Annotated in this window: 51 protein-coding genes (1 of these 51 cut by a window edge); 21 read left to right on the top strand and 30 right to left on the bottom strand. The window is 57.9% G+C overall.

What is annotated here, in order from left to right; all coding sequences use genetic code 11:
- Window positions 1-44 precede the first annotated feature (44 nt).
- Window positions 45-1,484, bottom strand: coding sequence for a DUF5666 domain-containing protein (locus NLU14_RS06140; protein ID WP_275705300.1), 1,440 nt, complete (start codon window positions 1,482-1,484; stop codon window positions 45-47).
- Between the two features lie 214 nt (window positions 1,485-1,698).
- Here NLU14_RS06140 and NLU14_RS06135 point away from each other — a divergent pair, with 214 nt between their 5' ends.
- Entirely contained in the window at window positions 1,699-1,869 is a 171-nt protein-coding gene (locus NLU14_RS06135) for a DUF6435 family protein (RefSeq protein WP_275705299.1), read from the top strand.
- Between the two features lie 136 nt (window positions 1,870-2,005).
- On the opposite strand, the gene NLU14_RS06130 is transcribed toward NLU14_RS06135, so the two are convergent.
- The 6 genes from NLU14_RS06130 to tkt all read right to left on the bottom strand — a co-directional run bounded on the left by NLU14_RS06130 (window position 2,006) and on the right by tkt (window position 9,435).
- Complete coding sequence (locus NLU14_RS06130) at window positions 2,006-2,350, bottom strand: chaperone modulator CbpM (RefSeq protein ID WP_275705298.1); 345 nt, start codon at window positions 2,348-2,350, stop codon at window positions 2,006-2,008.
- 14 nt (window positions 2,351-2,364) lie between these two features.
- Entirely contained in the window at window positions 2,365-3,348 is a 984-nt protein-coding gene (locus NLU14_RS06125) for a DnaJ C-terminal domain-containing protein (protein ID WP_275705297.1), read from the bottom strand.
- A gap of 513 nt (window positions 3,349-3,861) precedes the next feature.
- Window positions 3,862-4,926, bottom strand: coding sequence for a class II fructose-bisphosphate aldolase (fba, locus tag NLU14_RS06120; RefSeq protein WP_036209001.1), 1,065 nt, complete (start codon window positions 4,924-4,926; stop codon window positions 3,862-3,864).
- 188 nt (window positions 4,927-5,114) lie between these two features.
- On the bottom strand, window positions 5,115-6,275 hold the full coding sequence (locus NLU14_RS06115) for a phosphoglycerate kinase (protein WP_275705296.1): 1,161 nt from the start codon (window positions 6,273-6,275) through the stop codon (window positions 5,115-5,117).
- A 125-nt stretch (window positions 6,276-6,400) separates the two neighbouring features.
- Entirely contained in the window at window positions 6,401-7,435 is a 1,035-nt protein-coding gene (gene gap, locus NLU14_RS06110; protein ID WP_275705295.1) for a type I glyceraldehyde-3-phosphate dehydrogenase, read from the bottom strand.
- Window positions 7,435-9,435: a transketolase gene (tkt, locus tag NLU14_RS06105; protein WP_275705294.1), complete on the bottom strand. Its 2,001-nt coding sequence runs from the start codon at window positions 9,433-9,435 to the stop codon at window positions 7,435-7,437. The genes gap and tkt overlap by 1 nt, the downstream gene beginning before the upstream one ends.
- A 233-nt stretch (window positions 9,436-9,668) precedes the next feature.
- Between tkt and NLU14_RS06100 the strand changes: the two genes are divergently transcribed.
- The 7 genes from NLU14_RS06100 (at window position 9,669) to NLU14_RS06070 (ending at window position 17,313) form a co-directional block, all read left to right on the top strand.
- Complete coding sequence (locus tag NLU14_RS06100) at window positions 9,669-10,670, top strand: ArsR/SmtB family transcription factor (protein ID WP_275705293.1); 1,002 nt, start codon at window positions 9,669-9,671, stop codon at window positions 10,668-10,670.
- Between the two features lie 149 nt (window positions 10,671-10,819).
- On the top strand, window positions 10,820-12,010 hold the full coding sequence (gene metK / locus NLU14_RS06095) for a methionine adenosyltransferase (RefSeq protein ID WP_275705292.1): 1,191 nt from the start codon (window positions 10,820-10,822) through the stop codon (window positions 12,008-12,010).
- A gap of 461 nt (window positions 12,011-12,471) precedes the next feature.
- Window positions 12,472-13,866: an adenosylhomocysteinase gene (gene ahcY / locus NLU14_RS06090; protein WP_275705291.1), complete on the top strand. Its 1,395-nt coding sequence runs from the start codon at window positions 12,472-12,474 to the stop codon at window positions 13,864-13,866.
- 15 nt (window positions 13,867-13,881) lie between these two features.
- Window positions 13,882-14,751 (top strand): methylenetetrahydrofolate reductase [NAD(P)H], encoded by an 870-nt coding sequence (metF, locus tag NLU14_RS06085; protein ID WP_275705290.1) that lies wholly within the window; start codon window positions 13,882-13,884, stop codon window positions 14,749-14,751.
- Window positions 14,752-15,053: 302 nt separating this feature from the next.
- Window positions 15,054-15,812 carry a transporter substrate-binding domain-containing protein gene (locus NLU14_RS06080; protein WP_275705289.1) on the top strand — a complete coding sequence of 253 codons (759 nt, stop codon included), beginning with the start codon at window positions 15,054-15,056 and terminating at the stop codon, window positions 15,810-15,812.
- A gap of 69 nt (window positions 15,813-15,881) precedes the next feature.
- The gene (locus NLU14_RS06075; RefSeq protein WP_275705288.1) at window positions 15,882-16,553 is read left to right on the top strand and encodes an amino acid ABC transporter permease; all 672 of its coding nucleotides are present in this window, start codon (window positions 15,882-15,884) and stop codon (window positions 16,551-16,553) included.
- A 13-nt stretch (window positions 16,554-16,566) separates the two neighbouring features.
- Window positions 16,567-17,313: an amino acid ABC transporter ATP-binding protein gene (locus tag NLU14_RS06070; RefSeq protein WP_275705287.1), complete on the top strand. Its 747-nt coding sequence runs from the start codon at window positions 16,567-16,569 to the stop codon at window positions 17,311-17,313.
- A 19-nt stretch (window positions 17,314-17,332) separates the two neighbouring features.
- Here NLU14_RS06070 and NLU14_RS06065 read toward each other — a convergent pair whose 3' ends face one another.
- Window positions 17,333-17,821 carry a DUF2505 domain-containing protein gene (locus NLU14_RS06065; RefSeq protein ID WP_275705286.1) on the bottom strand — a complete coding sequence of 163 codons (489 nt, stop codon included), beginning with the start codon at window positions 17,819-17,821 and terminating at the stop codon, window positions 17,333-17,335.
- 182 nt (window positions 17,822-18,003) lie between these two features.
- On the opposite strand from NLU14_RS06065, the gene NLU14_RS06060 reads away from it, so the two are divergent.
- The 4 genes from NLU14_RS06060 to NLU14_RS06045 all read left to right on the top strand — a co-directional run bounded on the left by NLU14_RS06060 (window position 18,004) and on the right by NLU14_RS06045 (window position 22,795).
- Window positions 18,004-19,356 (top strand): adenosylmethionine--8-amino-7-oxononanoate transaminase, encoded by a 1,353-nt coding sequence (locus NLU14_RS06060; RefSeq protein WP_275705285.1) that lies wholly within the window; start codon window positions 18,004-18,006, stop codon window positions 19,354-19,356.
- 12 nt (window positions 19,357-19,368) lie between these two features.
- Complete coding sequence (locus tag NLU14_RS06055) at window positions 19,369-20,103, top strand: 16S rRNA (uracil(1498)-N(3))-methyltransferase (protein WP_275705284.1); 735 nt, start codon at window positions 19,369-19,371, stop codon at window positions 20,101-20,103.
- Between the two features lie 298 nt (window positions 20,104-20,401).
- Window positions 20,402-21,631, top strand: a complete 1,230-nt coding sequence (locus NLU14_RS06050; protein WP_275705283.1) for a DUF445 domain-containing protein — start codon at window positions 20,402-20,404, stop codon at window positions 21,629-21,631.
- Between the two features lie 123 nt (window positions 21,632-21,754).
- Window positions 21,755-22,795: an HDOD domain-containing protein gene (locus NLU14_RS06045; protein WP_275705282.1), complete on the top strand. Its 1,041-nt coding sequence runs from the start codon at window positions 21,755-21,757 to the stop codon at window positions 22,793-22,795.
- Here the strand turns inward: NLU14_RS06045 and NLU14_RS06040 are convergent.
- The 3 genes from NLU14_RS06040 to NLU14_RS06030 form a co-directional block, all read right to left on the bottom strand.
- Window positions 22,792-24,117 carry a YihY/virulence factor BrkB family protein gene (locus tag NLU14_RS06040; RefSeq protein WP_275705281.1) on the bottom strand — a complete coding sequence of 442 codons (1,326 nt, stop codon included), beginning with the start codon at window positions 24,115-24,117 and terminating at the stop codon, window positions 22,792-22,794. The two genes, NLU14_RS06045 and NLU14_RS06040, sit on opposite strands and share 4 nt — an antisense overlap.
- A gap of 116 nt (window positions 24,118-24,233) precedes the next feature.
- Window positions 24,234-25,451 (bottom strand): maltose/maltodextrin ABC transporter substrate-binding protein MalE, encoded by a 1,218-nt coding sequence (gene malE, locus NLU14_RS06035; protein WP_275705280.1) that lies wholly within the window; start codon window positions 25,449-25,451, stop codon window positions 24,234-24,236.
- 162 nt (window positions 25,452-25,613) lie between these two features.
- The gene (locus NLU14_RS06030) at window positions 25,614-26,549 is read right to left on the bottom strand and encodes a D-2-hydroxyacid dehydrogenase (protein WP_275705279.1); all 936 of its coding nucleotides are present in this window, start codon (window positions 26,547-26,549) and stop codon (window positions 25,614-25,616) included.
- A gap of 139 nt (window positions 26,550-26,688) precedes the next feature.
- Here NLU14_RS06030 and tmpT point away from each other — a divergent pair, with 139 nt between their 5' ends.
- The 4 genes from tmpT to NLU14_RS06010 all read left to right on the top strand — a co-directional run bounded on the left by tmpT (window position 26,689) and on the right by NLU14_RS06010 (window position 32,369).
- Window positions 26,689-27,342: a thiopurine S-methyltransferase gene (gene tmpT, locus NLU14_RS06025; protein ID WP_275705278.1), complete on the top strand. Its 654-nt coding sequence runs from the start codon at window positions 26,689-26,691 to the stop codon at window positions 27,340-27,342.
- 234 nt (window positions 27,343-27,576) lie between these two features.
- Window positions 27,577-29,499: a PrkA family serine protein kinase gene (locus NLU14_RS06020; protein ID WP_275705277.1), complete on the top strand. Its 1,923-nt coding sequence runs from the start codon at window positions 27,577-27,579 to the stop codon at window positions 29,497-29,499.
- A 39-nt stretch (window positions 29,500-29,538) separates the two neighbouring features.
- The gene (locus NLU14_RS06015; protein ID WP_275705374.1) at window positions 29,539-30,828 is read left to right on the top strand and encodes a YeaH/YhbH family protein; all 1,290 of its coding nucleotides are present in this window, start codon (window positions 29,539-29,541) and stop codon (window positions 30,826-30,828) included.
- Window positions 30,825-32,369 carry a SpoVR family protein gene (locus NLU14_RS06010; RefSeq protein WP_275705275.1) on the top strand — a complete coding sequence of 515 codons (1,545 nt, stop codon included), beginning with the start codon at window positions 30,825-30,827 and terminating at the stop codon, window positions 32,367-32,369. Before NLU14_RS06015 ends, NLU14_RS06010 begins: the two co-directional genes overlap by 4 nt.
- A gap of 30 nt (window positions 32,370-32,399) precedes the next feature.
- On the opposite strand, the gene NLU14_RS06005 is transcribed toward NLU14_RS06010, so the two are convergent.
- From NLU14_RS06005 to NLU14_RS05990, 4 genes are all read right to left on the bottom strand, one after another.
- On the bottom strand, window positions 32,400-34,475 hold the full coding sequence (locus tag NLU14_RS06005) for a TonB-dependent receptor family protein (protein WP_275705274.1): 2,076 nt from the start codon (window positions 34,473-34,475) through the stop codon (window positions 32,400-32,402).
- Between the two features lie 13 nt (window positions 34,476-34,488).
- Window positions 34,489-35,217: an LrgB family protein gene (locus NLU14_RS06000; protein WP_275705273.1), complete on the bottom strand. Its 729-nt coding sequence runs from the start codon at window positions 35,215-35,217 to the stop codon at window positions 34,489-34,491.
- Window positions 35,210-35,590: a CidA/LrgA family protein gene (locus NLU14_RS05995; protein ID WP_275705272.1), complete on the bottom strand. Its 381-nt coding sequence runs from the start codon at window positions 35,588-35,590 to the stop codon at window positions 35,210-35,212. The genes NLU14_RS06000 and NLU14_RS05995 overlap by 8 nt, the downstream gene beginning before the upstream one ends.
- A 64-nt stretch (window positions 35,591-35,654) precedes the next feature.
- Complete coding sequence (locus NLU14_RS05990) at window positions 35,655-36,557, bottom strand: bile acid:sodium symporter family protein (protein WP_275705271.1); 903 nt, start codon at window positions 36,555-36,557, stop codon at window positions 35,655-35,657.
- 268 nt (window positions 36,558-36,825) lie between these two features.
- On the opposite strand from NLU14_RS05990, the gene NLU14_RS05985 reads away from it, so the two are divergent.
- Window positions 36,826-38,274, top strand: a complete 1,449-nt coding sequence (locus tag NLU14_RS05985; protein WP_275705270.1) for a WS/DGAT/MGAT family O-acyltransferase — start codon at window positions 36,826-36,828, stop codon at window positions 38,272-38,274.
- 7 nt (window positions 38,275-38,281) lie between these two features.
- Here NLU14_RS05985 and NLU14_RS05980 read toward each other — a convergent pair whose 3' ends face one another.
- Window positions 38,282-38,911, bottom strand: coding sequence for a TetR family transcriptional regulator (locus NLU14_RS05980; protein WP_275705269.1), 630 nt, complete (start codon window positions 38,909-38,911; stop codon window positions 38,282-38,284).
- Between the two features lie 196 nt (window positions 38,912-39,107).
- On the opposite strand from NLU14_RS05980, the gene NLU14_RS05975 reads away from it, so the two are divergent.
- On the top strand, window positions 39,108-40,211 hold the full coding sequence (locus tag NLU14_RS05975) for a ferredoxin reductase (protein ID WP_275705268.1): 1,104 nt from the start codon (window positions 39,108-39,110) through the stop codon (window positions 40,209-40,211).
- 69 nt (window positions 40,212-40,280) lie between these two features.
- Entirely contained in the window at window positions 40,281-41,375 is a 1,095-nt protein-coding gene (locus NLU14_RS05970; protein WP_275705267.1) for a fatty acid desaturase family protein, read from the top strand.
- A 47-nt stretch (window positions 41,376-41,422) separates the two neighbouring features.
- On the opposite strand, the gene NLU14_RS05965 is transcribed toward NLU14_RS05970, so the two are convergent.
- The 3 genes from NLU14_RS05965 to NLU14_RS05955 are packed head-to-tail and all read right to left on the bottom strand — an operon-like array spanning window position 41,423 to window position 42,536.
- Window positions 41,423-41,860, bottom strand: coding sequence for an RrF2 family transcriptional regulator (locus tag NLU14_RS05965; protein ID WP_275705265.1), 438 nt, complete (start codon window positions 41,858-41,860; stop codon window positions 41,423-41,425).
- 44 nt (window positions 41,861-41,904) lie between these two features.
- Window positions 41,905-42,297, bottom strand: a complete 393-nt coding sequence (locus NLU14_RS05960) for a YbaN family protein (protein ID WP_275705264.1) — start codon at window positions 42,295-42,297, stop codon at window positions 41,905-41,907.
- A 23-nt stretch (window positions 42,298-42,320) separates the two neighbouring features.
- Window positions 42,321-42,536 carry a hypothetical protein gene (locus tag NLU14_RS05955; RefSeq protein WP_275705263.1) on the bottom strand — a complete coding sequence of 72 codons (216 nt, stop codon included), beginning with the start codon at window positions 42,534-42,536 and terminating at the stop codon, window positions 42,321-42,323.
- A gap of 191 nt (window positions 42,537-42,727) precedes the next feature.
- Here NLU14_RS05955 and NLU14_RS05950 point away from each other — a divergent pair, with 191 nt between their 5' ends.
- Together NLU14_RS05950 and moaA are read left to right on the top strand one after the other, a co-directional pair.
- Window positions 42,728-45,019, top strand: coding sequence for a nitric-oxide reductase large subunit (locus NLU14_RS05950; RefSeq protein WP_275705261.1), 2,292 nt, complete (start codon window positions 42,728-42,730; stop codon window positions 45,017-45,019).
- Between the two features lie 187 nt (window positions 45,020-45,206).
- A complete protein-coding gene (gene moaA / locus NLU14_RS05945; RefSeq protein ID WP_275705260.1) occupies window positions 45,207-46,199 on the top strand; it encodes a GTP 3',8-cyclase MoaA in 993 nt (330 codons plus the stop codon).
- 182 nt (window positions 46,200-46,381) lie between these two features.
- Here moaA and NLU14_RS05940 read toward each other — a convergent pair whose 3' ends face one another.
- From NLU14_RS05940 to narJ, 11 genes are all read right to left on the bottom strand, one after another.
- Complete coding sequence (locus NLU14_RS05940) at window positions 46,382-46,945, bottom strand: nitrous oxide reductase accessory protein NosL (protein ID WP_275705259.1); 564 nt, start codon at window positions 46,943-46,945, stop codon at window positions 46,382-46,384.
- A 13-nt stretch (window positions 46,946-46,958) separates the two neighbouring features.
- Window positions 46,959-47,789, bottom strand: a complete 831-nt coding sequence (locus tag NLU14_RS05935) for an ABC transporter permease (RefSeq protein ID WP_275705258.1) — start codon at window positions 47,787-47,789, stop codon at window positions 46,959-46,961.
- The gene (locus NLU14_RS05930) at window positions 47,786-48,718 is read right to left on the bottom strand and encodes an ABC transporter ATP-binding protein (RefSeq protein WP_275705257.1); all 933 of its coding nucleotides are present in this window, start codon (window positions 48,716-48,718) and stop codon (window positions 47,786-47,788) included. Before NLU14_RS05930 ends, NLU14_RS05935 begins: the two co-directional genes overlap by 4 nt.
- Window positions 48,718-49,983, bottom strand: coding sequence for a nitrous oxide reductase family maturation protein NosD (locus tag NLU14_RS05925; RefSeq protein WP_275705255.1), 1,266 nt, complete (start codon window positions 49,981-49,983; stop codon window positions 48,718-48,720). Before NLU14_RS05925 ends, NLU14_RS05930 begins: the two co-directional genes overlap by 1 nt.
- Before the next feature lie 217 nt (window positions 49,984-50,200).
- On the bottom strand, window positions 50,201-52,090 hold the full coding sequence (gene nosZ / locus NLU14_RS05920; protein WP_275705254.1) for a TAT-dependent nitrous-oxide reductase: 1,890 nt from the start codon (window positions 52,088-52,090) through the stop codon (window positions 50,201-50,203).
- A gap of 56 nt (window positions 52,091-52,146) precedes the next feature.
- Window positions 52,147-54,267 (bottom strand): transcriptional regulator NosR, encoded by a 2,121-nt coding sequence (nosR, locus tag NLU14_RS05915; RefSeq protein ID WP_275705373.1) that lies wholly within the window; start codon window positions 54,265-54,267, stop codon window positions 52,147-52,149.
- Between the two features lie 186 nt (window positions 54,268-54,453).
- Window positions 54,454-54,855 (bottom strand): ribonucleotide reductase subunit alpha, encoded by a 402-nt coding sequence (locus NLU14_RS05910; RefSeq protein ID WP_275705253.1) that lies wholly within the window; start codon window positions 54,853-54,855, stop codon window positions 54,454-54,456.
- A gap of 23 nt (window positions 54,856-54,878) precedes the next feature.
- Window positions 54,879-55,628: a Crp/Fnr family transcriptional regulator gene (locus tag NLU14_RS05905; protein WP_275705252.1), complete on the bottom strand. Its 750-nt coding sequence runs from the start codon at window positions 55,626-55,628 to the stop codon at window positions 54,879-54,881.
- A 308-nt stretch (window positions 55,629-55,936) separates the two neighbouring features.
- Window positions 55,937-56,743: a peptidylprolyl isomerase gene (locus tag NLU14_RS05900; RefSeq protein ID WP_275705251.1), complete on the bottom strand. Its 807-nt coding sequence runs from the start codon at window positions 56,741-56,743 to the stop codon at window positions 55,937-55,939.
- Between the two features lie 125 nt (window positions 56,744-56,868).
- Window positions 56,869-57,546, bottom strand: a complete 678-nt coding sequence (narI, locus tag NLU14_RS05895) for a respiratory nitrate reductase subunit gamma (RefSeq protein ID WP_275705372.1) — start codon at window positions 57,544-57,546, stop codon at window positions 56,869-56,871.
- A gap of 23 nt (window positions 57,547-57,569) precedes the next feature.
- Window positions 57,570-57,671 carry the 3' end of a nitrate reductase molybdenum cofactor assembly chaperone gene (gene narJ / locus NLU14_RS05890; protein ID WP_275705250.1) on the bottom strand. 639 nt of this gene lie beyond the right edge of the window, so the window shows 102 of its 741 coding nt (coding positions 640-741); the start codon falls outside the window, past its right edge; the stop codon is at window positions 57,570-57,572.

The raw sequence follows: 57,671 nt of genomic DNA, 5'->3' as shown, positions 1-57,671 counted from the left end.
AATGCCAGGCCGGCGCCAGCCGACCCGGCACGACCGTCTATTGATCAGTCATCATCGTCGTCTTCGACTTCGACATCATCTGTCAACTCGTACTGACCGCCGCCGGTTTGGCGATACCCGACTTCAACGTTGTCGCCAACCCGCGCGCCAGAAAGGCTGTATCCATTCAGAAGGATCTCGAGGTTCATGATGGTGATGGAATCTGAACCAACGGCGTTCACCCTCGCTTCAAGTTCATAATCGTCATCATCATCGTCGTCTTCACGTTCGATGCGGAATGCCTCGAGGAAGCCTCCATCGGTGTTACGCTGGCGGCCTTCAATCTCCAGGTAATCACCGACTCTCAGGCTCTCGATATCCTGGACCCTGCTTCGGCGATCACCGTCATCGTCGTCCTCAATCAGGCTGTTGACCGTGAGTTGCACGCGCACACCGCTTACGATCAGGGATTCATTGCCGAGATCGATGGATTCGATACGGCCGTCCAGTTCGGCATCCGACTCGCGGCCCTCAATGTCCTCAGCCACCAGGACACCGTTGCGGAAGTCGCCTTCAACTTTGACAAACAGACCATCGGCCAGGCTGCTTTCGCGGATATCATCAAACTCGGTGCCGCCGTTTATCTGCACCGGTATGCCATTGAGGGAAAACCGACGGTTTGAGGCATCGTAGTCGTAGACGCTGCCTGAAATCTCGACATCGTCATCGTCGTCGAACCGGTCGTCCTTGTCCTCGATTTCTTCAGCGATGATGATGCCGCCGCTGAGACGCCCTTCCACTTCAACCACAATGCCATCGGCAAGGTCGTCCAGGGAGAAGTCATCGTCTCCTTGAGCGCTTGTGTAGTCGATCTGGAAGCCGTTGATGGTGAAGGTTTCCGCGCTTGTGTCCAGGTTGGCGACGACGCCTTCGATTTCCACTTCGTTGTCATCGTCAAAATCCACCCCGATGGCACGGGCACCCACATAACTGGCGCGGAAACTGCCATCTTCCAGCCGCCAGGCACTGACGCGTACCCGATAGCCTCCCGGGTTGCTCGCAATTGCGGTAGGCGTGGCACCATGAAAGACCGTCCTGCCATCCAGTTCAATATTCTGGCCAAGCATGGTGAGGGTTCCGGTGCGCGCGACGTCGTCCCAGCTCATGCCGGAGATCGGTCCTCGCAGTGTATCGTCGTAGTGGACCCGGTCTGCCCGGCCCTCGCCACGGTCGTCCCAGTCGCCCTCGACCCTGAGTATCATGCCTTTCTCAAGCTGATCCTCCCGCTCTATCCCGTCATCGCTGTCGACACTGCCACTGGTTTCAAAACGGGTGCCATTGACATACACACTGCCAAAGCCGGTGACCGCACCAACACTGGTGCCGGAAGACGTGGAGTCACTGGCGGACGACCCCGAACCACCACCGCCACAGGCCACCAGGGAGCTCGCAATTGCACCGGTTATGGCGAGTTTGATTGCTGCTGCCAAAGGATTGCGCTTCATCGTTCTTCTCCTTCCTGTTCTTTCCGTAGACCCGGCAACGGGGCGCAGCCGGCTGGTACCACTTTTTATATTGGGATTATTTTCCCAAATTTGTAATTGGGAATTTATTCCCATTCTTTACTGTTGTCCAGTTTTCGAACATGAAGTTTTTGTGAACTTTCCGGTCTATCAGGCGTAAGCTTCTGAACACACGAATGAAAACAGGTGAGAAACAATGTTGGGATTTTTGAAGGGCGATCCGAAGAAAAAGCTACAAAAGGAATATGAGGCGAAGCTTCAGAAGGCGTTGCACGCCCAGCGCAACGGCGACCTGCGCACCCATGGCACACTGATGGAAGAAGCGGAAAAGATTTACGCGGAACTGCAGAAATTAGAGAAGGAGTAGGTTTTTAGCCTGGCAGGTGGGTTGGCTGGCATACCCCTGTTCAAAACACGCCCGTAAATACGTCCATGTAGGGCTCGGTCGCGCCATCCCTGGCGCTCCACGGTTTTGAACAGGGGTATGCCAGCCAACCTTCTGACTATGGTTCGCCTAAAAACTGCCGGAGTTGTCGGTTTAGACGATCGACTTCACGTCGCATTTCCTGGACCTCATCTAGGAGCTCCAGGGACATGGCGAGGCCCGGCAGGTTCATTTTCAGATCGCGCTGCAGACGCTGAGCCTTGCGCAGACGGGCCAGGGCTTCGAGATCGAATTGCCATTGGCGCGCTTCCGGAGATTCCTCTACCGGGGCGATCACGCCGAAGTTCACCAGCTTGATAACGAACTCCGCATGGCAATCCCCACGCTCGCAGACCTCCCGCAAGGTAAACGTAGCGGTTGGCTCCACCAGTTCGACACTCAGAATGCGGTCTTTGTCAGCCATTCTTCATCTCCCGCTTACACGTGCAACTTGCTGCGTGGATTGAATCCCTTTTCAGCTTCGGCCAACTGCTTGTAGAGTTCCTCGGCTTCTTCAGAGTGCTGTTCGGGCATTACGATCTGCAACACCACTAGCTGGTCGCCAGGATGCTTACCGGGCAACCCCTTACCTTTGAGCCGTAGTTTACGACCGCTGGAAGAGCCCTTGGGCACTTTCAGGTTCACCTTGGAGCCCACTGTCGGAACATTGACCGAGGCACCGAGGGCGGCTTCCCAGGGTGCGATGGGAACCGTGATCAGTATATCCCGGCCTTCGACCGTGAACAGGGGGTGTGGTGCGTATTCCACCTCGATAAACAGGTCGCCATTCTCCGCGCCACCAACACCCGGAGCGCCCTGACCTTTCAGGCGGATATGCTGCCCTTCTTTCATGCCAGCGGGAATTTTCACGTTCAGGGTTTTCTGGCGTGGTACTACCCGGCCGCTGGCGTCCGGTTCATGAACGTTGAACGACACCTGCTTCTCGCAACCGTGGAAGGCCTCTTCCAGGAACAATGCCAGCCGGGCGTGAACGTCTTCACCCCGCATGCGCATGGAGTGGCGCGCGCCACCAAAGCCACCCCCAAAGCCCGAACCAAAACCTGCGCCTGCGCGGCGGCCTCCGCCGAAGATTTCCTCAAAGAAGTCACTGAACTGCCCCGCATCGGCCTCGGTGTATCCACCACCCCCAAAGCCAGATGCACTCTGCCATCCGGGAGGCGGCTGGAACGACCCGTCTTTCCGGGCACCGTACTTCTTCAGTTCGTCGTATTCGGCCCGTTTTTCGGGGTCTTTCAATACTTCATAGGCCTCGCCGACGTCTTTGAACTTGTCGGAGGCGTTCTCTTCCTTGCTGACATCCGGATGGTATTTCCGGGCCAGCTTGCGATAGGCCTTTTTGATGTCCTCGGGGGAGGCAGACTCGCTCACACCGAGTACGGCGTAATAGTCTTTGAAGTCCATTCTTTTCCTCACACCTGTTTGGATGGCTGGGCATTTTTTGCCCGGTTGTTACCACTATATTTGATGAGTGAGGGGAAATTACAAGGTGGGGGTGTCTCAGAATTGATACGCATCAGTTGTTGGCTGTGGTCCGGGGGGTCAATCTGGGCACCTAGCCTTTGGGTGGTGCGGGTAGCGCGAAGGCGGGGCTCTCTTCCGGGACACGCTGTAAATACATCCATGTACGCTCGACAAAAACATCCATGTTTTTGACGTTCCCGGAAGAGAGCATCGCCTTCGCTTGTTCTGAACCTTCAGATATTTCTGGCTCTGCAAGTATCTGAGATGGCGATATGCGATATCACCGAGGTATCTCAAGCACTGGTGGGAGGGACTGCTCAGAAATGTGGAGCGCCAGGGATGGCGCGACCAAGCCCTACATGGACGTATTTACGGGCGTTTTCTGGGCCGTCCCTCCCACCAGTGCAAGCCCGCCAGGCCAGCAGGCTACAAAGGAGAGGCAAACTCCAAAGCTTACCTAACCTTCGGATCCAGCTCACCAGAGGCATAACGCTCAAACATGCGTTCAAGGTTAACCGGTTTGATCTTGCTGGCGTTTCCGGCGGTTCCGAAGGCTTCATAGCGGGCAACGCAGACTTCAGTCATCGCCTTCATGGTTTCCTTCAGGAACTTGCGGGGGTCGAATTCGGCCGGGTTCTGGGCCAGGAAGCGGCGGGTTGCACCAGTGCTGGCCAGGCGCAGGTCGGTGTCGATGTTGACCTTGCGAACGCCGTGTTTGATGCCTTCAACGATTTCTTCAACCGGTACACCGTAGGTTTCCGGAATCTCACCGCCGTATTCGTTGATGATCTTAAGCCACTCCTGGGGTACAGAGCTGGAGCCGTGCATGACCAGGTGGGTGTCCGGGATGCGGGCGTGGATGGCTTTGATCTGGTCGATGGCCAGGATGTCACCGGTCGGCGGACGGGTGAACTTGTAGGCGCCGTGGCTGGTGCCGATGGCGATGGCCAGGGCGTCCACGTGGGTTTTCTGGACGAAATCCGCGGCTTCTTCGGGATCGGTCAGCATCTGGCTGTGGTCCAGGGTGCCTTCGGCACCAATGCCGTCCTCTTCACCGGCCTGGCCGGTTTCCAGAGAGCCGAGGCAGCCCAGCTCGCCTTCTACAGATACGCCACAGGCATGGGCCATTTCTACGGTACGGCGGGTGACGTCGACGTTGTATTCGTAGTCGGTCGGGGTTTTGCCGTCTTCACCCAGGGAACCATCCATCATCACGGAGCTGAAGCCCAACTGGATGGAGCGCTGGCACACGGATGGGCTGGTGCCGTGATCCTGGTGCATGACCACAGGGATGTGCGGAAACTCTTCAATGGCCGCGAGAATCAAATGGCGAAGGAAGGGAGCGCCAGCGTATTTCCTTGCGCCTGCGGAGGCCTGGACAATCACCGGGGAGTCGGTTTTGTCAGCCGCTTCCATGATGGCGCGCATCTGCTCCAGGTTGTTCACGTTGTAGGCCGGCACGCCGTAGCCGTGCTCAGCGGCGTGATCCAGCAGTTGCCGCATCGAAATCAGGGCCATTGGGGTTGTCTCCTTGGTTTATTAAATGTCTTTGGCAGACTTCTTGGCTTGGAGTCTGCTACGGAGGGCCGGTAAGCCCGTTTTCGGAACACGCTGTGAATACGTCCATGTACGCTCGACAAAAACATCCATGTTTTTGACGGTTCCGAAAACGGGCTTACCGGCCCTCCTCGCGATTCAACTGTTTGCTATGCGCCGCGTTCTTCCAGTACGGCGACTGCCGGTAGGGTTTTACCTTCCACGAATTCCAGGAAAGCACCGCCGCCGGTGGAAATGTACGAAATTTTGTCACTCACACCGTACTTGTCAACGGCAGCAACGGTATCACCACCGCCAGCCAGGGAGAAGGCGTCGCTTTCGGCAATCGCTTTCGCCAGTGACTGGGTGCCGTTGCCGAACTGGTCGAATTCGAATACGCCCACCGGGCCGTTCCACAGGATGGTTTTGGAGGACTTCAGCAGGTCTGCGAATTTGGAGGCGGTTTCCGGGCCGACGTCGAGGATCATGTCCTCGTCAGTCACGTCGTCGATGTTCTTGACGGTGGCTTCGGCAGTCTCCGCGAATTCGCTGGCAACCACGACATCCACCGGCAGCGGGATTTCAACACGGGAGGCGATTTCCCGGGCGGTGTCGATCAGGTCGTGTTCGCACAGGGATTTGCCCACCGGGTGGCCGGCAGCGGCCAGGAAGGTGTTGGCGATGCCGCCACCGACGATGATGGAGTCGCAGACTTTTTCAAGGGCGTTGAGTACGTCCAGCTTGGTGGATACTTTGGAACCGCCGACGATGGCCACTACCGGTTTGGCCGGGTTATCCAGGGCTTTGCCGAGGGCTTCCAGTTCCGCCGCCAGCAGCGGGCCTGCGCAGGCTTCAGGGGCGAAGCGGGCGACGCCATGGGTGGAGGCCTGGGCGCGGTGGGCAGTGCCGAAGGCGTCCATGACGTATACATCGCACAGGGCGGCGTACTTTTTCGAGAGTTCTTCGTCGTCTTTCTTTTCGCCCTTGTTAAAGCGGACGTTTTCAAACAGCACCACTTCGCCGTCGGCCACTTCAACGCCGTCCAGGTAATCGGTGATCAGTCGTACGTCCTGGCCCAGCAGTTTACCGAGGTGTTCAGCGACCGGCTTCATGGAGGAGGCTTCGTCGTAAACGCCTTCTTCCGGGCGGCCGAGGTGTGACATCAGCATCACCCGGCCGCCGGCGTCTCTGGCGGCCTTGATGGTGGGCAGTGATGCGCGGATGCGGGCGTCGCTGGATACTTCGCCGTTCTTTACCGGTACGTTGAGGTCTTCGCGAATCAGTACCCGCTTACCTGCGAGGTCCAGATCGGTCATTCGTTTGATAGTCATTACATTCTTCCCTTGTTCGGATCTTGTGCACTTGAATCGGGTCTGGGTGTCGGATTACGGCTTCGCCTAATCCGACCTACAGGTAGTGAACCGTAGGTCGGATAGAACGAAGTGAAATCCGACAATCAGCCACCGGATTTCTTCAACCAGCAATGGCTGACGTCCAGCATCCGATTTGCGAACCCCCACTCGTTATCAAACCAGCAAAGCACCTTTACCATGGTGCCGCCGGTTACACGCGTCTGGCCTCCGTCCACGATGCCGGAGTGGGCGTCGTGGTTAAAATCGGAGCTGGCCAGAAGCTCGTCGGTGTAGCCCAGAATGTGTTTCAACGGGCCGTGGGCGGCGCTTTTTAATAGGTTATTCACCGCCTCCACCGAGGTGTTTTCGCGCACGTTCACCACCATATCGATGGCCGACACGTTCATCGTGGGCACGCGCATGGCCACGGAGCTGAACCTGCCTTCCATATGGGGAAGCAGGCGCTCAATGCCTTTGGCCAGGCCAGTGTCCACGGGAACGATGTTGTGCAGAGCGCTGCGGGTGCGGCGCAGGTCCTGGTGATGGTAGGCGTCGATCACCGGCTGGTCGTTCATCGCGGCGTGGATGGTGGTGGTGGTGCCCTGTTCCACACCCAGCGCGTCGTCGAGAACCTGAATAACCGGTACCAGACAGTTGGTGGTGCAAGACGCCGCCGCCACGATACGGTCCGCTGCGGTCAGTTGGTCCTGGTTTACACCGTAAACCACCGTACGGTCTACATCGGACTCCGCTGGCTGTGAAAACAGCAGCCGCGCAGCACCGGCCTTCAGGTGCTGCTCCGCGGTCGCCCGGTCGCTGAAGGCCCCGGAACATTCCAATACCAGGTCCACGCCCAGTTCACCCCAGGGCAAATCCGAGGCATCCGCATGGCGGAGCACCCGGATTCGGTCACCATTAACCAGCAGCGAGTCGCCCTCAACGGAAATGTCACCCTGGAATCGTCCATGGGTGGAGTCATAGCGGGTCAGGTGCGCAATGGTGTCGATATCCGCCAGTTCGTTAATCGCGACCACCTGCAGATGATCGCGAAAACGGTTCTCGTAAAGTGCACGCAGGACACACTGGCCGATACGGCCGTATCCATTGATGGCGATGCGATACGGTGCGGCAGTGTTCATCAGGCTTCCAGCAACTCCCCGGCCACGGCGAGTACGTTGTCGACGGTAAAGCCGAACTCCTTGAAGAGCTCGCCCGCTGGCGCGGATTCACCGAAGGTGCTCATGCCCACCACGCGGCCGTCCAGGCCAACGTACTTGTACCAGTAGTCTTCAATGGCGGCCTCAATGGCAACGCGGTTGGTCACTTCCAGCGGCAGCACTTCCTGCTTGTAGGCAGCGCTCTGGGCGTCAAAGGTGTTGGTGGACGGCATGGACACCACGCGGACCTTGTTGCCGGTCTCGCGCAACGCCTCTGCGGCGTCCTGGGCCAGTCCCACTTCCCCGCCGGTGGCGATGAGAATCAGGTCCGGTGTACCTTCGCTGTCAGACAGGATGTAACCGCCCTTGGCGATGTTGGCCAACTGCGCTGCATCGCGCTGCTGGTGCGGCAGGCCCTGACGGGAGAACACCAGGGCGGTGGGGCCGTCGGTGCGTTCGAGGGCCGATTTCCAGGCCACCGCTGATTCCACGGCATCCGCCGGGCGCCAGGTGCTCATGTTCGGCGTGGTGCGCAGGCTGGCCAACTGCTCGATGGGCTGGTGCGTGGGGCCGTCTTCACCCAGGCCGATGGAGTCGTGGGTGAACACATAGATGGAGCGCTGTTTCATCAACGCGGCCATGCGCACGGCGTTGCGGCAGTACTCCATAAAGATCAGGAAGGTGGCGCCGTAGGGCACGAAGCCACCGTGCAGGGCAACGCCGTTCATGATGGCAGCCATACCGAACTCGCGAACACCGTAGTAAACGTAGTTACCGCTGGCATCCTCTTTGGTCAGCGGCTTGCTGCCATTCCAGATGGTGAGGTTGGAGCCGGCCAGGTCGGCGGAGCCGCCCAGCAGTTCCGGCAGCAACGGGCCGAAGGCGTTCAGGGTGTTCTGGGAAGCCTTGCGGCTGGCAATTGTCTCGCCCTTTTCCTGACATTCCTGGATATAGGCCTGGGCCTTTTCGGAAAAGTCCGCCGGCAATTCACCGGCCATGCGGCGCTTAAGCTCAACCGCCAATTCCGGCTCGGCCTTCTCGTAGGAAGCGAAAGCCTGCTCCCACTCGGCCTGCGCGGCTGCGCCCTTCTCGCGGGCATCCCAGGCGCCATAGATTTCCGAAGGAATCTCGAAGGCACCGTGGTTCCAGCCCAGCTTTTCACGGGTCAGGGCGACTTCGTCTTCGCCAAGCGCAGCGCCGTGACAGGCTTCAGTGCCCTGCTTGTTGGGGGAACCGAAACCGATAATGGTCTTGCAGCAGATCAGGGTCGGCTGGGTGGTGTTGGCCCGGGCCGCTTCGATGGCGCTGCGGACCGCTTCAGGGTCATGACCGTCGATCGCGGGAATGACCTGCCAGCCGTAGGATTCGAAACGCTTGGGGGTGTCGTCGGTAAACCAGCCGTCCACTTCACCGTCGATGGAAATGCCGTTGTCGTCATAGAACATGATCAACTTGCCCAGGCCCAGTGTGCCCGCCAGGGAAGACACTTCGTGGGAGATGCCTTCCATCAGGCAGCCATCGCCCAGGAAGGCGTAGGTGTAGTGATCAACAATATTGTGGCCCGGACGGTTGAACTGTTCCGCCAGGGTTTTCTCCGCCAGCGCAAACCCCACCGCATTGGCAATGCCCTGCCCCAGCGGGCCGGTGGTGGTCTCAATGCCTGGCGTATAGCCATACTCCGGGTGCCCGGGCGTTTTGGAATGCAGTTGGCGGAAGTTCTTGATGTCGTCAATGGAGACGTCATAGCCGCTCAGGTGCAGCAGGGAATACTGCAGCATGGAGCCATGGCCGTTGGACAGCACAAAACGGTCGCGGTTGGCCCATTTGGGGTTGGCCGGGTTATGGCTGAGGAAATCATTCCAGAGGACCTCGGCGATGTCCGCCATACCCATGGGGGCGCCCGGGTGGCCGGATTTGGCTTTCTGAACCGCATCCATGCTCAGCGCGCGAATGGCGTTGGCGAGATCTGTGCGAGACGGCATTGACGTTTCTCCAGTTTTTGGTCGGCAAAGGTGAACTGATAAAAAGAAGGCGCGTATTTTCGCCGATTAGTGACCATCGGGGCAAATCGGCGTCGCGCTTTTTATGGCTCATTTTAATGCCGGCTTTTTTGTACTGAAATTTTGGCTGATTTATCAAACAGATCTAACGCTATATCAATTTATTTTGATATAGATATTGATTGACCGGCCGGACATCCCTAAACTTTCCTCCTATGACATCCATGACCACGCACGCAAACGACCTGTCCTCCGTGGACGCCCTGGCACCGATCTTCAAGGCGAGCGGCGACCCGTTGCGCCTGGAGATCCTGCGTGTGTTACGCCGCGACACCTTCGGCGTGCTGGAGCTCAGCCAACTGTTCGATATGCGCCAGTCCGGCATGAGCCACCATTTGAAAGTGATGCACAAGGCCGGGCTGCTGGAGCCCCAGCGCGAGGGCAACGCCATCTTCTATCGTCGCCCCCTGAACTTGGAAAGCGACAAGCTAACGGACCAGACCATCCGTCAGGTGTTTGAAACCGTCGACCGCATCCCTCTGCCGGAGCACCTGCAGGGAAAAATCGAGGCCATCCGCAACCAGCGCGCTGACCAGTCCCAGGCCTTTTTTGCCCGCTACGCGGAGAAATTCCGCGAGCAGCAGGAACTGATTGCCGCCTTTGAGTTGTACGCCGAGCCCGTGGCAAACCTGATCCGCAATCGCTCCACCCGGCACGACTGGAAAACCGCCCTGGAAATCGGTCCCGGCGAGGGCGCGTTCCTGCCGGTGCTGTCGAAGATCTGCGAGCACGTAGTAGCACTTGATAACTCCCGCGACATGCTCGCCAAGGCCACACGCACCTGCATCGACGAGCGCCTGAACAACGTCGACCTGATTGAAGGCGTTACCGATAACCTGCTGGCCCGGGGCGACGATTTCGACTTGGTGGTGGCCAACATGGTGCTGCATCACGTCCCCAGCCCTGCGGACATTTTCCTGGACGCGTCAGCCCTGATGAAGACGGGTGGCTGCCTGGTCATCAGCGACCTATGCAGCCATGACCAGGACTGGGCGAAGGAAGCCTGTGGTGACCTGTGGCTGGGCTTCGAGCCGGAAGAACTCACCAGTTGGGCCGCCGATGCAGGCCTGGTCGCCGGCGAGTCACTGTTTATCGGCCTGCGCAACGGATTCCAGGTGCAGGTAAGAGAATTCTGGAAGAACTCAGAGGCCACCTGAGGACAGAAATTAAAACTGTATCAATTTTTTTTGATATAGAATTATGCAGGCTCAGAAAACTGATTTACGATACCGACATCAACACAGCCGGCAAAAACCAAAGTCCCAACGCCGGCCCGAATTTGCAACGCTCACAGAGGAGCAACCCTATGTCTGATTACAGCGTCTTTACCTCCGAATCGGTCTCTGAAGGCCACCCTGACAAACTGGCAGACCAGATTTCCGATGCCGTACTCGACGCCATCCTCGTGGACGACCCCCATGCACGGGTTGCCTGTGAAACCATGGTAAAAACCGGCGTTGCCATTATCGGCGGGGAAATCACCACCAGCTCCTGGGTTGACCTGGAAGACCTGGTCCGTGAGGTGATCAAGGACATCGGCTACACCTCTTCCAATGTGGGCTACGACGGCGACACCTGCGGCATCATTAACATCATCGGCAAGCAATCCGTGGACATCGCCCAGGGCGTCGACCGCAAGAAGCCGGAAGACCAGGGCGCCGGCGACCAGGGCTTGATGTTCGGCTACGCCAGCAACGAAACCGACGTGCTGATGCCGGCCCCCATCACCTTCTCGCACCGCCTCGTCCAGCGCCAGGCCGAAGCCCGCAAGAGCGGCCTGCTGCCATGGCTGCGCCCCGACGCGAAAAGCCAGGTCACCTGCCGCTACGAAAACGGCAAGGTAACCGGCATCGATGCCGTGGTGCTGTCCACCCAGCACGACGAAGACGTCACCCAGGCAGACCTGAAAGAAGCCGTGATGGAGCTGATCGTTAAGCACGCGCTGCCGGAGGAACTGCTGCATAAAGACACCCAGTTCCACATCAACCCGACCGGCAAGTTCGTGATCGGCGGCCCGGTAGGCGACTGTGGCCTGACCGGCCGTAAGATCATCGTCGACACCTACGGCGGCATGGCCCGCCATGGCGGCGGCGCTTTCTCCGGCAAGGACCCGTCCAAGGTGGACCGCTCCGCGGCCTACGCCGGCCGTTATGTGGCCAAGAACATTGTTGCCGCCGGCCTGGCGGAGAAGTGCGAGATTCAGGTGTCCTACGCCATCGGTGTGGCGCAGCCAACGTCGATCTCTTTAAACACCTTCGGCACCGGCAAGATCAGCGACGACAAGATCATCAAACTGGTTCGCGAGCATTTCGACCTGCGGCCGTACGCAATCACCAACATGCTGGACCTGCTGCACCCGATGTACCGGGCAACCGCGGCCTATGGCCACTTCGGTCGCGAGCCGGCGGAGATGACGGTTGGCGGTAAGACGTTTACCTCGTTCCCATGGGAGAAGACGGACCGGGCGGCTCTTCTCAAGGATGCCGCTGGTATTTAAGGGTTCGTTTGACTTGGGTTAGCCCGCTACTGATGGGGGTGGCGGCGCTGAGGGACCCCCTTCATGGACACGCTACAAGCACGTCCGTGTGCGCTTGGGGTCGGCCATCCTTGGCCTCCCACAGTCCATGAAGGGGGTCCCTCACCACCGCTTCGCATCTGGTGAGGGCTTCTCGAAATAGGCGGGATAGAGGTTTTGTCTCCAGCATTGCTTTCAACGGAGACAGTTTTTAACGCCAGATCGAGGGCCGTGGTCGTACAAAGACGGCCATCACCAAAATTTAAACGAGGCGGTGGGGGGATTCTCTCCCCGGAATGTGGGAGGCCATGGATGGCCGACCCCAAGCGCACATGGATGTGCTCGTAGCGTTTCCGGGGAGAGAATCCCCCCACCGCCGACACACCGAATTGAGAGGCCACGGAAACAACCACCGAGGCTAAAGAAACGACAGGAGCAACACCATGAGCACTCCAGCAGAAAAACTGAACCAATCCGATGACTTCAAGGTCCGTGATATTTCGCTGGCGGCCTGGGGCCGTAAGGAAATCAACATCGCCGAGGGCGAAATGCCCGCCCTGATGAAGCTCCGTGAGAAGTACAAAACCGAGCAGCCGCTGAAAGGCGCCAACATCATGGGCTGTATCCACATGACCATCCAGACCGCCGTACTGATTGAAACACTGATCGAACTCGGCGCCAACGTACGCTGGTCATCGTGCAACATCTTCTCCACCCAGGACCAGGCCGCAGCCGCCATGGCCGAGCGTGGCGTACCCGTGTTCGCGTGGAAAGGCGAAACCGACGAAGAGTACGACTGGTGTCTCGAGCGCACCGTTGGTGCCGACGTGGAAGGCTGGGAACCCAACATGATCCTGGATGACGGCGGCGACCTGACTGCCCTGCTCCATGAAAAATATCCCGAAGTGCTGGCCAAGTGCCATGGCGTGACCGAGGAAACCACCACCGGCGTACATCGCCTGCAGGAAATGATGCGTGACGGCAAGCTCAAGGTGCCGGCCATCAACGTCAACGATGCGGTGACCAAGTCCAAGAACGACAACAAGTACGGCTGCCGCCACAGCCTGAACGACGCCATCAAGCGCGCCACCGACCACCTCATGGCCGGCAAGAAAGCGCTGGTGATTGGCTATGGTGATGTGGGCAAGGGTTCTGCGGCCTCCCTGCGCCAGGAAGGCATGATCGTCAAGATCACCGAGGCCGACCCGATCTGTGCCATGCAGGCGTGCATGGATGGCTTCGAGGTAGTGTCCCCATACCTGGACGGTGTAAACACCGGCACCGAAGCGGGCGTGGACAAGGCGCTGCTGCAGAACACCGACCTGCTGGTGACCACCACCGGCAACATGAATGTGTGTGACGCCAACATGCTCAAGGCCATCAAGAGCGGTGCCGTGGTGTGCAACATCGGCCACTTCGACAACGAAATCGACACCGCCTATATGCGCAAGAACTGGGAGTGGGACGAGGTCAAACCGCAGGTGCACGTGGTGTATCGCGACAAGGCCACCAACGACCACCTGATCCTGCTGTCCGAAGGCCGCCTGGTGAACCTCGGTAACGCCACCGGCCACCCGTCGCGGATCATGGACGGCTCATTCGCCAACCAGGTGCTGGCGCAAATGCACCTGTTCGAGCGCAAGTTTGCCGATCTTCCGGAGGACGCCCGCGAGAAGGGTATCTATGTTCAGGTTCTGCCCAAGCAGCTGGATGAGGAAGTGGCCCGTGCCATGGTGGAAGGCTTTGGTGGCGTGATCACCAAAATGACACCGGAGCAGGCGAAATACATTGGTGTACCGGTCGAAGGCCCGTACAAGCCGGAAAGTTACAAGTACTGATCAGGTAGTAGCAGCATGGAAACCCAGAAACAGTTCAAACGCCGCTTCAGCTTTGAGTTTTTCCCGCCCAAGACCGACAAGGGTTGGGAAAAACTGCAGGGCGTGCGCAATACGCTGGCCGATGTTGACCCGGATTTTTTCTCGGTCACCTTCGGCGCTGGCGGCTCCACCCGGGACCGCACCGTAAAGACGGTGCTGGACCTGCATAAACGGGGTGTCTCCACGGCACCACACCTGTCCTGCGTGGGCGCCACCCGCGACAGCATTGCGGAACTGCTGGATATTTACCGTGAAAACGGCATCAACCGCATCGTCGCCCTGCGGGGCGACATGCCCTCCGGTATGGGGGCGGCGGGTGAACTGCGCTACGCCAATGAGCTGGTGAGCTTCATCCGTGAGCACAGCGGCGATACCTTCAATATTGAAGTGGCAGCCTACCCGGAGTTTCATCCCCAGGCCCGAACCGCGGAAGATGACCTGAAGAACTTCGCCCGCAAGGTCGAAGCCGGCGCCAACAGTGCTATCACCCAGTACTTCTTCAACGCGGACAGCTACTTCTACTTTATTGACCGGCTGGAAAAATTGGGCGTCACCATCCCGGTGGTGCCGGGCATCATGCCCATCGTCAACTTCTCCAACCTGACCCGTTTCTCCGACATGTGCGGTGCGGAAATCCCCCGTTGGATCCGCAAGCAGTTGGAAGCCTACGGCGACGACAGCGACAGCATCCGCAAGTTCGGAGAGGAAGTGGTTACCCGCATGTGTGAAAAACTGCTTGCCGCCGGTGCGCCCGGGCTGCACTTCTATACCCTGAACCAGGCTGAGCCCAGTGTCAGTATCTGGAAGAATCTGGGTATTGGGGAGCGGGAGAAGATTGCTTTTTGATGAGCCCGCTTGTGTCGGATTACGGCCCTGCGGGCCTAATCCGACCTACAGTTCTAATCCGACCTGCATTCTGCAATCTCTCCAGCTACCGTAGGTCGGATTAGGCGAAGCCGTAATCCGACACCCCCCGACGAACTCCCCTCCTCCAACCATTTGATTTTCTGCATTTCTCCGGTTAATGGTCTAGAGTATAAAGGTTGCAGTTCCACAAACCGCCCCCGGAAAGAACCGGCTTGATCAGCCTGCATTTCCGGAGCACTTCACCAGGTGCACGGGCAACAAAAGTAAAAACAGGAGATTGTATGAGCACCAAATGGCTTAAAACGGTTGGCGCAAGTCTGGCATTCACCGTTGCAGCAGGAACCGTCAACGCCGAGACCCTGCGCGTTGTCACCGACCCCAGCTTCGTTCCTTTCGAAATGATGGATCAGGAAACTGGCGAGATGATCGGGTTCGACATGGAGATCATCCGCGAAGTAGCAGACCGTGCCGGCTTTGAGATCGACCTGAACACCATGGACTTCAACGGCATCATCCCTGCCTTGCAGACAGGCAACGTGGACATCGCCATTGCCGGTATCACCATCACCGAGGAACGTGAGGAAATCGTTGATTTCTCTAACCCCTATTACGACTCCGGCCTGCGGATTATGGTGCGCCAGGACAACGAGAAGGTTGAGGAAATTTCCGACCTCGAAGGTAAGAAAATCGGCACCAAAATCGGTAGCACCAGTTACGACTATCTGATGAAAACCCTGGATGAAGACGACGGTGTCACCCCGTATCCGGGCAGCTCGGACATGTACATGGCCCTGATGTCAGGCGCTGTTGACGCCGTTTTTTACGACGCGCCCAACGTTGGCTACTTCGCCAAAACCCGAGGCGAAGGTAAGGTAAAAACCGTTGGCAAGCTTTACGAAGGCCAGCAGTACGGCATTGCCCTGAAAGATGGCAGTGAGTGGGTGGATGACGTTAACGAAGCCCTGGCGTCCATCAAGGAAGACGGCACCTACAAGGAAATCTACGAGAAGTGGTTCGGCCCCATGCCGGAAGACATGTAAAACTGAAGACCACAGCCGGGGCGCACAACGCCCCGGCTGGCAACTCCCCACGCAACGGAGACATCCACTGTGGAATTCCAGTTTCAGTTTGACTGGCAAGCAGCCATTAACTCGATTCCCTACCTGCTTAAAGGTGTTCCCTACACCCTTCTGATTTCCTTTGGCGGCCTTGCCATCGGCTTTGTGCTCGGTATCATTTTCGGTTTGCTGAGTATCAATAAGAAGTGGTTCTTTCGCTGGCCCGCCACGGCCTATATCGAAATCTTTCGCGGCACCCCGATTCTCGTGCAGGTGCTGTTCATCTTCTACGGTTTACCCGACCTGATAGGCGGCCCCATCGACCCGCTGACCGCCGGCATCGCGGCCATTGCACTGAACTCCGGTGCCTATATCTCCGAAGTTGTGCGGGGCGGCGTACAGTCCATCGACAAGGGCCAGACCGAAGCGGGCCTTTCCCTTGGGCTGTCGCGTTCCCAGACCTTCTGGTCGATTATCTGGCCCCAGGCCTTCCGCCGCATGATCCCGCCACTGGGAAATCAGGCGATCGTGAGCATCAAGGACACCTCACTGTTCTCGGTGATCGGTGTGGGTGAACTGGTTCGTCAGGGCCAGGTGTATATCGCCAACACCTTTACCGCCTTCGAGGTCTACTTCGTGGTGGCTATAATGTACCTCGCGATTACCCTCTCCCTCTCTCTCGTGCTCCGCCTCATAGAGCGGCGCGGACTGGCTTCTGTCTGAAGGATAGGTACCCATGACACAGATCGTGCATATGCGGGGCATGAACAAGTACTTCGGTACCCTGCATGTCCTCAAGGAAATTGACCTGACCGTTGAAGCCGGCGAAGTGGTGGTGGTTATCGGCGCCAGTGGCTCCGGCAAATCCACCCTGATCCGCTGCGTCAACGGCCTGGAAGAGTTCGAGTCCGGCAAACTGGTGGTGGACGGCAATGAGCTGGCGCCGAAAAGCGGCAACCCGAAAGCCCTGGCCGAAATCCGCAAGGAAGTGGGAATGGTGTTCCAGCAGTTCAACCTCTTCCCGCACCTGACGGTAAAGAAGAACATCATGCTGGCGCCCATGAAGGTCAAGGACGCCTCCCAGACCACCGCCAACGCCACCGCGGAACGGCTATTGAACCGCGTGGGCATCGGCAGCCAGGCTGACAAGTACCCCAGCCAGCTCTCCGGCGGCCAGCAACAGCGGGTAGCCATTGCCCGCGCCCTGGCCATGGAACCACGACTGATGCTGTTCGACGAGCCCACCTCGGCACTGGACCCGGAAATGATCGGCGAAGTGCTGGACGTGATGCGGGAACTGGCCAAGGAAGGCATGACCATGATGGTGGTCACCCACGAAATGGGCTTCGCCCGGGAAGTGGCCGACCGCGTGATCTACATCCACGAAGGCCAGATTGTCGAGGAAGGCAAGCCCGCGGATGTGTTCGACAACCCGCAGAATGAACGCACCCAGGCATTCCTGAGCCGGGTTTTGGCGCACTGATATCGCCCCGCCTTTTGGTCTAAAGCAACTGGCGGGTGATCCTGTACTCCTTCTCGATTTTGGTATGGGAATCATCCGCCAGAAACCGCGCAATCTTCTTGCCCAGTAACGGCACTTCGCACCAGACGTTCAGAGTCACGTAATTTATGCACGCCTGATCAGTGCCCTGCAGTCGCATATTGCCCTTGATCTTCGCTGGCACCCCCTCAATCCGCACCCGGAATTCGCAGTGCCATTCGCCGTCGTCCTTGCGGAACCAGTGTTCCTCCTGGCGCACCCGGCTCCACTCCCTGTGAAAACTGGAGAGAATGCCGGGCACCTCGGTGGAAGCCATCATTTCCCGCTCCACCACCACCTTTGCGGACAGCTCATCGCGGGTCAGTTCCGGTATCCGCACATTGCGAGAACCCAGCCGCTGGTTTTTCTCCTGGATGTGGGCTTCGTCGAAGAAGGCACCCAGCACCCGGTCCAGGCCGGCATCGTAAGAATGTCTCAGTTCCAGTTCCATAAAGGCCTCCGTAAAAGAATGGCCTGATTGTGGGCGATGAGCACTGTAGGCACATTGGCCCGCCGGTCGTTGGCAGTTGGCATAGTGGTCAGCGGCCGCTGTTAACTGTAATATCCGCACTGGTTAACAGCCGACTATTTATCGGAATCTGACAGAACCCGACCGTCTGACGGAGACTTATCATGCGCAATGCTGACCTCGTCGCCCGCGGCCTCAAATCCGTATGGCACCCTTGCACCCAGATGAAAGACCATGAAGGAGCCGTGCCGCTGGTTCCGATCAAACGGGGTGAAGGCGTTTGGCTGGAGGATTTTGAGGGCAACCGTTTCATCGACGCCGTGAGTTCCTGGTGGGTTAACCTGTTTGGTCACGCCAACCCCAGAATCAACGCCGCAATTCAGGAACAGATTGGCCAGTTGGAGCACGTCATCCTCGCCGGGTTTACCCACGAGCCCGTGGTGAATCTGTCCGAACGGCTGATCGAAGTCACGCCGGAAGGCCTCAACAAGTGCTTTTACGCCGACAACGGCTCGTCGGCGATCGAAGCGGCGCTCAAGATGAGTTTCCATTACTGGAAAAACCACGGCAAACCCGGCAAGAAAAACTTCGTCAACCTGAGCAACAGCTATCACGGAGAAACCCTGGGCGCCCTGGCCCTGGGTGATGTGGCGCTCTACAAGGACACCTATCAACCGTTATTGATGGAAGTACTGACGGCGCCCTCCCCGGATGCCTTCAACAAAGAACCGGGTGAGACCGACGAGGCATACGCCCTGCGACAGTTCGAGGCCATGGACGCACTACTGGCGGAAAAACACGACGAAATCTGCGCCGTGGTCGTCGAGCCCCTGATCCAGTGCGCCGGTGGCATGCGCATGCACCACCCCATTTACCACACCAAACTGCGCGAAGCCTGCGACCGCTATGGTGTGCACCTGATCGCTGACGAAATCGCGGTGGGCTTCGGCCGCACCGGCACCCTGTTCGCCTGCGAGCAGTCCGGCATCACCCCGGACTTCATGTGCCTGTCCAAGGGCCTGACCGCCGGCTACCTGCCGCTGTCCGTGGTGCTCACCACCGATAATGTCTACAACGCCTTCTACGACGACTACGAAACCCTGAAGGCTTTCCTGCACAGCCACAGCTACACCGGCAACCCCATCGGCTGCGCTGTCGCTCTGGCGACCCTGGACATTTTCCGCGACGACAAGGTGATCGAAAACAACAAACGCCTGAGCACCTGCATGGCAGACTCAGTGGCCCACCTGGCAGACCACCCCAACGTGGGCGACATCCGTCAGCACGGCATGACCCTGGCCGTGGAAATGGTGAAGAACAAAGCCAACAAAGAGCCCTTCCCCTGGCAGGAGCGCCGCGGCATCCGCGTATACCAGCACGCCCTCACCCGCCAGTCACTGCTGCGGCCCCTGGGCAACGTGGTGTACTTCATGCCACCCTACGTCATCACCGAAGAACAGATCCGCCATCTGGCCCAGGTGGCTACAGAAGGCATCGAAATCGCAGTACGGGACTGACGGAAACCACCAATGCGCATCCCCCGAATCTACACCGACTCCCCCCTGAGCGAGGGGGCCCCGGCCGAACTGGACGACAGCGCGGCGCAACATGTTGGCCGCGTACTGCGCATGCAGAATGGCCAGGAACTGCTGCTGTTCAACGGTGATGGCAATGACTACCCCGCCAGCATCACAAACGCCGGGAAAAAACGGGTGGAAGTCCGGATCGGAACGCCGGTGGAAAACACCACCGAATCCCCACTGGACATCGTCCTCGGCCAGGCCCTCTCCAAGGGCGACCGAATGGACTTCGCGGTACAGAAAGCCGTGGAAATGGGCGTCACCTGCATCGTGCCCCTAACCACCGAACGCTGCGACGTAAAACTCAAAGGCGACCGTGAAGACAAACGCCTGCGCCACTGGCAATCCGTTGCCACCAGCGCCGCCGAACAATGCGGCCGCGCCCGGGTGCCGGAAATACTGCCGGTCATGACACTGACGGAATGGTTCGACCACACCGGAGATTGCGACCTGCGCCTGGTCCTCCACCACCGCACCGAACAGTCCCTGGACACCCTGGCCAAACCCGCCCGAATCGCCCTGATGATCGGCCCCGAAGGCGGCCTCAGCCCCGAAGAAATCACCGCCGCCGAAACCGCCGGCTTCCTCCCCGTCGCCCTCGGCCCGCGTGTTTTACGAACAGAAACCGCCCCGGTCGCCGCCATGGCCTTGTGCCAATGGTTGTGGGGAGACATCGGAAGCTGACAGATTCCGACCGTGCCGCCGTCCCAAGCTGGCAGCCAAGTCATTGACAGAAGCGGCGACTGACAACATGATCGCTTTCAAATTGCGACGGCTCAAGGCTGTCGAACTGAAAAGGCCAAAAGCTGTTGAAGACATCTCCGTGGTTTGGGCTGGTTTACGGGGAGGGTTCTCCAAAACTGTGCGGAGCCATGGATGGCGGAGCCGAGCGTACAGGGATGTATTCACAGCGTGTTTCAGAAACGCCCACCCGTGCGCTCAGGCACCCAAGCAAAAACCATAAAGAAACTGCGAGTACCGGATGACAAGCCTGCTAAGCACCCCAGAATTCTGGCAATACCTCAGTATCCCGGTCATTGCCGCCCTGATTGGCTGGACCACCAACTGGCTCGCCATCAAAATGACCTTCTATCCCCTGGAGTTCATCGGCAAACCCCCACTACTGGGCTGGCAAGGCATCATCCCCTCCAAAGCCCGCAAAATGGCCGCCATCAGCGTCGACGCCACCATCTCCAAAATCGGCACCGTACGGGAAATCTTCCAGCAGATCGACCCCGACGTACTCGCCGCCCACATCATCTGCACCGTCGAACCCCGTACCGAAGAATACGTCGACGAACTCATGCTGCGGGAATACCCCACCTTCTGGGAAAACCTGCCATCCTCCGCCAGAAACATGGTCTACGACCGGGTAAGAAAGTCCACCCCGCAACTGGTGGACAACCTGGTAGGCGACGTATCCGACAACATCGAAGACCTGCTCGACATCAAAAGCATGGTTATCGAACGCCTGGCCAAGGACAAACGCCTGCTGAACCGGATCTTCATAGAATGCGGCGAAGTGGAATTCCGCTTCATCATCAACTCCGGCTTCTACTTCGGTTTCCTCTTCGGACTGGTGCAAATGACCGTCTGGTACTACTACCAGAGCTGGTGGGTACTGCCCTTCTTCGGCCTGATGGTGGGCTGGGCCACCAACTGGATTGCACTCAACGTGATCTTCCGCCCGCTGCACGAGAAAAAAATCGGGCCATTCCGGCTGCAGGGGCTGTTCCTCAAGCGCCAACAGAAAGTGGCCGAATCCTTCTGCCACATCGTGACCCATGAAATCCTCACCGTCGGCAATATCATCAACGCCATACTGGAAGGCCCGAAAGGCGGTCGCGCTCGCAACATGGTCAAGAAACACATCAAGCCCCTGGTGGATGAAACCGCCGGCATGGGCAAAGCCCTGACCCAGATGGCCTTTGGCCCCACCGGGTTCGCCACCTTGAAAAACCAGGTGGGCCAGAAGGCCATCGATATTTCGCAGACCTCGTTCAACAACCCCGTGTTCGAAACAGACCGGGCGCGGGCTGTGGAGAGCATCATGGTTGAACGCATGATCGCCCTCTCCTCCGAGGAATTCCAGGACCTACTGCGCCCCTGTTTCCAGGAAGATGAGATCAAACTGATACTGGTCGGCGCCTTCCTGGGGTTCGCTGCCGGTGTCTGCCAACTGGTCTTTGTGTTCGGCGGCTCGGTTTTCTGATTTTTAGTGCCGGAAACCCGGTAGTTATAGCGGTTTGCACTGGGAATAACCGACACTGCGCTCTATACTCGCGGTATACGGGTGTGTATTTCCCGGCGACTATTCTTTTCCCGGAGGCATCGGATGCCAGGCTTTCTCTCCTGGATTTCAAGGTTACTCTCTTCCGACGAGCCAGCAATCGTATCAGCACCCGAATCCCGCTTGCTCAACCCGGTTGCTTCCGCCATGGACAACCCGGATACAGACCCGGCCCTGGTCGACCAGTTGGAAGAGCACCTGTTTTGCTGGTTGCTGGACTCACCCCCCGCAGCATTACGCTCGGAGACGGGGCAATGGGAGAGCATACTGGGAAAGCTGCGCTGGCGGATTGTCAACCAGGAGTTGGACGAACTGCCGCGCCAGCCGATGACCCTGCCAATGCTGATGCGGGCCCTCTCCGATGATAAATCGGACCGCCACCACCTGACCGAGATCATCCTCAACGACCCGGCGCTGACCGACCAGTTGCTGCAGATTGCCAACAGCCCTTACTTCCGCCCCGGCGACCAGTCCATCGACTCGGTGGATCAGGCGGTTTTTATCCTGGGCCTGGACGGCATTCGCAATGTTATTTCCGCGGCCATCATGCGCCCGATGATGGCCGCACGAAACAGCCGAGAAGCCCTCTTTGCCCAGCGTGTATGGCGCTGGGGCCTCACCTGTGCGCGCAGTGCGGAACTGATTGCGAAGATTCAGGGCCAGGATACCAGTGTCTATTTTATGGCGGGGTTGCTGCCAGCGCTCTCTTACATCACCCTCCGGCGAGAGCTGCAGCGATTGTGCAGGGCGGTACCGGGAATGACAGAGCCACCTCCCTCGCTGATCCACGACGCGCTCTCCCGCTATCAGTGGGCCACGTCACAACTACTGGCCACTGAATGGAACCTTCCGCCCAAATACCATGCCCAGTTGCTGGCGGCGGAGCGGCCCGCTCCGAAGCAAAAGCACACACCGCTGAACGACGGCATTATTATCGGAACCCGGGAAGTGTTGCGCCACGCTCACCAGCGCAACATGCCGGAGGAAGATGTGCTGCGGATTATCCACCTCTCCGGTGAACAGTTCACCCGGGTACGCCGGGTCATTCTCGATATCCTGGAGGCCGGGGCCAAAACCCGCGCCTAGCGTCCCGCGGGACCGTTCTCCTTTTCATGCTTCAGCAATTCGGCAAAGGAAACCGATTCGTCTTCCGGAGCACGGGCCATCAGGCTGCGGGGCACCACATAGGGCAGCCGGTCCGCCACCCGGTCCTCATCGTGGCGAATGGCCTGCAGCACGCTGCCAATGGTAATCCGATCCAGCGACTGGCCGGGTGCCAGGCAATCGCCATTGCGCCCCGCCAGTGTCAGCAGGCGTGCGCGTATCAGCTTGTCACTGATTCCACGGGTGACCTCACCTGGCACCCTGAGTTGCTGCTCCACCTCCTCCTGCTGAGGCGCCGGCCGGCCCTCGCTGAATGGCTTTGCCACCAGCCACATCAGCGCCAGGCCGGTTTTTTCCTGCAGTTCCGGCGACAATCTCACCTGGCTGCGCTTGGCCACCGCCCCGGGATTCTGCAGATAAAACGCAATGCTGGAGCCCAACAGCAGGATGATCCAGTTCAGATAGAGCCAGATCAGCAGAATGATGCCGATGGCGAAGCTGGAATAGATCGCTGCGTACTTGGCGGAGCCGGCCACAAAGGAGGCGAACAGCATACCCGCAGCCTGCCAGGAAATCCCAGCCACCAGGCCACCGATAAAGGCGTAACGAAGCTTCACCCGGGTATTGGGAATAAACACGTACACAAAGGTGAACGCCCCGACCACCAGCATGAACGGGGTGAAACGGGTAGCGAAGATGATCATGGAACCGAAAGGTTCGATTTCCATCAGCGCCTGCACAAACGCGGACGAGAAGATCGTGGCACTGATACCGATGGCCGACACCATCAATAACGGGCCCACCATGATAACGCTGAGGTAATTGCTGAAGCGCTGGGCCATGGAGCGCATATCCGGCACCCGCCAAATCATGTTGAAGGAGCGCTCGATCTTCTGCACCAACGACACAACGGTATAAACCAGCAATGCCAGGCCCACGGAGCCCAAAACCCCTACCTTCATATTGTCTACGAACCCCAGAATCTGATCGGCAATCTCCACACCCTGGGGGCCCATGGGCTGAAAGAACTGGAACAGAAAAGGCTCCATGCGCTGATGCACGCCCAGGGCCTTGAGCACCGAAAAGCTCAGCGCCAGCAGCGGCACGATGCTCAGCAGGGTGGTATACACCAGACTCATGGCGTGAAGGGTCAGGTTGCCGGCGATAATATCCCGCACCAGTGCATAGGCGGTGCGCCCAGCCTTATAGAGCCAGGTCCATGGCCATGTCTGTGGTGGATTGGGATTGGCCAGAATCCAGGTTTCAGCTTCGCTAAGCCGGTTTTTAAATTGGAATGAAGCCACACAACGTCCTGTTTGCCAGTGTTTTGTACAGATTATCAGTCAGATACCAAATCACAACAAAGTATGGCGTATTGTGTGGCTTTTACTAGCGGTTTCGGTTCCGTTGAAAACAGTCCTCAGTTCGTCACATAGTGCCGTCGTGTCCAGCCCCGCATTTCATCCAGGCGTTCAAGCCGGCCGGCAGCTTCGTCCAACGTGGATGTGACCGGATAGTCCCCTTCCAGCATGCCGGCAAAGCGGATCGTCATCAGGTCCCAGAAGCGTTTCATCTCGGGAATATTGGGCATGATTTCGCCGCGGCTGGCCGAACGGAAGGTGTGATCGATGAATGGATCTTCACTGAGGGTTTTCACCACATCCAAATGAGCAACAGCACCCAAGGGTTTGTCGTCGTTAACGGCGTGCAGGCCACTCTCTGTCAGCAGGTAGCCCTCCATAAACTGGCGGGCCAATTCGTGGTTGGTTGAAACCGCACTGATCCCGGCGGCGAGCACACCCACAAAAGGCTTGCCCGGCTCACCGGTAACCGTGGGCACATCGGCAATGCCCACGTTGATGCCGGCATCCCGTATCTCACTCCAGGCCCAGGGGCCGTTGATGATCATGGCGGTTTCACCGGCCTTGAAGCCGTCCATCATGGCGCCATAATTTGCATCCTTCGCCAGCACGCCGGAATCCAGCAGGTCCTTGATACCCGCCACGGCACTGATAGCGCCATCTGTGTCCACGCCCACATCGGACAGGTCATAAACCTGATTCTCGAGGCCAAAACTGTAGCCACCTGAACCGGCGAACACCGGCCAGGAAAAGTACACGTTCTTGTAGTCCCAGGAGATGGCCTCGATACCCTGGGCACTGAGCCGTTGATGCGCGGTTTTCACGCCTTCCAGGGTAGCGGGTGGCGTTGGCACCAGATCCTTGTTGTAGAGCAGGCTGACAACCTCCATTGCAATCGGATAGCCATACACCCGCTCACCCACGGAAACAGCCTGCCAGGCAAACGGGGCGATGGCGTTACGAACCTGCTCAGAGGGTTCAATGGGCCGCAGATGCCCCTCGTTGATCCAACTGCCAAAGCGGTCGTGGGGCCAGATCACGATATCCGGCGCCTTGGAGGAATAACCGTAGTGGTCGTACTCGGAGGTGAGATCCTCCGGGGTCTCAACGGACACCGGGATGCCGGTTTCCGCCTCGAAGCGCCGGCCAACCTCGGCCAGCCCCTCGTAACCCTTGTCGGAGTTGATCCAGATAAGCAGTTCGCCGCGCTCGAAAGCAAGAGCCGGTGCAGAGAAGAGAGCAGAAGAAAGCGCAAGCGCCAGGATGGGTCTGAACATGAGTATCGCCCTGTTGTTATTGTTTGAGCGTTGTGGAAACGCATGCCCTCATTTGGGGCATTCCACAGGCAGTTTAAGCAACAGGGAACGGCAGCCGCGTCATACGGCTGCCAACTTTTCAGGGGTGAGAGAGGGGGCGTACCCGGAAAAAGCGCCAGATAATCAGACAGCCGAAGCAAGATTACGCGACGTAATATCCACGATCCTCTGCCGAGCCTCACGGCTCGCCCACGCCGAATGTGGCGTCACAATCAGATTGGGAATGTCGCCCGCCAGCAGCGGGTTACCGTTGCGAGGCGGCTCCTCCGTCAGCACATCAAAACCGGCACCGCCAATGGTTCCGGCCCGCAGGGCATCGGCCAGCGCCTGTTCGTCCACCAGGCCGCCACGGCTGGTGTTGATCAACAGCGCGTCCTTTTTCATCCTCTTCAGTTCCCGGGCGCCGATCATATTCCGGGTCTCATCCGTGAGCAGGCAATGCAGCGACAGCACATCCACTTGAGGCAGCAGCTCATCCATGGGAATCCGGGGATAGCCATCCACCTCCCCGGCAGCCTGCCCGGGCCTGGCTCCGAGCAAAATATTCATTCCAAATGCCTTTGCCCGTTCAACCACCCCCTGGCCGAGATCGCCGTAACCGACAACCCCCAGCGTACGCCCTTCCAGCTCCAGGATCGGATGGTCCATCAGGCAGAACATCGAGCTCTGTTCCCAACGCCCGGCACGCACATCCTTGTCGTAATCCACCAACCGCGTGGCCAATGCCAGAATAAGCGCCATGGTGTGCTGCGCCACGGTAGACCGCCCGTAGTTGGTCACGTTCATCACCGTCACACCATGGGCTTTCGCTGCTTCCTGATCGATGTTATTCAACCCGGTGGCCACCACGGCAACCGTCTTCAGTTCCGGGCAGGCCTCGAAATGCTCCCGCGACAGCACCACCTTGTTCACCAGCACCGTATCGAAGCCACGGATACGCTCCGTCACCTGCTCCGGCGATGTTCGCGGGTGTTTCACCATGTCACCGGTTACCGCCTCAATCGGCGACAGGTCGACATCGTTACCCAGTGTGTCTGCATCCAGAAATACGGCTTTCATTGATCGATCCTTATTTACGAGATTTGTGGAAGGTCGCATCCAGGCCCTGCACCCAAGCAATGCTTCCAATACCAACCAACAGCCCCCAAGATTAAGTTAGACTGGATAAAACCTCCAATTGGCGAAAAGGGGAACACTCATGGAACACCAGTTCTGGCACGAACGCTGGGCCAAGAAAGAAATCGGCTTCCACGAAGGCACCGTCAACCAGTACCTCCACGACCACTGGCCCGAACTCGCCGGCAACGGCACCGGTGCTGTCTTCGTTCCCCTGTGCGGCAAAGCCCACGACATGTGGTGGCTCCACGACCGAGGCCACCCCGTCATCGGTGTGGAACTGAGCGAAGTCGCCTGCAAGGATTTCTTCGAAGAAGGCGGTGAAAAAGCCAAAGTTCACCCCGGCGAACCCTTCATCACCTTCAAACACGACGACCTGGAACTCTGGTGCGGAGACTTCTTTCAACTGGTGCCGGAAGACCTTAAACACGTGCGCCTGGTGTACGACCGCGCCGCCCTCATCGCCCTGCCGCCCCATATGCGACAGGACTATGTCGACCACCTGACCGCCGTCATTCCGGACGACACCCGCATCCTGCTGATCACCCTGGATTACGACACCGACATCAAGGGCCCTCCCTTTAACGTCAGTGACAAAGAGGTCCGGGAACGTTACTCAGCTGATTACGATATCGAACATATCCTCACCAACACACTGGCGAAAGATCACCCATTTACCAAGCGCAAAGGCCTGGCCGGAGCCACTGAGAGCGTGTTCCGGCTCAGGAAACGCTGATACACAATTTAATGAACCTTAACGCTTTTACCCCTGTCCAAGTGCCGAAGCTTGAACTAAGCTCAAAGTAACCAGACCGACATAATCGCTTCAGCGTAAATCGGTCTGGTACTCCCTATACTTCCATCCACAACCATAACGACCGTCCGGGGCGGCGGATCCAACAGCAACGGGGATATTGCGTGAACTAAAAGCTGTCTTTCAAACAGTTAGAGAGCAAGCGAGGGGCCATCTATGAGCATCATGCAGCACTTCAAAGACCGGTATGAAGCAACTCAGGAAGAAGAATACACTCTTGAGGAATACCTGGAGATCTGCAAAAAGGACCCGGCGGCATACGCCACTGCCTCAGAAAGGATGTTATTGGCAATCGGCGAGCCGGAACATATCGACACATCTCGTGACTCCCGGCTGTCACGTATCTTTTCCAACAAAGTCATCAAGCGTTACCCGGAATTCTCCGAATTCTATGGCATGGAAGAGGCCGTGGAAAACATTGTCTCCTTCTTCCGCCATGCCGCCCAGGGCCTGGAAGAGAAGAAGCAGATCCTTTACCTGCTCGGCCCCGTCGGTGGCGGCAAGTCCTCGCTGGCTGAAAAGCTCAAGTCACTGATGCAGAAAGTCCCCTTCTACGCCATCAAGGGGTCTCCGGTAAATGAGTCCCCGCTTGGCCTGTTCGATCCGGCCGAAGACGCCAGTATCCTGGAGGAGGAGTACGGCATACCTCCCCGCTATCTCAAGTCCATCATGTCGCCCTGGGCGGTGAAACGCCTACACGAATACGGCGGCGACATCAGCCAGTTCCGTGTGGTGAAGAAGTACCCGTCAGTTCTGGACCAGATCGGCGTTTCCAAGACCGAACCGGGGGACGACAACAACCAGGACATTTCCGCACTGGTTGGCAAGGTGAACATCCGCATGCTGGAGGATTATTCCCAGGATGACCCGGACGCCTACAGCTTCAGCGGTGGCCTGTGCAAGGCGAACCAGGGCCTGATGGAATTCGTGGAGATGTTCAAGGCCCCCATCAAGGTTCTGCACCCGTTGCTGACCGCCACCCAGGAAGGCAACTACAACACCACCGAGGGCATGGGCTCCGTGCCCTTCGACGGCATCATCCTGGCCCACTCCAACGAGTCCGAGTGGCAGACCTTCCGTAACAACAAGCACAACGAGGCCTTCCTTGACCGGGTTTACATCGTCAAGGTGCCCTACTGCGTGCGCGTGACCGAAGAGATTGATATCTATCGCAAACTGCTGCGCGACAGCTCCCTGTCCGGCGCCCCCTGTGCTCCGGACACCCTCGACATGCTGGCCCAGTTCTCCATCCTGTCCCGCCTCAAGGAGCCGGAAAACTCCAGCATCTTCTCGAAGATGCGGGTGTACGACGGCCAGAACATCAAGGACACCGACCCCAAGGCCAAGTCGATCCAGGAATACCGGGATTCAGCCGGCGTGAACGAAGGCATGGATGGGCTGTCGACCCGTTTCGCATTCAAGATTCTCTCAAAGGTCTTCAACTTTGATACCACGGAAGTGGCCGCCAACCCGGTTCACCTGCTCTACGTACTGGAAAAGCAGATAGAACAGGAGCAGTTCCAGGCCGAGACCCACGACCGCTACCTGCGGTTTATCAAGGAGTTCCTGGCGCCCCACTACGTCGAGTTTATCGGCAAGGAAATCCAGACAGCGTATCTGGAAAGCTACAGCGAATACGGCCAGAACCTGTTTGATCGCTACGTGACCTATGCCGATTTCTGGATACAGGACCAGGAATACCGCGACCCGGAAACCGGGGAAATCCTCGACCGTTCGGCCATTAACGACGAACTGGAAAAAATCGAGAAACCGGCGGGCATCAGCAACCCGAAAGACTTCCGCAACGAGGTGGTCAACTTCGTGCTGCGGGCGCGGGCGAACAATCAGGGGCGCAACCCGTCCTGGCTCAGCTACGAGAAGCTGCGCAGCGTGATCGAGAAGAAGATGTTCTCCAACACCGAGGATCTGCTGCCGGTCATTTCCTTCAATCCGAAGGCCAGCCAGGAGGATCAGAACAAGCACAAGCAGTTCGTCGAGCGTATGGTCGATCGAGGCTACACGGAAAAACAGGTCCGCCTCCTTGCGGAATGGTACCTGCGGGTTCGTAAGTCTCAATAAGTCAGCCCTGATGCGCTGAACTGGAGTGAAACTATGGGTATGACCCACGTAGTCGACCGGCGACTTAACGGGAAAAACAAGAGTGCGGTAAACCGGGAACGTTTCCTGCGCCGCTACCGCCATCATATAAAGAAGGCGGTGGCGGAGGCGGTTCACCGGCGCTCTATTACCGACATTGAACGCGGCGAGAACGTCAGTATTCCCTCACGGGATACTGATGAGCCGATTTTCCATCATGGCCAGGGCGGCAAGCGGGAAATGGTCCACCCGGGCAACAAGGAGTTTGTGACCGGCGATACCGTGCCCAAGCCCCCGAGTGGCGGCGGTCAGGGCCAGGGGCGAGGCCAGGCCAGCCCGGATGGCGAAGGCATGGACGAATTTGCTTTCCAGATCACCCAGGAGGAGTTTCTGGACTTCCTGTTTGATGATCTGGAACTGCCCAATCTCGCCCGCAAGAAACTGAAAGACACCGAGGCGTTCAAGTACGTTCGCTCCGGTTTTTCAACCCAGGGTATCCCGGCCAAACTGGATGTGGTCCGATCCCTGCGTGGTGCCCATGCGCGGCGGCTTGGGCTCAGTGGCGCACGCCGCAAAAAGATCCGTCGGATGGAGGAAGAGCTCGCCGCCCTGAAGAGCGCACCGGAGGATCTGGACCCGGCCTTCAGCCATGAGGACCAGATCAAGGCCCTGGAAGATGAAATCGCCGATCTCAAGGCCAATGTCCGGCGCATTCCGTTCATTGACGAGATTGACCTGCGTTACCGCCAGCATGTGAAGAAGCCCCAACCGGCTACCAGTGCTGTCATGTTCTGCCTGATGGACGTGTCCGGGTCGATGACCCAGATGCACAAGGACATCGCCAAACGCTTCTTTATCCTGCTGTACCTGTTCCTCAAGAAGAATTACAAGAAGATCGAAGTGGTGTTCATCCGCCACCACACCAGCGCCAAGGAGGTGGACGAAGAGGAGTTCTTCTACTCCCGCGAAACCGGGGGCACCATCGTATCCAGTGCCCTCAAACTGATGCACAAGATCATTGAATCCCGCTACTCCCCAGCGGAGTGGAACATCTACGCCGCCCAGGCCTCGGACGGTGACAACTGGAACGATGATTCCCCCATTTGCAGCAAACTGCTGGCCGACAGCATCCTGCCGCTGGTGCAGTACTACGCCTATGTGGAAATCACGCCCCAGGATCACCAGATGCTCTGGTACGAGTACGAAAAAATCCAGGAACGCTTCCCCCAGAGCTTCGCACTGCAGCAGATCGCCGACCCCGGTGAAATCTATCCGGTCTTCCGACAGTTGTTCGAGAGGAAAGCCGCATGACCGACACCATCGACAGACCCAACGAGCCGAGAACCCGGGAACCGATTTCCACCAGTTCCGAGTGGACGTTCCCGCTGATTGAAAAGTACGACGAGGAAATCGCCAAATGCGCGGCGGAGTTCGGGCTGGACACCTACCCCAACCAGGTGGAGGTGATCAGCGCGGAGCAGATGATGGACGCCTACAGCTCGGTGGGCATGCCGGTGGGTTACCATCACTGGTCGTTCGGCAAGCAGTTCCTGTCCACCTCCAAGGGTTACCAGAGAGGCCAGATGGGGCTGGCCTATGAGATCGTGATCAACTCCAACCCCTGCATCGCCTACCTTATGGAAGAGAACACCCTGCCAATGCAGGCGTTGGTGATTGCCCACGCGTCCTACGGCCACAACTCCTTCTTCAAGGGCAACTACCTGTTCCGCACCTGGACGGATGCCAGCGCGATCATCGATTACCTGGTGTTCGCCCGCAACTACGTATCCGAGTGCGAGGAACGCTACGGGCTGGATGCGGTGGAAGAAATACTGGATTCCTGCCACGCCCTGATGAACTACGGGGTGGACCGCTACAAGCGCCCGGCGCCTATTTCCGCCGCGGAGGAACTGCGCAGGCAGAAGGAACGGGAGGAATACCAGCAGCGCAGGCTCAATGACCTCTGGCGAACCATCCCCAAAATGGGCGAGGACGACGACCCGGTGAAACGCAAGAAGCGCTATCCGGAAGAGCCACAGGAAAACATTCTCTATTTCATCGAAAAAAACGCACCGCTGCTGGAAACCTGGCAGCGGGAAGTTATCCGCATCGTTCGCAAACTGGGGCAATACTTTTACCCGCAACGCCAGACCCAGGTGATGAATGAAGGCTGGGCCTCCTTCTGGCACTATACCCTGCTGCACCGGATGTACGACAAGGGGCTGGTGAACGACGGCTTCATGATGGAATTCCTGCAGAGCCACACGGCGGTGGTCTATCAGCCGCCTTTTGACAGCCCCTGGTATTCGGGTATCAACCCCTACACCCTGGGCTTCTCGATCTTCACCGACCTGCGGCGAATCTGCGAAAACCCGACTGATGAGGACCGCGAGTGGTTCCCGGACATCGCCGGCTCGGACTGGCTGGAAACCCTGCATTTCGCCATGAAGAACTTCAAGGATGAAAGCTTTATCCAGCAGTTCCTGTCCCCCAAGGTGATGCGGGACCTGAAGCTCTTCGCCATCCAGAACGACGATGAGGAAGATGTATACCGCATCACCGCCATTCACGACGAGCCGGGCTACCGTACCCTGCGGGAAAAGCTGGCACGGCAGTACAACCTGAGCTACCGCGAGCCCAACATCCAGGTGTGGAACGTGGACGTCCGGGGCGATCGGTCACTGACCCTGCGCCACATTCCTGTGGACCGGGTACCACTGGGTGACGACACGGACGAGGTGCTACGCCATGTCCATCGGCTGTGGGGCTTTGATGTGCATTTGGAAAGCGTGGACAACGGTACCGTCGTGGACGAAAGCCATTGCCCGCCCAAGGAGATGGACGACGAGTAGGCATAACACCCACAACCCGGCCACATGCCTTTAGAACGACCACTCCAGCCCGGCATAGAAGGTTCTGCCGGGCGCGGGCTCATAATAGCCGCGCTCTTCCACCGGCCGATCAGCATTGGCATTGATGCGGATGTTGCTGAAGTAATCCTCGTCCAGCAGGTTGCGGATACCACCGTACAGACTCACGCTCTGACTGCCGAAACGAACGGTGTCACCAGCCCGAATCCCCAGCAGCCAGTAATCGCTGACCTTCGTCTGGTTGCTGTTTTCGGCGTAGAGATCGCCCACGTACTGCCACTCCAGGGCTGCAAACCGCTGGCCATCGCCGCGCCATTCCACTTCCGTCACCCACTGCTCGCGGGGTAATCCGGGCAGGCGGTTGCCATCAACATTGTTGCCCTGTTCGTCGGTAAAGTCCTTGAGTTCGTAATCCGCCAGGGTCACCGCGCTGGTTACCCGCCAGGTATACGAGATGTCCCATTTCAGGCCGAGTTCAATCCCGTTGCGTTCCGTGCGCCCGGCATTTTCATAGAAGGTACGGTTGTCGATTTCATAGGGCAGGATCTCATCATCGACCCTTATTGAGAACAACGCCAGATCGTAACTCAGGCCTTCCCCCAGTCCACCGCGTACACCCACTTCCCGGTTCAGTGCCTGCTGTGGCTCGATGCCCGGATTGAATCCGCCGCTACCGTCGGGGTTGGCAAATTCAGTGAACGTGGGTGCTTCGAACGCAGTGCCCACCGTGGCGTAAAACTGCTGGCGTGGAGCCGATCGATAGCTGACTCCCGCGAAACCGCTGAATTCCCGATAGGTACGGCTTCCGGAATCGTCTCCGTCAACCAGCCGCTGGTCATCCACGGAGAGCCGCAGTCGGTCGAACCGGGTTCCGAGTGACAGGTTGAAACGGTCCGTCAGGGCCAGATCCCCCTGGGCAAACACGGCTGCGGTAGTACCATTCTGGGTTTCTTCCTGAGTTTGCCCGGTGACATTGCCGTCGAACGACACCGAATAACGACGGCGGTCATCAACCTGGCGATGGAGATCAGCGCCCACTACCCAGGTCAGCGGCAGCCCTGCCAGTTCACTGCCCTGCTGGTAATCCGTGCTGATTCCGTAGAACTGGCGGTCATAGGCAATCTGGCTGGGGCCGGGAAACGGTAGCTGCTGGGAAAAATCACGACGGGTAAAAAATGTGCTCACAGTAAGGTCCCCGGCGGCAGCAGAAGATGTTTCGTAAAGCAGCCCGAGAGTCTGCTGGTCCACATCCTGCCCGGCATCAAGCCGTTCTGCGTTGGCCGTCGCCTGGCGCCGGTCCTGTTCCACCTCAGCGGCGGTGAGGCCGGCAGGGTCCTCGGCTTTCGGGGTGTGCAATGCATTGAATGTAGCTGTCAGCCGCTGGCCCTCTCCCCATTCATGGGACAGGCGGCCATTGAACAGGCCTTTTTCAACCTCGCTCTGGTCACGGTAACCGTTGTAGTTGAGCCAGGACAGGGTCGCGATACCGTGAGTATTCTCGCCGTGGCTTCCGTTGGCCTGCACCGTGGTCTTGTAATAGTCATTGCTTCCCACGTCCTGGCGCAGCCGCGCCCCCGGCGGCAGGTCATCTCCCCTGGCGGTGGTGATATCAATTACGCCGCCAGACGCGTTGCCGTACTGAACCGACGATGGCCCGCGAATCACCTCAATGCGCTGCGCTGAATCCAGGTCCACTGCGTCAATCTGGGACTGCCCGTCCGGCAGGGTGTAGGGAATACCATCCACCTGGATACGGATACCGCGAATACCGAAAGGCGCCCGGGCGCCAAAGCCACGGGTGGACAGACGCAGGTTCTGGGCAAAGTTATAGCGGTTCTGGAAAAACAGACCGGGGACGGTATCCAGGGATTCATCCAGTTGAAGCCGTTGCTGGCCTTCCTGGATTTCCGGTGTGTCTGTGACGGAAACCGCAGCGGGTGTATCGTAGAGATCCCTTTCCAGCCGGGGCGATGTCACCGTGATGACGGTTTCAGGGGACTCCCCGCTTTGCTGCGCACTGGCGATGTCTGATGTAAAAGCAATTGCCAACGCTGAGCAGGCCACTACCGGCATCCTGAAAAAAGCCACCTTACCTCCTGTTTCACTGTATCCCGATCAGATCCACCAGCCATGGCACGATCAAGGCCGTCGCAAAGGCCGACAAGGCCATCGCCAGCCCGGAGAAAGCGCCCATCTGGGAGCTTACCTGAAAGGCCCGGGCTGTACCGATACCATGGGCCGCCACACCCATGGCGATGCCTTTCACGCTGTCGTCGGTGATACGCATCCATTCAAACAGTTTGGTACCCAGCACGGCACCCACAATCCCGGTCGCCACCACCAGCACTGCGGTCAGGGACGGGATGCCACCGATGGTTTCGGAAATACCCATGGCCACCGGGGCCGTTGCGGATTTCGGCGCCAGGGACATCTGAATTTCCGTGGAGCCACCCAGCAGCCATGCCAGGCCGATGGAGCTTCCCGCCGCGATCACCACGCCACAAACCAGGGAAATGGTCACCGGCAGCCAGAGCTGGCGCAGCCGGGAGAACTGCTGATACAGGGGCACCGCCAGCGCCACTGTTGCCGGGCCCAACAGGAAGTGGACGAACTGGCCACCTTCAAAATATTCCTCATAGGAAGTGCCAGTGATCAGCAGCAGCGCAATCAGCATGGCCACCGAGGTCACCACCGGGTTGGCCAGCGGGCTGGAGTTGGACTTCAGGTACAGGCGGTAGGCAAGGCCATAGGCCACCAGCGTTATGGTCAACCCCAGCAGTGGCGACGCGGAAAGGTAAACCCAGATATCCCGGATGGCCGGCTCATTCATCCCTTTGCCCTCCTTCATGCTCCGGCCGGGCAAACCACCGTGAGGTTACCTGCATGATACCGGCGGTTGCGACCATGGTAATAACCGTGGAGAAAAACAACGCCAGCGTGATCGGCACCCACTCATCCGCAATGCGGCCAAAGTGGGCCATCATGCCGACACCGGCAGGCACAAACAGCAGGGACAAATGGCTGAGCAAGGCGGTTGAAGCGTTCTGCAGGGGTTCCGGCGTGTTGCCCCGGATCATCAGGGTCAGGAACAGCATCACCATACCCAACACCGGCCCGGGAATGGGCAGCACAAGGAGGCGCACGGTGATTTCCCCCACCAACTGGTACACCAGCAGCAAGGTCATTCCATTGAGAAAATTCATGGCAACAGCTCCGGACAATAACAACAGCTCAAGTCAGGAGCATAGCCACTAAGCGCCGTTGTGCCTACCCGGCCTTGGTCTCGGGGATTGGCTGGGCAATGGTCGTTAGCGGGATGATTTTCCGGCCATAGGCCGCCAACAGGAATCCGATCGGGAACATCAGAACGCCGTATACCGCGGCCGGAATCGACATGGCGCTGGACTCCAGCAACGTCAGGGTTACCAACAAGGCAATGGTGCCGTTCTTGATGCCAAGTTCCACGGCAACAGCGATGGACTCGCGCTGTGTCAGGCCTGTCGCGCGCCCCGCCAGGAGCCCAAGGAAGATACCCGCCAGGTTCAGCAGCAAGGTTGCGGGGCCAGCCTGACGGAGCAGATCCCAGATCTGGTCACGTACACCCCAGACCAGTCCCACCACCAACAGTGCCAGCACAACACCGCCGAACACGCTCACCGCACTCTCGGCACGACGGGACAATTCCGGCGCCCGGCTGCGAAAGACCATGCCAACAGCAACCGGGAACAACACGATACCAATCAGCATGCCAACGGTTCTGCCCACGGGCAGGGTAATGGACTCTCCTTCACCGGCGTAAAACTGGAGCGCGTAATTGGTGAACAACGGCAGTGTAACAATAGTGATCAGGCTGGCTGACACCGTCAGCACAATCGACAGGGCGATATTTCCCCGCGACAACAATACAAACAGGTTGGAGGTAGTGCCTCCGGGGCAGGCTGCAATGATCACAAGGCCCACAGCGATGGCAGGCGAAAGACCCAACATGGAGGCAATGGCGAAGGCAATCAGGGGCATCAGCAGTATCTGGGCAACGGTACCCACAATCATGCCTTTCGGAAAAACCGCCACTTGGCGAAAGTCCCTGACGGTCAGGGTCATACCGATACCGATCATGATGATAAACAGGGCGATCGGCAGCCCCGCAGAGATCAGTGGACTCGATTCCACAGTGCCTCCAAGGATTATTGTTGTAATGAACTCAGCCAGCTAAAGAAAATAGCACAAGCCACGAATAAAGAGTGAATATGGATTCGCAACAACATGTAATCCAGTAATGAAATCAGTACGAAAGACAGCAATCACAAAAACCGGGCCTGGGCACTGTTCGTCGTGTGATTACTGCTGTTGTTGCGTATACTTGCGAACAACAACTATGCGAATCCAAACGCATCGGACGACATGCAGTTTGGCAGGACAATCAGCAAGAGGACGAGCAATGAAACGCCTGGGAACACTGGACGCATCATGGCTGGCAGTGGAATCGGAAGACACTCCGATGCACGTCGGCACTCTGCAGATTTTTTCACTACCGGAAGATGCGCCGGAGACGTTTCTCAGGGATATGCTGACCCGTATGAAGGCAGACGCCGACGTGGCACCGCCCTGGTGTTACAAGCTGGCTTTTTCCGGCTTTCTGGGACGCCTGGTTGCACCTTCCTGGAAGGTCGACAGGAAACTGGACCTGGATTACCACGTTCGCCATTCAGCGTTGCCACGCCCCGGCAGCGAGCGTGAGCTGGGCATTCTGGTGTCGCGACTGCACTCCAATCCGCTGGACTTCTCCCGCCCCCTGTGGGAATGCCACATTATCGAGGGCCTGGAGAACAACCGCTTTGCCCTCTACACCAAGATGCACCATTCAATGATCGACGGCATCAGCGGCGTTCGGCTGATGCAGCGGGTATTGAGCAAAGACCCCCACGAGATCAACATGCTGCCGCCCTGGTCGGTGCGGCCGGAGCGCACCCGTGGCAGCAAGACCGATACCGAGGCCAGCATTCCCGCCGCGTTCTCCCAGGCCATGGACGCCCTCAAACTACAGGCCGACATGGCGCCACGGCTGTGGGATGCCATGAACCGGCTGATCCAGTCAGCGAGACACCCGGAAGACGGCCTGACAGCCCCGTTTGCGGGCCCGCTGTCTTCTCTCAACCACCGCGTCACCGGCCAGCGACGGTTCGCCACTCAGCATTACCAACTGGAGCGCATCAAAAAGGTAGCCCAGGCCTCCAACGCTTCCCTGAACGACATCGTGCTGTATCTGTGCGGCACGGCCTTGCGACGGTTCCTGCTGGAACAGGATGGCCTGCCGGATACACCACTGACCGCAGGCATCCCGGTTAATATCCGTCCGTCGGATGACCAGGGTACCGGCACCCAGATCAGTTTCATGATCGCCTCACTGGCAACGGACGAAGCTGATCCGCTGGCGCGGCTGAAAAACATCAAGCAGTCTACCCGCCGGGCCAAGCAGCACCTGCAGAAGTTACCTCGGAAGGCCCTGACGCAATACACCATGCTGTTGATGTCGCCCTACATCCTGCAGCTGATGTCCGGCCTGGGCGGGCGAATGAGGCCGGTATTCAACGTGACCATTTCCAATGTGCCAGGGCCGGAACAAACGCTTTACTATGAAGGCGCGCGGCTGGAAGCCATGTATCCAGTGTCACTGATTGCCCATGGCGGCGCTCTTAACATCACCTGCCTGAGTTATGCGGGTTCGCTGAACTTTGGCTTTACGGGCTGCCGCGACACGCTGCCCAGCATGCAGAAGCTGGCGGTGTATACCGGTGAGGCTTTGGACGAACTTGAAGCATTGCTTTTGCCACCCAACCCCGAAGCCCGCAAGGCAGTGCGGAAAAAGGTCGCAACAGCGAAAAAGTGACCAGGAACTAGGACGGACGGCTGTTCCAGTGCGCCGCGCCCACGAAAATCAATTGTAGAAAACGGGCGGTACGCTGCCTGACTTGTTCTTCCTGGCACTCATCCTCGGGTGAAATGCCCAGGATGTCGGTGAGACTGAAGGCCACGCTGCGCACTATCAGGTCGCAAGTCATGTCCAGGTCGGCATCGCTCAGGTGTTCGGCCACCTTTAACCGTCGCAGGTCGTTAGCCAGTTCGCTGGCAAAATAGCGCATCTCGCTGCGAATACCTTCCTGCACTGCCCGGCTTTCCCCCGCCAGTCCCTGGGCCATGAACATGAAGAAGCTGCGATTGTTCTGGGCATGGGAAATAAAAATACCCACCGACTCATCAATCAGCTTGTCAGCCTGCAACACATTGGCACGGGCTTCCCGCATCATGCGCCGCAGCACCAACCCCAACTCATCCACCAGTTGCAGCCCCAGATCGTCCATATTGCGGAAATGCCGATAGAAGGAGGTGGGCACCACACCGGCCTGACGGGTAACTTCCCGAATGCCCAGGCTGGCAAAATGCCGTCCCTTACCGACCAGGGCCAGCGCCGCATTCATCAGTTTTTCTCGGGTTTCGCCCGGCTTACGTCGTTGTTTGTCTGCCATCGCCCTGATACAGCTCGCCTGTTGCCCCCAAGTCAACAAGTGTACACATCCATAAAGCAAAAATAACCCGAACTTGTCATTAGAGGACAATGATTTTTGTCTGATTGCTGCCCTGGACTTACGTGTGTACAGTCGTACACATAAGTGAACACTTGTACACATCAGTACCATCACATCGGTACCTGGGAGAGCGATCATGATATCCGTACTGGAAAAGTCACCAACACTGCACTGGCTGGGCAGGCAGCTTTTTAACCGGGACGACCCGGCTGCCTTTTTCGACCCCCTGCTGGAGCGCATCAATCCCATGTGGGTGCAGCAGTACATACCAGCCAGGGTGTCTGCCATCTACAATGAAACAGCAGACACCAAGACCTTTGTGCTGGCGCCCGCCAAACGCTGGCAAGGGTTCGAGGCCGGGCAGCACGTCAATATCGGTATCGATATTGATGGTATCCGCCGCAACCGCACTTTCAGTCTGTCCAGCTCACCGATCCAGTGGCGCACCGATGGCACTGTCACCCTGACCATCAAGCGTCTGCCTGGCGGACTGGTTACGAACTGGATGCACGATCATCTGGAGACCGGCGCGGTGATTGGCCTGGGTGAAGCGTTTGGGGATTTCCACGTTCCCGAGCCCCAGGAGCCGGCCCTGTACATTGCCGGCGGCAGCGGTATCACACCGGTGCTGAGCCAGCTGGAAACCATGGCGGCATCGGACTACCGCGCCCCGGTAACCCTGCTGTATTTCGTACGCACCCAGGCCGACGTGATTGCAGCGGAAAAACTGCACGCACTCACCGGGCGCTGGCCGGCCTTCACCCTGAAGGTGTATGCCACCAGCGAGACAGAAACGCCACAGTTTCTCAGCGACCAGCACCTGGACGAAGTGCCCGGGCTGTCCGCAAGGCGATGCTATCTCTGTGGGCCGAAGGGGCTTATGGACCTGGCAAATGACCTGCTGTATCGCCGAGGCATCACTGACGACCGCATTCACAGCACCTTTTTCTCGGCGCCAGCCGCCAACCTGGATACCGATACGCTGGGTGGCGCGGTGCACTTTGAGCGCAGCAATCTGGATGTGTCGTCCGAAGGTGATGCGGTGTTGCTGGAGATTGCCGAAGCCGCGAAGCTGTCGCCCCGCTACGGCTGCCGCATGGGCATCTGCCACCAGTGCAGCTGCCGCAAGACCAGCGGCACCGTGGTCAACCGCCTGACCGGAAAGGCGTCCGGGCCGGGAGAGGAAACCATTCAGCTTTGTGTGTCTGTTCCCAGCGGGCCGGTGTCCATTGATATCTGACCGGCCCCGCCACAACGCCTGAACCCATTAGTCGCGGTGCCGGCTTGACGGCACTGCAAGGAGTACACCATGAAGACGATGACCGAAACACAACTGAAAGAACTGGAACAGGACCTGGACACCATTCGTGACCAGGTAATCGCCGACCTGGGTGAACGGGATGCCCGTTATATCCGCCGGATCGTGCGCCTGCACCGGTCCCTGGAAGTCGGTGGCCGGGTGCTGATGCCATTCGGGTTTATTCCGCCGGTATTCGTCGCGGCTACCGCAGCACTGGGCATTTCCAAAATCATCGAAAACATGGAAATCGGCCACAACGTGATGCACGGTCAGTACGACTGGATGAACGACCCCTCACTCCACTCCCAGACCTATGAGTGGGACACGGTGTGCACCGGCGATTCCTGGCGTCGCACCCACAACTACGAGCACCACACCTACACCAACATTATCGGCAAGGACCGGGACTACGGTTACGCCCTGCTACGGCTGAGCGATGACGACAAGTGGAAGCCGGCCCACAGCCTGCAGTTCATCAACTACATCCTGCTGAGTGTGCTGTTCCAGTGGGGTGTGGGGCTGCACGAGCTGGAATCCGAGCGGATCCGTCGTCGGGAAATTTCGGTAAAAGAGAAAATCCCGTTCCTGAAGGACTTCTTCCGCAAGGGTGGACGCCAGGCATTCAAGGACTATGTGTTCTTTCCGCTGATTACCTTTCCGGTAGCTCCGGTGGTGTTGGCCGGTAACATCGGCGCCAACCTGATCCGCAACCTGTGGTCGTCCACCGTCATTTTCTGTGGCCACTTTACCCAGGACGCGGAAACCTTTACCGAGGAAGAGTGCGAAGGAGAAAGCAAGGGCCACTGGTACCTGCGCCAACTGACTGGCTCCAGCAACTTTACCGGCAGCAAGTGGGTACACGTGCTGAGTGGACACCTGAGCTATCAGGTGGAACACCACATCTTCCCGGACCTGCCGGCTCACCGGTACCCGGAAATCTCCGAGCAGGTACAGGCCGTATGCAGGAAGCACGGTATTCCCTACAACACCGGCACCTTTGCCAAGCAGTATTCAACAGTGCTTAAGCGGATTTTCGGGTATTCCCTGCCCGACCGCATGCGCAACAGACTGTTGCCGGAGTTCAGTAGTGCAGGCGTTCAGTAATGAGTCCCGCCAGCCTGGCCAGCCATCAGAAAGGTGGCTGGTCGGCTTCACGCGATCTGTAACAGCCTGAGCAGTTGGGGACGATGCTGGTCCTGGATCACATCGGCCAGAGTATATTTGTCCAGTGTTTCGAGGAACGCTGTCAGCGCTTCGCCTAACATCGACTTCAAACCACACACGGGTGTAATCCGACAGGCATTCTTTGACGAGAAACATTCAACGATATTGAGGTCCTGCTCGGTTTCCCGTACAAGAATGCCAACATTGATGTCTGCAGGCGCCATCTGCAAACGCATACCGCCCTTCTTGCCCCTGACAGTCTCGATGTAGCCCTTTTTGTTGAGCTGGTGAACCACTTTCATCAGGTGATTCTTGGAGATGTCATAGCTGTCGGCAATTTCCTGGATGGTCGCCAGCTCGTCACCCTGCACCGCAAGGTAGATCAGCACACGCAGGGAATAATCAGTGTATCGGGTGATGTGCATTCAGTACTCCAGTCATTCAGTACTCCAGTCATTCAGTACAATCGTCAATAGGAAGGGCGTGTCAGCAGGTAACCGGCACTGCCACACAAACACACCCCCGCCACTGCCAGAACCACTCCGGATGCCCCCATCGCAAACAGGATACCCCAGCTAATCGCCATCATGGTGCAGGCCATAACCTTGGCGCGTACCGGCACCGAACGGTTTTCACGCCAGCGGTCAATCGCCGGGCCAAAACGGGGATGCCCCTCCAACCATGCTGCAAAGGCCGGCGAGCCCTTACTGGCAAAAAATGCCGCCAGCAGGACAAACGGGGTAGTCGGCAACAACGGTAGAAACACACCGATAGCGGCTAGTCCGACAGCTATATACGCAAGAATCCGAAAACCGGTTTTGCCGAAGAACTCGGACATGAAAAGGGTTCCAGTGCCGTTCATATTGACATCCAGTTTACCGGCATTCAGTGGACAGGTCTTCCCAGGCGACTGAGAAACACCAATCGAGCGACGTACGCTACCTTGATACCGACGGCAAACAGCAAGGTCCCAATGTGTGCAAGGATTTGCCAGCCCATGGCCAGCCAGTCGGCGAGGGGGTAGGCCAACAATACCGTGACCACCAACCCCAGGGCAGAGCAGAGGATCGCTGAGTTGGCATAAAACAGAAACCTTTCCATACATCACCAATTAAATATATTTTTAATACATCTTTATGCTAGATCGGAAAACGGTATCGGTCAAGTGTAGGGAAACTACCTACATCCATGGTGGTATATGGACTACCCATTCTATTTCGGCTCTCCCCATTTACATCTTTTAAATTAAAGATGTATTATTTTTAAATCTTTTAACCAGAGAGGAAATTGCCATGGCCAAATACCGCCGCCTATGGTTTCTATTGATTGCCATCGTGGGGGTCACCTTCACGTTACTGGGGTACTTCGGCGCGGAGGTATACCGCGCCGCGCCGCCCATTCCGGACCAGGTTGTATCCGCCAATGGCGAGACCCTGATGACCGAGGAGAGCATTCTTGATGGCCAGACTGCCTGGCAGTCCGTCGGTGGTATGCAACTGGGTTCCATCTGGGGCCACGGCGCCTACCAGGCGCCGGACTGGACCGCGGACTGGCTGCACCGGGAACTGGAAACCTGGCTGGAGATTGCTGCCCGGGAAGAGTACGGGCAGGACTGGCACAGCCTCAGCGGGCAGGAGCAGAACGCCCTGCAGTACGACCTGAAGACTGAGTACCGCACCAACACCTACGACGACGCCACCGGCACCCTGCATCTGTCCGAACGCAGGACCGCCGCCATTGCGGAGACCGCCGACTACTACAGCCGACTGTTCAGCGACGCGCCGGAGCTTCAGTCCACTCGTGAAAACTACGCCATGAAGGAAAACACCCTGCCCAGCGCTGAGCGTCGCGAGCGGATGACCGAGTTCTTCTTCTGGACTGCGTGGGCCGCCGCCACAGAGCGCCCGAACAGTGACGTCACCTACACCAACAACTGGCCCCATGAACCACTGATCGACAACAAGCCCAGCGCGGAGAACGTGGTCTGGTCGTTAATCAGCGTGGTCCTGCTGATTGCCGGCGTCGGCGGCCTGATCTGGGCCTGGGCCTTCCTGCGCAAAGAAGATGAGGAGCCAGAAGCCCCGATCAAGGATCCGCTCAGTTCCGTTGGACTTACGCCCTCCCAGAAGGCACTGGGCAAATACCTGTTGCTGGTGGTTGGCCTGTTCACCTTCCAGGTGATGCTCGGCGGCTTTACCGCGCACTATACGGTGGAAGGTCAGAGCTTCTACGGCATCAACACCTCCGAATGGTTCCCCTACTCCCTGATGCGCACCTGGCACATCCAGGCCGCCATGTTCTGGATCGCCACCGGCTTCCTGGCCGCCGGCCTGTTCCTCGCCCCCATTATCAATGGCGGCAAGGACCCGAAATTCCAGAAACTGGGTGTTGACGTACTGTTCTGGGCGCTAGTGGCTGTGGTTGCCGGCTCGTTTATTGGCAACTTCTTTGCCATCAATCAGATCATGCCCGCTGACCTCAGCTTTATGCTGGGCCATCAGGGTTACGAGTATGTGGACCTTGGCCGCCTCTGGCAGATCGGCAAGTTCCTCGGCATCGTGTTCTGGCTGGTGCTGATGCTTCGCGGCATTGTTCCCGCCCTGCGCCAGCCCGGTGACAAGAATTTGCTGGCTCTTCTGACCGCCTCGGTGGTCGCCATCGGCCTGTTCTACGGAGCCGGCTTCTTCTACGGTGAGCGCACCCACATCTCCGTCATGGAATACTGGCGCTGGTGGATTGTCCACCTGTGGGTAGAAGGCTTCTTTGAAGTGTTCGCCACTACTGCCCTGGCTTTCATTTTCTGCAGCATGGGCCTGGTGTCACGCACCGTGGCTACGTCCGCCAGCCTGGCCTCCGCCAGCCTGTTCATGCTCGGTGGTGTACCGGGAACCTTCCACCACCTGTACTTCTCCGGCACCACCACACCGGTGATGGCGGTGGGCGCCACCTTTAGTGCCCTGGAAGTGGTACCGCTGGTGGTGCTTGGTTACGAGGCATGGGAGAACTGGCGCCTGAAGTCCCGCGCACCGTGGATGGAAAATATCCGCTGGCCGCTGACCTTCTTCGTGGCTGTTGCCTTCTGGAACATGTTGGGGGCCGGCGTACTCGGGTTCATGATCAACCCACCAATCGCGCTGTATTACATCCAGGGCCTGAACACCACGCCCACCCACGCCCACGCAGCTCTCTTTGGCGTCTACGGCTTTCTGGCCCTGGGCTTCGCACTGCTGATCCTGCGTTACATCCGCCCGCGCATCGTCTTTGACGAGCGACTTATGAAAGTGGGTTTCTGGTGGCTGAACATTGGCCTGGTACTGATGCTGTTCACCAGCCTGTTGCCGGTCGGCATCATCCAGTTCGTGGCCAGCGCCAGCGAGGGTCTGTGGTACGCACGCAGTGAAGCCTTCATGCAGAGCGATATCCTGCAAACCCTGCGCTGGGTCAGAACTATCGGCGATGTGGTCTTTATCGTCGGCGCCCTGGCGGTGACCTGGCAGGTCGTAAAGGGTGTTTTCTTCCCGGATCTGGAGCCGGTCGCCCTCGAAACGGGTGAACAAGGTACGGCCAGCGAGCTGAGCGCCTGATACAGCGGAGCCCGGGCCAGGGAAGGCCCGCCTACAGACAAAGAACGAGCTGTTGTTCAGCCGCATTGATGGTGCAAACTGAGAGGGAATACTCCCGCGGGGGTATCGGATTCGACAAGCTGATTTGCCATAATTGAGCTACACTCTCAAATGAGAGTTCATACAGCGAAGGACAGGAACGATTCCCATGCCCCACGCCAAGCTGACAGACCGATTTGGCCGTACCGTCAACTACGTGCGTCTGTCCGTTACTGACCGCTGCGATTTTCGCTGTGTTTACTGCATGGCGGAGGAAATGACTTTCCTGCCCCGCCAGCAGGTGCTGACTCTGGAAGAGATTGCCCGCGTGGCAAGAACCTTCGTTTCCCTGGGTACAGAGAAAATCCGCCTGACCGGTGGTGAACCGCTGGTGCGCAAGGATATTCTGGAGCTGGTGAAGGAAATTGGCAGCTACGGCCTGCGGGATTTTGCCATGACTACCAATGGCAGTCAGTTGCCGACCATGGCGAAGCCACTTCGCAAGGCCGGGCTAAAGCGACTGAACATCAGCCTGGATTCCCTGGATGCCGACAAGTTTCATCGCATTACCCGTACCGGCCGGCTGAGCCAGGTGCTGGATGGCATTGATGCCGCCAAAGACGCCGGCTTTGAGGGCATCAAGCTCAATACGGTGGTGATGAAAGGCGGCAATGATCAGGAAGTGCCGGAGCTGGTAGAGTTTGCCCGCAAGAAGAAGGTGGACATTACTTTTATCGAGGAAATGCCGCTGGGTGAAATCTCCGACCATGATCGTGGTGAGGTGCTGTGCACCAGTGATGAGGTTCGGGATATCATCAGCCAGCGCCATGAACTGGTCCCCACGCCTGAAGATTCAGGTGGCCCTGCGCGTTATTACCGCATGCCGGATAGTGATATCCGGATTGGTTTTATTTCTCCCCATTCCCACAATTTCTGTTCAACCTGTAACCGCGTTCGCGTAACGGTCGAAGGTCGTCTGCTGCTGTGTCTTGGCAATGAGCATTCGGTGGATCTGCGCCGTGTTCTGCGAGGCCATCCGGTGACCAATGACAAGCTGCGTGAAACCATCATTAATGCCATGGAGCTGAAGCCGGAGCGGCATCACTTTTCTACGGAGGGGGATGTTCAGATTCTTCGGTTTATGAATATGACTGGCGGTTAGGGCTGGTGCCCGGGACTTGGTTTACCTCGGAGTTAACGCCTGGAACTTCTAACTCGGAGTTAACGCCCGGAAGTGGGTGGGCCCTCCGGGATACGCTGTGAATACATCCCTGTACGCTCGACAAAAACATCCATGTTTTTGACGATCCCGGAAGGCCCACCCACTTCCGGGCTTATTCAGGTTTAGTGTTCGCCATCGTGATTACTGATTTCCATGCTGTGATCTGACATAGTCTGGCTCATATCCTGGGTTAGATGCTGCATGGTTACATCTTTGAACCCGACTACCTCTCCGCCATATTCATTGGCGAACTCTAGCGCTGAATTTTCCGATGCGAACGAAGCCAGGGTTGGCCCCATGGCGCCACTGCGCTCTGCCCCCACCACAAAGTATGCTTCACGTGCATCGATCAATGCGGTGTCGTCCGGACGTTCCCAGTCGGTTTGTGCCATGTCGTGGACGTAGAGGGAGTGGTCGCGTTTGGCATTCTCGGGCTGCAGTACCCAGGAGAACATGTCCCGGGTTGAACAGAACTTGCGCGTCGTCTGTTCCCTGGCGGTAATGGCCTGGCCTTTGGGCCCATCGAAGTTGGTGATTACCATGCCACACACATGGCATTCATCGCCGGATTCGAAATGGACCGGATCGGGCTTTGCAGTGGCCTGCTCTTCAGATTCAGAGCAGCCGGCCAGGAGCACGGCAAACACAACCACTGCAGACAATGCTTTAAAACTAACAGTACGCATGGAACTCTCCGGATCAGATTCGGCGGCGACGGAACAGGGCCCAGGCGCCAGCAAGGGGAATGACAAACCAGAGCACCAGGGCGAACCACAACCCGTTGGCGCCAATGGGCAGATCCGCACCGAGGCTCAGTACGCCGCTTAGCTGGGCGCCGTCGCCGAAGGCGACGATATTGAGCAGGCGGTAGATATCCGTGGGGTTCAGCATCAGCAGCCAGGGCAACAGTTCGGGGTTCAACTTGCCCTCGCTGGCCACCAGGGTGCCCAACAACATCAGGTCGAAGATCAGTACGAAGAAGAACCAGATACCGAGGGCCAGGCCTGCCGCTACGGGCTTTTCACTGACCCGCACGCTGATCATGTAGGCCAGTGCAATAAAACCCCAGCCCAGCAGGATGGTGGAGACGATAAACCGGAACATGGCGGCGGCCAGGGTACCGATGGCCACGTTGTCCACCAGCACGGCAATGGCAACCCCGGCGACGCCGAAACCGATCAGCGTGGCGAAGGCCAGGGTCAGACCATGGCCGAGGAATTTGCCGAACAGCAATTGACCACGGCTCAGCGGATAGGTCATCAGAAGAAGCAGCGTGCCGCCCTCTTCCTCGCCCACAATGGCGTCATAGGCCAGTAGCAGCGCGATCAGGGGAATCAGGAAGATGCCCAGGCTGGCGAGGCTGGCAATGGTGGCGGGTGTGGAGGCATAGCCCACCTGCCCCGAGGCCGCTGCACCAAACCAGGCAATGCCCAGGGCCAGGACAGCAAACACCAGCGCGATGGCAATCAACCAGCGGTTGCGCAGGCTGTCACTGAGTTCCTTGCGGGCGATGGTCCAGATGCTGTTCATTGGGCACCTCCACGATGGGCCAGACCACCGGAGCCGATAAAGTGCACGTACACATCCTCCAGTGTGGGCTGGTGAATACCCAGGTCCTGAACCTCGCCGGAATCCAGCAGCGCCTGTATCAGCGCCATTTTCTCAGGGGGGCGTACGTCCACCTGCAGGCGTCCGTTAGCGCTCCTGATCATCAGGCCGTTATCCGCTGAGGCAGCGACAATGGCTTTTTCCAGCGCCGGGATACCGTTAGCCGCTTCGAGGGACAGGGTCACCGGCATGTTCGTCTGCCGACGCAGGGAAGCCAGATCGCCCACAGCCTTCACGGCGCCATCGGTAAGGATTGCTGCCCGGTCGATGTAGGGTTCTACCCCAGGAAGCACATGGGAACACAGCACAATGCCGGTGCCCTCGTCCCGCAGTTTGCGCAACAACCTGTACAGGTCCGCCGTCGCCACCGGATCCAGACCCACCGTGGGCTCATCCAACATCAGCAGTTTCGGTTTACCCAGAAGCGCCTGGGCAAGCCCCAGACGTTGGCGCATGCCCTTCGAATAGGTCTTTACCCGCGCGTTCATGGCGTCACCAAGCCCCACCTGTTCCAGCAGCTCCGGCACCTGTTTCAGGGGAACGCCCTTCAGGCGGGCAAAATGATTCAGAATCTCCCGCCCCGTCAGTTGCGGGTAGAACATGACGTTCTCTGGTAGATAACCGATGTGCTGACTGACATGAGGATCACCGGCCTCGCCGCCGAGCACGGACACCTTGCCCCGGGTCGGCGTCATCAACCCCAGGATCAGCTTGATGCTGGTAGTTTTACCGGCGCCATTATGGCCAAACAGGCCCAGGATCTCACCGGGTTCCAGGCGCAGATCAACCCCGTGCAGTACCGGGGACTTATCGTAGCGGTAACTCACATTCTCAAGACGGAAACAGCTCATCAGGACTCCGGTTGTAACGATTCTGGCTGGCTCATCAGCGGGTGCGAGTCACTGACGCCTGCAGCTTTAACCACGGGAAACGCATCCTGCACCCAGCGCAGGGTATCCACCGCCGGACTGAACATCAGCACCTTGGCCTCCGGATAGGTCCACAGCAGCCGGTCCACATTGTCATTGGGCTCATAGGGCACATCGCCAATACCATCCTGGTCGCGATCCCACCCCAGATAGTCACTCCAGTAATTGCCTCGCCCCTTCTTCGACCACTCCTGGGTACGGGTGGCCACATACTTCACCTGACGCTGGTTGTTCACAAACGCATTATTGAACACCTCGTTGTCCTCCGAGCCCGCCGTCAAATGAATCCCGATATTGCTGTCTCGGAACACATTGTTTTCGAAAGTGTTGTACAACGAGTTATAGATAAACACAGCCTTACCCTCGGCCCCGGAAATCTCAACACCTGCTGTCTGCCCCTGAGACACTCCCGTCACCACATTGCCCCGCAGCTCCGAATTGGTAATGAAATTCATCAGAATGCCGTAATTCTCATCATTCTCGGACCGGTTATTGATCACCTTCAGATACTTACTCTGCATCAACGCATACCCGGTACGCGTCCCCCGGGTCACATTGCCCTCCAGCAGATTGTGCATCGAATACATGTAGTGAATGCCATAACGCAGATCCGTCATCACATTGTTGCGGATCTCATTGTTATTGGCCGTCTCGATGTAAATCGCATCCCGCGTCTGACTGATGTCATTCCCCTCAATCAGTGCCCCGGTGGTATTGAACAGATGAATCCCATTCCCCCGATCCTGGGAGCGGATACCGGCATCCCCACGAATGTGGTTATCCCGAACCGTCACATCCCTGGTCCCATCCAACCAGATCCCGAACGCCGGCCCATTCAAACGGTTACCCTCAACAACCGCCCCCCAAGCCTCCGGCGCCACAAAAATCCCCGCATCCAACTCATTCAGATCCTCTCCCCAGTTACGCACCTGGCAACCAGAAAGCGTCACCTCCTCAGCCAGGATATCGATAGCGTTACCTTCACCACCGCCGTCTATCACCGTATCGGCATGACACGACACCGTCACACCGGGCACCCGGAAATCCAGCGGCGGAAGTTGCTCGGGAGGCAGCTCAAAGACAGCACCGGGCTCCAGTGCATCAAGCTGTTCCTGCAGGCTCGCATGAGCGGTCAGCGATAACAGAGCGACTGCCAGGGCCACCCCATAACGCAAAAGTAGATACATCAAATTCTCTCTGGAAAGAAAAATATCCGAAGCATGCGCGCACCCAAGGCACGGCAAGCCAAGAGGAGACTGCTTTCCAAAACTGTGCGAAGCCATGGATGGCGGAGCCCAAGCGCCCCATGGATGGGCTTGAGCGTGTTTTGGAAAGCAGTCTCCTCTTGGTTTGCTTCTCCCAAGCCTTAAAGCTGGGCCCCGAAGGACCCAGCCAAAGGCCTGATCAGGCCTTCTCTACCAACATGCGACCCCCCATCTCCATGTGCAACGCATGACAGAACCAGTTGCAGTAGTACCAGTAAACCCCCGGCTTACCCGCCGTTAAGGTCACCGAAGATGTCTGCTGCGGACTGATCTCCATACTCACTCCGTGGTTCACCATACAGAACCCGTGAGTCACATCCTCAACCATATCCAGGTTGGTCACATACACCGTAACCTCATCCCCCTCCTTCACCTTGAACTCCGTCATCCCGTATTGCGGCGCCACGGAGGTCATGTAAACACGCACCTTGTTGCCGTCACGGATGACCTCATTGGCTCCCTCCAGGGTGATGCCATCCTTCTCAGCCTGCGCGCGAGCACTGGCGAACGAAGGGTCATCACGATCGTAAATCTTCTTCGTCTTGATCTGGTCGCGACGAATCAGGATACAGTCGTGTGGCTCCGCAAACGTCGGGCCATCATGAACCAGCTTCATCTCCTCACCGGAAATATCAATCAGCTGATCGTTCTCGGGATGCAGCGGCCCAACCGGCAGGAAACGGTCCTTGGAGAACTTCGACAGCACCACCAGCCACTTGCCATCCGCATCACGGGATTCCGTCAGTGACGCATGGTTGTGCCCGGGCTGGTAATGCACATCCAGTTTCTGGCGGATGTAATTGGTCTTCTCACCGTTGTAAGCCTTAATAGCGTCGGCAATGTTCCACTTGCACACCTGACTGTCGATAAACAGCGTGGTGTAGGCATTGCCACGACCATCAAAGGTGGTGTGCAGCGGCCCGAGGCCCAGCTCCGGCTCTGCAACAATGACATCGCGCAGCTCGATGTTGTCGTCAAAAATATCGTCCAGCTTGTCGATCTGAATAACGGAACAGGTCGGCGACAGCTTGCCATTGGCAATAAAGTACTTGCCATCCGGTGATGTGTTCAGACCGTGCGGGTTCTTCGGAACCGGAATGTAACGGGTCAGTTTAGAACCCTCGCGGCCGTCGACCACCGGCACGTCGGAGTCACCGACGGTCTTGAAGTCACCGTTCTTGACCGCCGCTTCGATACGCTCAATGTTGAACACCACAACCCAGTCCCGGTCGTTGCGCATGGTACCGGCGAGATCCACCGCTTTCTCCGAGTTGTAACAGGTGGAAGCGGCATACTTGCCAGTGTAGTCGGCGTCAGTGTTGTCCAGGTTGCCATCCACGATCACCTGCCAGGCCACCTCCATGGTGTCCGCATCAATGGCGCTGAACATGGTGTAGCTGTTCTCCAGGCTGTAGTCGCTGCCATCATTGGGATGTGGAATTACGAATTCCGCATTACAGAACACGTATTTGGTGCGAGGCACTTTCTGCAGCCGAAGGCCGTGAATGGCCTGCACGTTCGGCACATGGGTGATCTTGTCCGTCTTCATGATATCCAGGCGGATGCGGGCAACACGGCTGTTGGCCTTGTCGTTGATAAACAGGTACTTGCCGTCGTACCGGCCATCTTCCATGGAGATGTGGGGGTGGTGACAGTCACCGTTCAGGTAATTCTTGTCGTGGCCCAGCACGTCCTTGCTCTCGTTGGTGATGCCCCAGCCTGTGGCGGAATCCACGTTGAAAACCGGAATTCGCATCAGCTCCCGCATGGACGGCACACCGAGGACACGAACCTCACCCTGGTGCCCACCACTCCAGAAGCCGTAGTACTCGTCCAGCTCGCCAGGGGCGATATGGTATTTATTTTTGGCTTCCTTGACCGCAGCAGCCCATGACTCACGCGTCATTACCGCGCCACCGAGCCCCGTCGCGCCCATGGCGCCTGCCAATGCGGTTGCACCCAGGAACTTACGGCGACTCAGGCCGCTCTCTTCCAGTGCATCTTTGCCAAGTTCTTCTCTCTTTTTCATAGCGTCCAACTCCATTGTTGGTAATGGCGGTATTGCGTTTCGTTTTACTGCTTTTCCTATGTCACCTGGGTGACCGGTATCTGTTCCGGATGGCCCGGTGCGTTATGGCCACGGCGCTTGCCGCGGCGCTTTACGATCAGCGGTGGGCATTTGTTGTCGTTGAAGTAAGTCACCTGGCAGTCGAGGCAGTAGTGGCACTCCATGTAGTTGATCCTGCCATCCGGGTGAATGGCCTGAACCTCACACTCGTGTTCACACAGCCTGCAGGGATTTCCACATTCCTTGCGACGCTTCAACCAATCGAATACACGCAGCTTGGTTGGCAGCGCGAGGGCGGCTCCCAACGGGCACATGTAGCGGCAGAACACCTTGCGGGTGAACAAGTTGACCACAAGCAATAGCACCGCATAGGTAACAAAAGGCCAGCTACGGTCGAAACGAAGGGTGATGGCTGTTTTGAACGGCTCTACTTCCGCCAGTTGCTCGGCCGTAGACAGGGAATCCAGTGATACCCCGAATAGCCCCAGGAGAATGAGGTACTTGATGGCCCATAACCGTTCATGAACCGCAAAGGGCAGGTCATACTGGGGTACCTTCAGCTTGCGTGCTATCTCGTTGATCAGTTCCTGCAAGGCACCGAAGGGGCACAGCCAGCCGCAATAAACGGCCCGCCCCCATAGCAGAACGATGCCGGCAACAGCAGCCCATAACACAAACATGATCGGGTCGATCAGGAAGGTGTCCCAGCTAAAACCGCTGATCAGGCTGTGTACAAACGTCAACACGTTCACAATCGACAGTTGCCCCAGCGCGTACCAGCCAGTAAAGAACAAGGTGTAGGTGAGGAAGGCATGACGGATATAACGGATCAACCTGGGCCGGCTGGCCAGCCAGTCCTGGAAGAACAGGATCAGGAGCAGCGCAACGATACCCACGCCCAGGATCGCAACCTGGAACTGACGCTGATACCACACCTGCACCCACAAAGGCTGTGTTTCCAGCCATTCTTCCTCGGTCAGTTCGGTTTCTGGGCGAGTGTAATAATTCTCCGGCAGTTGGTATTCCAGCGGGAACACCGCAAACTCGCTATCGAGTGGTCCAGTCTGGCGTTTGACGGACAGCTCCAGCGACCAGGGTGTGCCCGGGTCAAAATTGTATTGTTGTCGGATGATGAAGATCGCCATTTCGGAAAAATCAGGCATCCCCTCGGCATAGACGTCGCTCAGACGGTGGTAGTCCATATCCCGAAAATTAAAGGTGTCTCCAAACTGACGAACCTGGATGCGATCAAAAATACCACCACGCACATAACCAGAGCCTTTGAAGGAATAGTCGCCGTTTGCCATCACCGCGATGGCGTGTTCACCCGCTTCCAGTTCGGACATCAGCCACTCGAACTGACTCTCACCAAGCAGGTTTTTGCCGATGGCTGGCACGTTCAGATACCCGGTGTAGAGATCGATCAGCGCCTCGTCTCGCTCGTCTGCCTCGGCTTCGTCAATGCCTTCGGCCTCGGTTCCCTCGAAGGCGTCGTCCACCTGCCCCCGAGTCAGAAGTAAACGGCGGATCGAGCCGTCTCCGGTCAACTCTTCCCAGCTTTTCTCCGTGAATTCACCGGTCCGGATTTCCGCTATCGGCGGTCTGGAGCCGCTTCCGCCTTCAACAAGCCCCAACTCCGCACCCACCCGGTGAGCTGTTTTCATGATGACTTCGTTGATCACCATCACCGTGACTGTAGCGCCCGACAGCCCGTCAACGGATACCCGAGTGTCTGATGACTGGCCACCCACGGTCACCCGCTGATCTGCAGCCAGGCCGGTGTACTGGTCGGTAAAGCCATCCAGCTTGCTCTCGGGAATACCCACCAGAAGGATGGGTTCGTCGTGGGCGATAACCCGTGTTGCCTTGATGGTGCCCTTGGTGTCCAGCACGACAATGGCGTTCACCGGCTTGCCCGAATAGGCCGGAGTCTGCACAAAATCCAGAGTCTGGTAGGCATACCCCAGAAGCTTTTCGCCACTGCGAAGTTCCTGGATGGCGCGGTTATCCTCCCGGGGTGATATGTCGTCGACGGAGGGAAAGGCTTTCTGGATGACCTGGCGGGCTGCCAGTGGCTCATATTCTTCTGGCGCCGCTGCCATTGCCGTCGTCACCGGTATTACAACCAGACAGATCATCAATGTGACAGCACGTTGGATAAAACTCACAATACTCCCCTGGGGATGTCCGCATGAATCGGGTAGCGACAGGGCAGACAGTAGTCGCCTGACGCTTTGGAATATTTGATATTTCTCACTGCTAACGGGCTGTTGCTAAAAAGCCAACCAAATAAACAAAAACTTCAAATGTATCTTTTAAAGCTTTCAGCCCAACGCTATCGCCTGGCCCTTGCGATCCAGGGGCAGGTAGTTTCCCAAGTGGCCCAGACGAATGGATTCCACCATCATGGTCAGCGGTTGTTGTGCTTCGTCAGTGGTGGGCTGCACACCGCCACGGCCAGACATGGCGGCGACAAACACCACGTCCCACATTTGTCCTGTTTGCCGGGATTCATCAACAAGCGCTCCGAAGTCAGTGACGTCGTCGAGCGCCTTGTCGACACACACCACCGGTACCAGGGCACCGCCCTCTCCGCTGGCAAAGGCAGCTTTTTCAGATTCCGAGGCGTCGTCAGGAAGCTCGGCACGGCAGAACACGAATAGCAGGCGCTGAGGTTCGGGTTCAGCATTGGCGGCGTTTAACAAATCGGTATAGCTGGAGATCATCGGACGTTTCCTGCCTCTATCATTTACTGGCTGATCTGAATCAGTCGAGCGGGGTCGGAGATGAACAGCCGGCTGCGGTTGACCCGGACCAGTCCGTTTGCTTTCAGGTTTGCCAGAATCCGCGAGAAGGTTTCCGGCTGCATCGCAAGCCGGGACGCGACCAGGCATTTAGGCAATGGCAGTTCCACTTCTCCGCCCTCGGAAGCTCCGTTGGGCAGTAGGTCAATCAGGTATCGGATCAGGCGGTCACGGGCGCTCTGCACGGTCATAATTTCCAGGTCATGAAATCGGGCCACGTTACGCCTGGCGTAATGGCGCAGCGCCGACTGGGTGTATTCGGGCTTTCTTTCCAGCAGATCCTGGTAAACCTTGACGGGTATCATCAGCACTTCGCTGGATTTGAGTGCTTCTGCGTAGCAGGCGTATCTGGCCGGCTCTGCGTAGATCATGACTTCGGCGAAGCAATCGCCGGGGGCAATGCTGTCCAGGGTGCGGTCTATGCCTGAGGCGTCGAGGCGGTATAGGCGCAGCCGCCCGGAGATCACGAAGAAGAAGTGGTGAGCGGGCATGTCCTGACGGTAGAGCAGTTGGTGGTGGCCAAGGCGCAGGCGTTTGGACTGCTGCAGCAGTGCCGTGAGGTCGTCGTCGCTCAGTGATGAGAAGAGTGCGTGCTGGCGCATGGGAGCCAGTCGGTCGTCTTCTTCGAAGAGTTTGTTGACGGCGACAAGTACTGGCTTGCTGTAGCGTGTTTCGGTGGTTTGTAAGAGTGCCATTTTGTTTGCCCCTGCATTAATAATGCATTTCATATCTGGTTTTATAGTAGTGGGGCTTGGGGGGAAAATCGCTCCCCCTATGGGGGTAGTTGGGTGGTTATTACTGAGTAATTGACTTACCTCAAAGAAGGGGGCTTGTTGCCTGGGTGCTGGCTCTCTTGTTTACTTGGGAGCACAGGCCAATGGGCCCCTTCTTCCCAAAACACGCTCAAGCACATCCATGTGGCGCTTGAGCTCCGCCATCCATGGCTCCGCACAGTTTTGGGAAGAAGGGGCCCATCGGCCTCCCAGTATTAGAGTTAACCTTTTCACTGCATCAGCGGCGAGTCGGGTATTTCCATATCTACACCCTCCACACCAGTTTCAGCGGCCAACACCTGCAGGTACTGTCGGAACGCTCGTCTGGTGACGCTTTCGCTCAGGTATTGCCGTATCTGGGGCTTAACGTGTTCGTAGGGCAGCTGTTCGCCGTCGATGTGTTGGTCGACGCGGACGAGGTGCCAGCCGTAGCGGGTTTCGATGAGTTCGGGGTTGAGGCCTTCCTGGAGGGACAGGACCGGGCGTTCGAATTCGTCGACGGTCTGGCCTTTGCTGATCTGGCCGAGGCTGCCGCCCTGGTGGCGGGATTCGCAGGCGGAGTATTGTTTGGCCAGTTCCGCAAACCGGGCACGACCGTCGAGTAAGGATGACAGCAGTTGGCGCCCTGCTTCTTCCTGGCGCATGCGCTCCTGGACGTCGTCCGGGGCGGCGGCGAGGAGGATGTGGCTGACGGCCATCAGGGTCGGGCTGCGGAAGCGGCCGGGGTTGGCGGCGTAGAAGCGTTCGCAGTCCTGTTCGCTGGGGTCAGGGACGTCGAGTTCCAGCTCCAGTACCCGGGCGATGCGGTCTTCTTCGTCGGCGATGTCGTCCAGGTTCAGGCGGCTGGCCTGTTGCAGGAGGAGTTCGCGGATGACGAGGCTTTTAGCCGCTTCGTGCCAGGCTTCGGCGACTTCTTCGGCCGGGTGGTGTTGCATTTCCCGGGCGATGTCGTCTTCGGCGATGAGGGTGTCACCCACGTAGACCGGCGGGAACTGGTTTCTGGGTTTTTCGGCGTTGCCTACTGGGATGAGTTGCATGGTTGCTTTCCTTTGAGCTGGTTGTCGGATTACGCTTCGCTAATCCGACCTACATTTGGGGCTTCAGGCTCGGGTAGGTCGGATTAGGCGAAGCCGTAATCCGACATCTTTTATGTCTCCCCCAATCACGCCCGCTTACGCACCACCTGGTACTTCCGCCCGAAATACTCCACCGGCACGCTCAACATGTGCACAAGCCGGGTGAACGGGAACAGCACGAAGATGGTCAGGCCGAGGAAGATGTGGGTTTTGTAGATCCAGTGCACGTCGGCGATATAACCCGCAACGCCACCCTGCAGCGTGACAATGCCCTGGGCCCAGGCCGAGAACTGGAGCATGGTGCTGCCGTCCAGATGTCCCATGGTGGGCAGAATGGTGAACAGGCCGAGCGCCAGTTGGATCACCAGAATCAGGATAATCATGTTGTCGGCGAAGGTGCTGCTGGCTTTCACCCGAGGGTCGGTCAGCCTCCGCCAGGCGAGCATGCCGCCACCGATGAGGGCCATCACGCCTGCAATACCACCAACAACAATAGCCATAACCTGCTTGGTGCCGGGGCTCATGAACGGCTCATAGACCGCATGAGGTGTCAGCAGGCCAACCAGGTGGCCGAAGAAGATCACCAGTACGCCCACATGGAACAGTACGCTGGCCATGACCATGTTTTTCTTGCGCAGCATCTGGCTGGAATGGGCTTTCCAGGTGAACTGACCATGGTCATAACGTGCCCAGGTGCCAATTACCAGAATAGCGATAGCAATGTAGGGGTAGACCCCGAACAACAGTGTATTGAGATAGGACATCATTTCAGTTTCCTCCCGCGCCTTCAGGCGCCTCCTGCCTGACGGGGCGTTGCGTCCGTCATCAACTGATCGCTCAGATGGATGGTCTGGGTCTGCTCCAGTTCGCGGCGGCGCTGACCAACAAC

The organism is Marinobacter iranensis, from assembly GCF_029207565.1.
GTDB lineage: Bacteria > Pseudomonadota > Gammaproteobacteria > Pseudomonadales > Oleiphilaceae > Marinobacter > Marinobacter iranensis.
This window is presented reverse-complemented; position numbering and strand designations above follow the sequence as displayed.

What these genes read in the sequence shown, in the direction of transcription:
- NLU14_RS06140 (WP_275705300.1), bottom strand. Translation starts at nt 1,484, where the DNA reads ATGAAGCGCAATCCTTTGGCAGCAGCAATCAAACTCGCCATAACCGGT.
- NLU14_RS06135 (WP_275705299.1), top strand. Translation starts at nt 1,699, where the DNA reads ATGTTGGGATTTTTGAAGGGCGATCCGAAGAAAAAGCTACAAAAGGAA.
- NLU14_RS06130 (WP_275705298.1), bottom strand. Translation starts at nt 2,350, where the DNA reads ATGGCTGACAAAGACCGCATTCTGAGTGTCGAACTGGTGGAGCCAACC.
- NLU14_RS06125 (WP_275705297.1), bottom strand. Translation starts at nt 3,348, where the DNA reads ATGGACTTCAAAGACTATTACGCCGTACTCGGTGTGAGCGAGTCTGCC.
- fba (WP_036209001.1), bottom strand. Translation starts at nt 4,926, where the DNA reads ATGGCCCTGATTTCGATGCGGCAACTGCTGGATCACGCCGCTGAGCAC.
- NLU14_RS06115 (WP_275705296.1), bottom strand. Translation starts at nt 6,275, where the DNA reads ATGACTATCAAACGAATGACCGATCTGGACCTCGCAGGTAAGCGGGTA.
- gap (WP_275705295.1), bottom strand. Translation starts at nt 7,435, where the DNA reads ATGAACACTGCCGCACCGTATCGCATCGCCATCAATGGATACGGCCGT.
- tkt (WP_275705294.1), bottom strand. Translation starts at nt 9,435, where the DNA reads ATGCCGTCTCGCACAGATCTCGCCAACGCCATTCGCGCGCTGAGCATG.
- NLU14_RS06100 (WP_275705293.1), top strand. Translation starts at nt 9,669, where the DNA reads ATGACATCCATGACCACGCACGCAAACGACCTGTCCTCCGTGGACGCC.
- metK (WP_275705292.1), top strand. Translation starts at nt 10,820, where the DNA reads ATGTCTGATTACAGCGTCTTTACCTCCGAATCGGTCTCTGAAGGCCAC.
- ahcY (WP_275705291.1), top strand. Translation starts at nt 12,472, where the DNA reads ATGAGCACTCCAGCAGAAAAACTGAACCAATCCGATGACTTCAAGGTC.
- metF (WP_275705290.1), top strand. Translation starts at nt 13,882, where the DNA reads ATGGAAACCCAGAAACAGTTCAAACGCCGCTTCAGCTTTGAGTTTTTC.
- NLU14_RS06080 (WP_275705289.1), top strand. Translation starts at nt 15,054, where the DNA reads ATGAGCACCAAATGGCTTAAAACGGTTGGCGCAAGTCTGGCATTCACC.
- NLU14_RS06070 (WP_275705287.1), top strand. Translation starts at nt 16,567, where the DNA reads ATGACACAGATCGTGCATATGCGGGGCATGAACAAGTACTTCGGTACC.
- NLU14_RS06065 (WP_275705286.1), bottom strand. Translation starts at nt 17,821, where the DNA reads ATGGAACTGGAACTGAGACATTCTTACGATGCCGGCCTGGACCGGGTG.
- NLU14_RS06060 (WP_275705285.1), top strand. Translation starts at nt 18,004, where the DNA reads ATGCGCAATGCTGACCTCGTCGCCCGCGGCCTCAAATCCGTATGGCAC.
- NLU14_RS06055 (WP_275705284.1), top strand. Translation starts at nt 19,369, where the DNA reads ATGCGCATCCCCCGAATCTACACCGACTCCCCCCTGAGCGAGGGGGCC.
- NLU14_RS06050 (WP_275705283.1), top strand. Translation starts at nt 20,402, where the DNA reads ATGACAAGCCTGCTAAGCACCCCAGAATTCTGGCAATACCTCAGTATC.
- NLU14_RS06045 (WP_275705282.1), top strand. Translation starts at nt 21,755, where the DNA reads ATGCCAGGCTTTCTCTCCTGGATTTCAAGGTTACTCTCTTCCGACGAG.
- malE (WP_275705280.1), bottom strand. Translation starts at nt 25,451, where the DNA reads ATGTTCAGACCCATCCTGGCGCTTGCGCTTTCTTCTGCTCTCTTCTCT.
- NLU14_RS06030 (WP_275705279.1), bottom strand. Translation starts at nt 26,549, where the DNA reads ATGAAAGCCGTATTTCTGGATGCAGACACACTGGGTAACGATGTCGAC.
- tmpT (WP_275705278.1), top strand. Translation starts at nt 26,689, where the DNA reads ATGGAACACCAGTTCTGGCACGAACGCTGGGCCAAGAAAGAAATCGGC.
- NLU14_RS06020 (WP_275705277.1), top strand. Translation starts at nt 27,577, where the DNA reads ATGAGCATCATGCAGCACTTCAAAGACCGGTATGAAGCAACTCAGGAA.
- NLU14_RS06015 (WP_275705374.1), top strand. Translation starts at nt 29,539, where the DNA reads ATGACCCACGTAGTCGACCGGCGACTTAACGGGAAAAACAAGAGTGCG.
- NLU14_RS06010 (WP_275705275.1), top strand. Translation starts at nt 30,825, where the DNA reads ATGACCGACACCATCGACAGACCCAACGAGCCGAGAACCCGGGAACCG.
- NLU14_RS06000 (WP_275705273.1), bottom strand. Translation starts at nt 35,217, where the DNA reads ATGAATGAGCCGGCCATCCGGGATATCTGGGTTTACCTTTCCGCGTCG.
- NLU14_RS05995 (WP_275705272.1), bottom strand. Translation starts at nt 35,590, where the DNA reads ATGAATTTTCTCAATGGAATGACCTTGCTGCTGGTGTACCAGTTGGTG.
- NLU14_RS05985 (WP_275705270.1), top strand. Translation starts at nt 36,826, where the DNA reads ATGAAACGCCTGGGAACACTGGACGCATCATGGCTGGCAGTGGAATCG.
- NLU14_RS05980 (WP_275705269.1), bottom strand. Translation starts at nt 38,911, where the DNA reads ATGGCAGACAAACAACGACGTAAGCCGGGCGAAACCCGAGAAAAACTG.
- NLU14_RS05975 (WP_275705268.1), top strand. Translation starts at nt 39,108, where the DNA reads ATGATATCCGTACTGGAAAAGTCACCAACACTGCACTGGCTGGGCAGG.
- NLU14_RS05970 (WP_275705267.1), top strand. Translation starts at nt 40,281, where the DNA reads ATGAAGACGATGACCGAAACACAACTGAAAGAACTGGAACAGGACCTG.
- NLU14_RS05965 (WP_275705265.1), bottom strand. Translation starts at nt 41,860, where the DNA reads ATGCACATCACCCGATACACTGATTATTCCCTGCGTGTGCTGATCTAC.
- NLU14_RS05960 (WP_275705264.1), bottom strand. Translation starts at nt 42,297, where the DNA reads ATGAACGGCACTGGAACCCTTTTCATGTCCGAGTTCTTCGGCAAAACC.
- NLU14_RS05955 (WP_275705263.1), bottom strand. Translation starts at nt 42,536, where the DNA reads ATGGAAAGGTTTCTGTTTTATGCCAACTCAGCGATCCTCTGCTCTGCC.
- NLU14_RS05950 (WP_275705261.1), top strand. Translation starts at nt 42,728, where the DNA reads ATGGCCAAATACCGCCGCCTATGGTTTCTATTGATTGCCATCGTGGGG.
- moaA (WP_275705260.1), top strand. Translation starts at nt 45,207, where the DNA reads ATGCCCCACGCCAAGCTGACAGACCGATTTGGCCGTACCGTCAACTAC.
- NLU14_RS05940 (WP_275705259.1), bottom strand. Translation starts at nt 46,945, where the DNA reads ATGCGTACTGTTAGTTTTAAAGCATTGTCTGCAGTGGTTGTGTTTGCC.
- NLU14_RS05935 (WP_275705258.1), bottom strand. Translation starts at nt 47,789, where the DNA reads ATGAACAGCATCTGGACCATCGCCCGCAAGGAACTCAGTGACAGCCTG.
- NLU14_RS05930 (WP_275705257.1), bottom strand. Translation starts at nt 48,718, where the DNA reads ATGAGCTGTTTCCGTCTTGAGAATGTGAGTTACCGCTACGATAAGTCC.
- NLU14_RS05925 (WP_275705255.1), bottom strand. Translation starts at nt 49,983, where the DNA reads ATGTATCTACTTTTGCGTTATGGGGTGGCCCTGGCAGTCGCTCTGTTA.
- nosZ (WP_275705254.1), bottom strand. Translation starts at nt 52,090, where the DNA reads ATGAAAAAGAGAGAAGAACTTGGCAAAGATGCACTGGAAGAGAGCGGC.
- nosR (WP_275705373.1), bottom strand. Translation starts at nt 54,267, where the DNA reads ATGATCTGTCTGGTTGTAATACCGGTGACGACGGCAATGGCAGCGGCG.
- NLU14_RS05910 (WP_275705253.1), bottom strand. Translation starts at nt 54,855, where the DNA reads ATGATCTCCAGCTATACCGATTTGTTAAACGCCGCCAATGCTGAACCC.
- NLU14_RS05905 (WP_275705252.1), bottom strand. Translation starts at nt 55,628, where the DNA reads ATGGCACTCTTACAAACCACCGAAACACGCTACAGCAAGCCAGTACTT.
- NLU14_RS05900 (WP_275705251.1), bottom strand. Translation starts at nt 56,743, where the DNA reads ATGCAACTCATCCCAGTAGGCAACGCCGAAAAACCCAGAAACCAGTTC.
- narI (WP_275705372.1), bottom strand. Translation starts at nt 57,546, where the DNA reads ATGTCCTATCTCAATACACTGTTGTTCGGGGTCTACCCCTACATTGCT.